Raw genomic sequence first — 57,671 nt, 5'->3', positions numbered from 1 at the left:
AAAAGATTTTATAGCGTATCGGAATGTGAATACTCAGCTCAATTATATTGCTACAATGGGATTAGAGGGAACGGAATATTCACTCATCAGTCTGGATCAGAATTGGAGAATCTCCAATGGAAGCCTGTCTTATTTGACGAAAGCAGAAAGGGAGAAGCTGGTTAATACCTATATCGACCATCAGAATCAGGGACTATTCTGGGTTAAAACAGATAAAGGGATTCGTTTTGTTAATACCTTGCCTGTATTCTCTAAGAAGAAGCAAGCCATTGCTCTGTCGGATATTTCGCTGCAAACATTAAATCATACGATTCAAACCGAGGATCATATGGCTGTTTTTATCTTGAATAATCAAGGCGATTTAATGTATGAAACCCAGCCTGCCGAACAATTATTGTCCACCCAGCAGCTCCAGCATATTTCAGAAGCCACAGTGAAGCCGAGCAACACAGGTATGCTAACTTTGGAGAAAACGGATCAGCAGCCTGCACGACAAGTCATTTACGCCAAATCTGCCTATAACAATTGGACTTACTTAACAGTATTAGATAAAAAAGAAATTGCGGATGCCTTTCAAACGACCAAATTTGGGATCATCATGATGGGACTTGTATTAACGCTCTTAATGGTGGTAGTGGCGTACTTCATTGCCATTTACTTTACAAAGCCATTTCAGCAAATAAAACGAAGCTTGCCTAAAAATCCTAATTTCGCTTTCAAAAATGAACCTTCTAAAAATGAAATTGAATGGATTATTAATTCCATCGATAACATTGTAACCGAGAAGGAAAGCTTGGAAAGTCTCATTCAGTCCGAAATGCCACAGTTGGAAACCCAATTGATTCTCAACCTGTTCCGCAAACGTATTTCTGCAGAGGAATTGGCACGAAAAATGCCACGCTTGGGTTATCCGCAGATCGAGAATCAAATGTATATTACCTTGTTAGTCCAACTGGATAATCTGGGAGATCGAGATCCCTCGGATAAAGATGTTTTGCTGCTGGCTATTAACAAAATCGTAGAAGAAACGATTCCAGAGCAGCAGCGAATGCTTCCCATCATTTTGAACGATAACACTCAGGCCACCATATTAATTTTGACAGGGTTGAGCGAACAGGAAATGAGAAAGCAAGTCTTGGATGATGCGACCCTTTTGGTTCGAAACGTAAAAGAGTATTTAAATGTTTCCATCAGCATCGGCATTAGTACGGCGTATGATAACTTATTAGAAAGTAAAGAAGCCTGTGAGATGAGCAAGCAAGCTTTGCATCACCGTTTAAATTTAGGCAAAGAGTCGATTATTTTTTATGAAGATATTTCCATGGTCATTTCAGGTCCGGTGCTGCTCCATTATCCTACGGAATTGGAATCAAAACTATTTGATGCCATCCGAATAGGGGACGAAGAGCAGGTATATCATACCGTGCACTCATTATTAGAGGAAATGATGATAAAAAACAATCATTCCATGAACTTTGAGGTGCTGTTGGTACGGTTTGTGAATAACCTCATCCAATTGGAGCAGCTATTAGGGATTGAAGTGCTGCTGACGCAAGACAATCATGCCTTGTATCATCGTTTGCTGGACATCCGTAATCCGGAAGAGATAGAACGTATGCTGATAGAGCAAGTTATTTTCCCCATGGTAAAAAGCATGAAGGAGAAGACCAACCAGCAATTCCGCTGTCTCTCGGAGAAAATTGCTGCTATTATCCGTGCTGAATATGACCAGGAATTATCATTAGAACTCATTGGAGACCGACTTCATTACAATCCGAATTATTTAAGCAGTATTTTCAAAAAAGAATACGGAACGACGTTTAGTGAATATCTGATGGGCTACCGGCTGCAAATGGGTAAGAAGTGGCTCGTTGAGACAGATATGACGATTAAAGAAATCGCCGAGCGACTGCAATATCATAATTCGCAAAACTTTATCCGCTCTTTTCGGAAAAAGGAACAAGTTACACCGGGAGCTTACCGAAAGATGAAGCAAGCCAATTAACCTTTAACCGCTCCTAACAAAGCTCCTTTGACAAAGTGCTTTTGCACAAATGGATACACGATTAACATCGGAACGGTCGCAATGACAATGACCGCCATCTTAATCGTCTGCGCAGGCGGAATGACATCTACAGCAGTTCCTTCTGCCTGCATACCACTGGAAACGATTACAATTTGACGTAGCAAGACTTGAATCGGCCATTTGGCAGAATCATTGATATAGAGAATGGCGTGCATATACGTATTCCAGTAGGCAACAGCGTAGAATAGAGAGATGGTGGCAATAGAAGGCAGGGCTAATGGCAACATAATTTTAAAGAAGATACCAAAATCGTTGCACCCGTCCATCTTGGCTGATTCCTCCAGATCATCTGGCAGCGCCTGAAAGAAGTTACGCATGATAATCAGGTTAAACGCATTAATGGCCACAGGAAGAATCAAGGACCAATACGAATTGATAAGCCCCATGCTTTTTACAACCAGGAATGTTGGAATCATCCCCCCACTAAACAACATAGAAAACACGACAATGAAGTTAATCGTATTGCGGCCGAGTAGATATCTTCGGGATAATCCATAAGCCATAAAAGCAGTAAATATCATACTTACAACTGTACCGACGATCGTTACGCCGACCGAAACCCCGAGACCTCTAAAAATGGTGGGAGTCGACAGAATATAGCGGTAGGCATCCAAGGAAAAAGTAACTGGGAATAAAATGAACTTCTTGGCTATCACTTCTTCCGTTGAGGCAAAAGAGCTGGCGATGATATTCAAAAAAGGCAAGAGACAAGTGAGGGCAATGAGAATCAATAGTGTACTGTTTACAATGTTGAAGATACGGCTGCCCAGCGATTCTTTTTTTCGTAATTTTTGTTTTCGTAATGGCTGTGTCATGTGGTTGACCTCCTTGTAATCGTTTACATGGCAACCTTATCAAGAGGAAAGAATTCCGTATATAATCAAATCTTGAGGTGTTCTCTAAGCCTGGAAAAAAGCGAATGATCATTAGGTTGTGTAGTAATCATTAGCTAAGGTGAAAGGTTGAAAAGTAGGCTGCACACCCAATTTTGTAAACGCTATCATTTGGTGATTATATGCGGAATGCTGAAAATCGCATACTCTTGAAAACGTATACAGGAACGTTTGAAGGAGGTCGAACTAATGAAAGTTTCAAGTGTCCCCGCACCAAACATGAAAATGAAAAAGAACAAAAGAACGACGGAAAGCCTTTTACGAATGCAGAAACACAAGCTGCTCTATCTAATGGTTTTACCCGGACTGGTATACTTCATTATTTTTAAGTACTTTCCTATGGGAGGATTGGTGATTGCATTTCAGGATTATCAAGCTTTTCAGGGAATCACAGGCAGTCCATGGGTAGGCATGAAGCATTTTATTCGTTTGTTTACCGAGCCTACGTTTTTTATGCTGCTTCGCAATACGCTGGTTTTGTTTGCATTGAACATTGTAATCTTTTTTCCATTGCCCATCATTTTGGCGCTTATGCTGAACGAAGTCAGGAAGATGTTCTTTAAGAACATTATCCAAACCATTATCTACATCCCGCACTTTATGTCATGGGTTATCATTGTTTCGATTTCTTATGTATTCCTAACCGTAGACGGTGGGGTGCTGAATGAAATGATTGCCGCGCTAGGTGGTGAGAAGATCAGTTTCTTAACTTCTCCGCAATGGCTGCGAACAGTCTACATCGGGCAAGTGATTTGGAAGGAACTCGGCTGGTCTACCATCATTTATCTATCTGCGATTACAGTGGTAGATACGCAATTGTATGAGGCAGCAGAGATGGACGGAGCTGGACGCCTGAGAAAGACATGGCACGTTACCTTGCCTGCGATCCGCCCAGTCATTATTACATTGTTAATTTTGAAGATCGGTAGCACGTTGGATTTGGGCTTTGAGCATATGTATCTGCTATTGAACTCCTTAAACCGCGAAGTTGCCGAAATCTTTGACACTTACATTTATACTGCGGGCTTAAAGAATGGACAATTAAGTTTTAGTACAACGGTAGGGCTTTTTAAAGGTGTGGTAGGTTTAATCCTGATTATGGGCTCCAATCGACTGGCCAAGAAATTTGGTGAAGACGGCGTTTACTAATGACGACGGGAAGGATGCAAAATGGTGCGGTTTGTAGAAAACATGAACAAATGGTGCATGCGCCTGCTACGCCTGGTCTACCTTAATTTGCTTTGGACGGTTGCGACGATTCTGGGCTTGGGTTTTATAGGCGTTGGACCTGCAACCGTTGCTATGCTTAGTATTTTAAGACAGTGGATTCGGGGCAATGAGGAAGTCGCTATTTTCGCGACGTTTGTACGTTACTTTAGAGAAAGCTTTAAAGAAGCAGCAATCATTGGCGGGCTTTACAGCCTTGTGGGTTACGTGCTCTACGTGGATATCGTCAACGTCTCGTCCTGGTATGTTCGTGTGGTGACGCTTATTGGAGCCTTTTTGTATCTTATCTCTTTGGCCTATATTTTCCCGCTGCTGGCTCACTATGATTGGAGAGGCATCAGACTGAAGGTCAAGATGTCGATCGTGATTGGATTTTCGTATTTACAATACACGCTTGTTCTTTTTGTAGCCATTGTCGTGCTATTTGTATTGATTCTAGGCTTGTACCCAGGAATTCTAACTTTTGCCGGAGCAAGTATTATGGGCTATCTCGTGATGTGGATGACGCATCAGGTATTCAGCAAAATAGAGCGAGAGGTTCTGGTGAAAGAGGAAGATATGGCATGAATATACAAACAGAAAAGGAGCAAACACGATGAAAAAGGGAATCACGACGAAAAGGGGAGTATCAGGCCTTCTTGCTGTACTAATGGTCATGAGTATTTTTTTAGCAGCTTGTGGTGATAAGGGGGGAGAGGATCAAAGCGGCCAAACCTATGATCCGAAATCCAAACTGGAATTTACCTGGTTAAACGTATTGCATACAGCTTCTCCGCCTACAGAAACGATCAAAAGCAAAATTGAAGAATACACCAATTCTAAAATCACGTTCAACTGGGTGCCGGATGCTTCCAAAGAAGAGAGAATTACCACCGCACTGGCTTCTGGTGAACTGGCTGATATGGTGACGCTGACGATGATGACTAACTCTTCAGTGCGTAGTTCATTGAAATCAGGACTATTCTGGGATGTAGGGAAGTATTTGGATGATTATGAAAATTTGAAGAAGATCCCGCCTGAAGTGCGAGAAGCCGCATCCATTGAAGGGGTACTGTATGGCGTTCCGTTCCAGAAGAATCTGGCGCGGGCGGGTCTGGTCATTCGTCAGGATTGGCTGGATCGCTTAGGATTGAAGGTGCCGACGACATTGGATGAGTTGTATGAAGTTGCGAGAGCGTTTACAGAAGATGATCCGGATGGGAATGGAAAAAAGGATACGACTGGATTTGTAGACAGATCGGATCTACGCTACAGCAGCTTCAAAACTTTAAGTTCCTACTTTGGCACACCTAATGGCTGGAAAGTAGATGAAAGCGGAAAGTTTACGCCGGAATTTGATACTCCCCAATATTTGGAGACCTTAAAGTATTCGAATAAGTTATACAAAAACGGATATCTCTCTAAAGACTTTGCTGTAACCGCTAAAACGGACCAGCAGCAACAATTTGCACAAGGTAAAGCAGGTATTTATACAGGCATGATCGATATCTCTAACCTCAGAACCTTGTCCCAAGGCCTGCAAAAGGGGCTGAAGCTGGTACCAGTTAACAAGATTTCAAATGGAGATGGCAAATACCACGTATGGTCTGAGGGAAGCGGGGTAGGAGGTTTGCTGGCATTTCCGAAATCAGAAGTTAAGACTGAAGCTGAGTTGAAGAGACTGCTGCAATTTGTAGATGATTTAATTGACAAAGATGTATATATGTATATGACCGGTGGTATTGAAGGCACTCATTATAAAATCGAAAAAGATGGAGCCTTCAAAATTACGAATACAGATTTGTGGCAAGCAGATGTTCAGCCATTTTCAAGCTCCAGACCAAGTGAAGTGACTTATAACTTAAAAGATGCCAATCCAGAAAAGGAACTGGCTAATGAATTAGTCCGAGAAAATAATGAATTTGCTGTTCTGGACCCGACCGTGCCACTGGATTCAGTCACCGCTAATGAGCAAGGAACAGAGCTGGAGAAAATCATTACCGACGCCTCCTTCAAATTTATTATGGGTGAGCTTGACGAAGCCGGATTTAAAGCAGCCGTAGAAAACTGGAAAAACTCCGGTGGATCACGGATTACTGCTGAGTATGAGGAAGCGTATAAGAAAACGAAAAAATAAAGATATAGGTTGAGCATGAGTGTACATGAATTGCCACTACGCAGGCGGAAGGTGCTTACCATCGCTGACACTTGTCCAGCACCATTCCGCCTATTCCGTTTTCCAGTGTATTTTCAAGCCCAGTCTATAAATCATTTTCGTATTCACAAAAAAAAGACAGGAGAGAACGAAATGCAATTGTATAACATTGTAGAATATGGAGCAGTTCAGGATGGCACGACGTTGGCTACGGGAGCGATTGCGGCTGCCATTGAAGCGGCCAGCAATGCTGGAGGAGGAACCGTTGTTGTTCCGTCTGGGACGTATCTGACAGGTGCTATCTTTCTGAAAAATAACATTGAACTACATGTAAGTCCTGGCGCAATTCTGTCCTTCAGTACGGATCTGGCTGATTACCCTGTAGTGGAATCCAGATGGGAAGGCGTTCAGCGGGAAGTGCATGCGTCATGCATTTATGGACAGAATCTTGAGAATATTTCAGTTACAGGTAGCGGAACGCTGGATGGAAATGGTCAGCCGTGGTGGGAAAAGCACCGAAATCATCCAGAGGAGTTACAGTATCCGAGACCCAAATTAATCAGCTTTGACCGTTGTCAGCGGGTTACCATTAAAGATGTTATGTTAAAAAATTCCCCCAGTTGGACTGTGAACCCCATCGCTTGCTATAACGTTACGATTGATAATTTGTCCATTCTTAACCCGGCGGACTCCCCCAATACGGATGGCATTAATCCTGAATCCTGTTCCAATGTTCGTATTAGCAACTGCAATATAGATGTGGGCGATGATTGTATTGCGATCAAAGCAGGGACCGAAGATACACAAGAGCGAATTCCATGTGAAAATATTACGATTACCAACTGTACGATGGTGCATGGACATGGCGCAGTTGTACTGGGGAGCGAAATGAGTGGTGATATTCGTAATGTTACGATCAGCAATTGTGTGTTCAAGCAAACAGATCGGGGTATACGTCTGAAATCCAGACGGGGACGTGGCGGAATCATCGAGGATATCCGCGTCAGCAACATTGTGATGGAGGAGGTCATTTGTCCATTTATTCTGAACCTGTATTATTTCTGCGGCCCTCGGGGCAAAGACAAATATGTGTGGGACAAAAATCCCTATCCGATTACCGATGAAACCCCGTGCTTTAGACGAATTCATTTTTCCGATATTACGGCACGACAGGTTCATGCGGCTGCTGGATTCTTATACGGACTAGCAGAACAATATATTGCTGAAATTACATTCTCCAATATTGATATTTCTATGGCTAAAAATGCAATTCCCGGTCGTCCGGCCATGATGACAGGGATCGAAGATATGAATAACCGTGGTTTTTATCTAGGTAACGTGAGGGATATTCGTTTTCAACAGGTGGCGATTGAAAATCATCAAGGTCCTGCCTTTTATATTGAGAATGGGGAAGACGTTGAAATCAATCGTTGCCATTCGAAGAATACAGCTGAGCCCGAAAAGCTGATAGAACAAGTAACGATACAACCTTCTGAACAAAATAGGATGAATTAGGAGGACATGAAAGGAGGTACAACGTGGATAAATTACAAGCATTGTTGGGAGACCTTCCGGCAGATCGCCCTATAACGGCAACTCTGTTGAATGAAGAAGAGCGTGAGGGGTACCGACTGGAGTGTCTCCTGCTGGACTTGAACGGGATCGAATCTGTACCCGCTTATGTAGCTACACCCTTGCAAGGGAACGGTCCGTTTCCAATGGTCGTTTTTAACCATTCGCATGGGGGCAACTATACGAATGGACGTAAGGAACTGCTCCATAGCAGCTCTTACTTGCAGCAGCCCTCGTTTGCTACAACCCTGACAGACATGGGGTACTGCGTATGCTGCATTGACATGTGGGGCTTCAATGAACGTGGGGGCAAAACCGAAAGCGAGCTGGTAAAGGAAATGCTCTGGCAGGGCCAAGTGCTGTGGGGCATGATGCTGTATGATAACCGTCGCTTGGTGGATTATATGTGCCAGCGTGAAGACATTGATGCTTCCCGTATCGCAACAATCGGTATGTCGATGGGCGGACTCATGGCATGGTGGATGGCTGCGTTAGATGAACGGATACAGGTTACGGTTGATATTTGTGGACAGGTAGATGCCCATACGCTAATCGCTAAACGGGGATTGGACCATCATGGCTTTTATTCCTATGTCCCCGGCTTGCTGAAGCATTTTACCACCCTTGATATTCAAAAGCGGATCGTACCTCGTCCACGGATGAGTATAACAGGTCAAAATGACCGGATGTGTCCTATTGAAGGAGTCGAGCATTTGGCAAAAGGGTTGCTGGAAGCTTACCAGCAGGCAGGTCACCCAGAGCATTGGCAGCCTGTGATTGCAGGCGGTGGACATATGGAGACGCTGCAAATGCGCACGGCGTGGCAGACATTTTTAGCCAAGCACCTGTAAATCAAATGAAAGGATCGGGGTAATCATGCTAGTTGGAAAAGAATCCTTTTGTGATTTCCATACGATTCAGGAGGCAATTGCTGTATTGGAGCAGTCGGCTTCCAATGAAATGGAAACGTTAACTATTTTATCAGGTATTTATGAGGAAGAGGTGCGAATTTACCGTTCGTATCTTCATATTATAGGCATCGGGCAGGTAGAGATTCGAATGAATCGGTATGCCAAGGAGCGGAATGAAGCGGGTGAGGAAATAGGGACCTTTGCGACACCCACTTTATTTTTAGGCGGTAGCCATCTGATCTTGGAAAATCTCACGATTTCCAACACGGCAGGACAGGGAGAAGCCATTGGGCAGGCCGTTGCGGTATACGCTCATTGCGATGAAACGGTCTTTAGAAACTGTACCTTTAAAGGGCACCAGGATACTTTATTTACAGGCCCTCTACCTCCTGCACCGAAAGAACGACTCCAGTTTGGTGGAATCCATTTGAAGGAGCACCATAGACACTATCGGCAGCTCTATCAGCATTGTTATATAGAGGGTACGGTGGACTTTATTTTTGGTGGGGCTACCGCTTATTTTGAAGATTGCGAAATTCGCAGTTTACGCCATCATGAGAACCAAACGAGCTACGTCACAGCCGCCTCTACGCCGCAAGGACAAGCGTATGGCTATGTATTCAACCAATGCTACCTAACTGCAGAGCCTGATATTACCCCGGTTTTTTTGGGCCGTCCGTGGCGGGAATATGCCAAAACCGTATTTGTCGATTGTAAAATGGGCGATCATATTGACCCACGTGGCTGGGACAATTGGAACAATGTTGCGAACGAGAAAACCGTCTGTTATCAGGAATATAACGGACCCGATGAAGTTGCTACGTTACGTAAGCAGCGTGTTCCGTGGGCGGATTGTTTTGAGGCGGGAACAGAAGCATGGAGCAAGGAACAGGTTTTTGCTGAAGTCACATTTTGGAAGTAAGGAGAAGTGAGGTCTCATGATGATCCAAAATCCCATATTAAAAGGCTTTAATCCCGATCCGTGTATTACACGAGCCCTGGATACTTACTATATTGTGGTGTCATCGTTTGAGTGGCTGCCTGGAGTACGGGTGTACCAGTCCAAAGATTTGGCCCATTGGGAGCACTGCACAGATATTTTGACCGATCAGGTTGACTTAAGAGGTAATCCTAAAAATTGCAGTATTTGGGCACCACAGCTTAGTTATGCGGATAACCTTTTTTATCTGCTCTATACGGATGTGAAAAGCACCAAACGTCCGTTCAAGGATGTTCATAATTTTGTGATGACGGCGCCTACGATCCAAGGACCGTGGTCGGAACCCGTTTATCTGAATAGTAGCGGATTTGATCCGTCTTTATTTCATGATGATGACGGACGCAAATGGCTGTTGAACGCATTGTGGGATTATCGCATGTTGGAAAGCAATAAATCTTCCGGTATCGTCATGCAGGAGTATGATAGCAAGCAACAACAGCTCATTGGGGAGCCTGTTAAAATCTTTGATTGTACTCCTTTGAAGAAAACAGAAGCGCCTCATATCTACAAGCAAAACGGATATTATTATCTTGTTACAGCGGAAGGCGGAACGGGTACGGGGCATGCCGTTACCGTAGCACGCTCGAAGCAAATAACCGGACCATATGAAGTAGACCCGCACAACCCGATGCTTACATCACGTGATCGACTGGATTCCCCGTTACAATGTGCAGGACATGGCAGTCTTGTACAAACACCGGACGGCGAATGGTACATGGCTCATTTATGCACACGCCCGGTAGAGGGGAAATATGCCATTTTGGGACGGGAAACAGCCTTGCAGCAAGTGTACTGGAATGATGAAGGCTGGCTGCGATTAACCGCGGGGGGCCATACGCCTCAATTGGAGGTGCCTGCACCTCAAGGGACAATTTCGGTTAAGCAAGAGCAAAAGAGTAATATTTTCGAGGATTTTTTCGAGGGAGCCCTATTAGATAAAACGTGGAACACATTGCGTATCCTAGCGAACGAGAGCTGGTGTTCATTAAGTCAGCGCCCGGGCTATCTTCGAATCCATGCTGGGGAATCCATACAAAGTCTGTTCCAGCATCACGTGCTTGCCATTCGGCAAACGGATCATCATTTCCGGGTAGAAACAGCACTGGAGTACCAGCCAACAAGCTATTTGCAGATGGCGGGGCTACTACTGTACCTTAATGAAGAAGATTATTTGTACGCCTATATTAGCTATGAGGAAGGACAAGGGAAGGTACTGCGCTTGATGCGATGTGAAGCCAATACATTTACTTTAGTTCCCCAAGCGATTACGCTTCAGGACGATCTTCCTATACATTTAGCAGTGGAAGTCCATGCATCCCACGGGCAATTTTATTATGGAGTCGGAGATAAACCTGCTTGGAAGCGACTTTTTGAAATGCAGGATATCAGCTTTTTATCTGGTGGTTTTACAGGGAATTTTGTAGGTATTGCTGCTCATGATATGCAACAATTCCAAGGAAGCTACGCTGATTTTTCTCATTTCCTATATCATGGTATGGATCATCTTTCCTCATAAAAAATATTATAATGATTAATGTTGAAAGCACCTTTATGGGTGCTTTTTTGTTTATGCACGTTATCTTTTCACATTATAACTTCGCAAAATCTCCAAAAAAGCGGTGCATGCTTTCGTCTCAAATACCGCAGAAGGGGTCAGAAAAGAAAATTTCCGAATGAACGGGAGATTGAGAATATCCAATACTTCTAATGTTCCCAAAGCAAGTTCCTTCTGAATGACCCATTGGGACAGCAAAGAAATCCCCAAGCCTGCTTCTACAGACTCTTTGATGATCTGTGTACTGCCAAAATTCATCATATGAGAAGGATAAAATCGAAGCTGTGCAAACATCTTTTCAGCCGCCTCCCGGGTTCCAGAGCCTTCTTCCCGCAGAATCCAGATGTCCTCATGCAGCTCATTTATATCCACTTGAGATTTACCAGCCAAACGATGATTTTGCGGAACGACGATATACATTCGATCATCAGCAAATGATTCAATGTGTAGATGGTCATGCTGAAATTCTCCTTCGATAATCCCCACATCCAGTTGATTATGGATCACGAGCTTTTCAATTTCCAATGTATTGCCGATGGTAATGGAGGGCTGAATGAGTGGATACTGGATTCTCATTTGCGCAATCACATGCGGCAGCACATATTCGCCATACGTGTAGCTTGCACCAATAGACAGGTTACCCTTTGCCGTATGCATTAGCTCATCCACCAAGTACTGCATACGTGTATGGAGTCGGATAATCTCCTGGGCATGATGATACACAATTTCACCTGCTTTGGTTAAGCGCACATATTTATTACTACGCTCCAGGAGACGGGTTCCTACGCTACGTTCCAGCATTTGAATATACTGACTTACCGCAGGTTGGGTCATGTGTAATACCTCGGCAGCTCGTGTGAAGTTTTGTTTCTCTGCGACCCTAACAAATACGATTAAAGATTGGTCCAAAGCCCATTCCTCCAAATTTATTATATCTATTTACTTATTATCATAATTATAATGATTTATTTTTCTTATGACAAAAAACATATTAAGCTGGATGTATGTAGAATTGGAGGGGTTCACCATGAATAGTCATACACAACATACCAAATTATTTTCGAACAGAGGGCGATTATTCCAGCGTATATTTGGCATTATCCTAACGATGTTATTTGCTTTGGCAGGCTACGGTCTGAACGAATTGCCAGGCTTTCATTATGTAGGTCCATTGGCTTGTGCCATGTTTCTCGCTATTCTGTACCGACAGTTGTGGGGATACCCTGAAGCTGTGCGCTCAGGGGTTGAGTTTTCAGCAAAGAAAATACTACGCGGAGCGATTGTGTTATTTGGGCTGAAGCTGAATATGGATGTTGTCATTCATCATGGACTGGGTTTACTTTTGCGTGATGTGGGCACCGTTGTATTTTCCATCTTTTTTACGGTTTGGCTGGCAAAACGTTTCAAGGCAGATGCTTCGCTTTCGCTTCTTCTTGGTATTGGAACAGGAGTTTGCGGTGCAGCAGCGATTGCAGCGGTTTCTCCCTTGTTAAAATCCAAAGATGAGGATACAGCCATAGGAGTAGGACTCATTGCCTTGGTTGGTACGATATTTGCCATTTTGTTTACCGTGCTTCGACCCTGGCTTCCTTTGACGGATATGCAATATGGGATCTGGTCGGGCGTCAGTTTACATGAAATTGCACATGTGGCCTTAGCTGCAGCGCCTGCCGGACAGGATGCTCTTGCAATGGGCTTATTAGCCAAACTGGGGCGTGTTTTCTTGCTCATACCGCTCAGCTTTGTTTTAATGGTTTGGATGAAACGAACCGGAAAAATTCGTACAGATGCTAAAGTGGAGTTTCCCTGGTTCCTCATCGGCTTTATGGCTACAAGTGTTGTGGGCAGCTATGTTTTTGGAAAATATATTGTAGTTCCATCTAGTCTGACAAACGGAATTTCTCAAGTTACCACCTTTATGTTAACGATGGCTATGGTAGGTATGGGGCTGAATGTGAGCTTTAAGGCTTTGCGAGAGAAAGCAATGCTTCCCTTACTGGTACTGTCTGTTACCTCGATTATTCTTATAGGTTTAACATTTTTAACAGTATGAACATGAAGTATTCGTTTGTGATAAGATTGCTAGTAAACCAGATTAATAAAACTGGAAAAAGCTCTGCTTGCTATATAGCTGGTAGAGTTTTTTAGTACTTTTGTATGATAAAACTGAAATATGTACTGAATCAATCGTAACTTTTTACATATGATTCGCGTCTATCAAAATGGAGGTCCTGAGAATCATAGAGTGCAAGAATTTCATAAGCGAAAATATAGAGAATGGTAGGGTACATAATGAAGAAAATTTGTTTATTTGCTTTTTTGTTTCTGTTTCTACTAGCATTTCCAAGAGAGAGTCACGCTGCCTCTTCGAGTTCACATCTTCAGTTAGACGGTAAAGATATAAGTGTTGGCAAAGGTGTTCAGATTCAAGAAGTAAAGGGGAATATACTGGTTCCACTCCGTCTCATTGTAGAGGAATTGGGTTATAGCGTGAATTGGGAGTCCAAGACAGGGACCATAACTATACATAAGCAAAATCTTAACCTCAGTCTTCAGGTCAACAATCCCATGGCCTCTGTTAATGATCATCAAATGGGATTGGCTGTAGCGCCTTTGCTTAGAGAGGGGACGACTTATGTTCCGCTTCGCTTTGTATCCGAACAGACAGGGGTTGATGTGGTCTGGAACAACGAGCTTAAAACCGTGTTCCTGACGACTCCACCTGCTTCAAGCGGGAATAGCGAGTCCACTCATGATCATTCTGCTACTCCAGCTGTAAGTAATCCTAAAGAGAGTGCGCGCACGGCTATAAACCAAATTAGCTTCGCTAATCACCAATTGACTATAGCTGTTAATGGAAAAGTAACCCCCAAAGTAACTACGTTGACTCATGCAGACCGTATTGTTGTAGACATACCGGATACAAAGTTTGCTGAGGAATTTCTAGCATCGCAATCATTTGACAATAGTGGACAAGGAAGTTTTCCAGTCACAGAAGATCCAGATGTTTCCCAAGTAAGATATTCCATGTTTAGTACAACTCCCGCATCGGTACGTATTGTGGTTGATCTTAATAACAGCACACCTTTTCATATACTCAATGCAGATGATGGTAAGGTTGTTATAGCATTGGATCAGGAAACGGAGGAGCCATCAACTACCGAGAACGTTTTACCTACCATACCTGTTGCACCTGTGATTTCTTCCGATGGACACGCGCAAGGGATTGACGTCTCACACTATAATGGCAATATTGATTGGCAGCAAGTGGCAGCGGCAGGTAAAACATTTGCTTTTATTAAAGCTACAGAGGGCACAAAATATCAAGATAATCAATTTTTGATAAATGTACAGGGTGCCAGAGAGGCTAACATCTTGGTTGGCGCTTACCACTTTTTGAACGCAACTACCGCGGATGGAGCTCGTCAGGAAGCTGCTAACTTTGCTAGGGCTCTAGATTCAGCAGGAGGCAGGCTGGATCTGCCCCCTGTGATGGACTATGAAAATAACCCCAAAGGTCTTACTCCTGCACAAATTAATGAAGTGGCTCATGCCTTTTTGGATGAAATGGAGAGGCTTACCGGACGTCAGCCGATCGTATACACGGGTAATGTCTTTGCTTCCAAGTTTGATCCTACATTTTCTATGTATAAACTGTGGGTAGCCCGATACAGCACTACGCAAAAGCCGACCGCGGTTCCAGCTTGGAATAACTGGTGGGCTTGGCAGTACAGTAGCACAGGCAGTGTTCCGGGTATTCGAGGCCAAGTGGATTTGGATGAATACAACGGAACGATAGATGAACTCCGGGCTTCACTTGGAGGAGAGCTCGATTAGCATAATCATATCATGATCAATCCTCGCGAATCCGGAATAGGATCTGCGAGGATTTTTAATGTCTGTTTTGTTTAGTTGGGCATGATCCATACGATTTCGCTGATTCGAACAAAGAATTTTTTCCCATATACATCTAAAATGACATGGTCGGGCTTACAATCAACTACGCATCCATCAATTCTGCCACGAGTGGTCTCAAGTACAACGTACTTGCCGATCACCGATTTTAATGTTTCTACGACGTATGGATCTACAGGGTGCACCACGACGTGGTGAGAGGTAGGATGGTGAGGAAAAGGTTGATTAACGTTGTAATTGAGCATTTGATTTGAATTCAATTGCTTCACTCCTTCAAGATTAGTTGTGTTATCCTATGCTCCTGCCTAGGAAAGGTGTAGGCTAATGCCCATCAGCGAAAACATTCATAACATTGCCAAAAAGCCCGGTCCATAGGAAAGCTCAATACATAAGCTATGTTGTACCTTGAATTGAAGGAGGCAATGACCATGAGTGAATGTGAAAGAGGTTGTGGCGGCGGTTCAGTAGGAGGCTACCCAGGAGTTTGGACATCGACAGGAGCTATTCTGGTACTGTTCATTCTGCTCGTTATCATTACGAAGTCTTTATGGGTTTAATTTAAAATGAGTAGCTTAACCCCCCATCGGTATATAACTGATGGGGGGTTAAGTGTTTTAGAGGATGGAATTAATGATAAAACACCTCACATAACAGCGTACAAGCCCTACACAAATGGTGCCGGGCTGGACAGCTGTCATTTGAGGTACATTGGCATCTATAGACAGGAACGGACAATGGGTCAGGGATTAAATTAACGCAATCGCCAGCAGGGTGAACAGGCTCAATGTTAAGATTTGATTCCCATACCCGTAGCCAGGGTAAAAGGCAGACGTTTGTACACGTCCGTTCCGTTCTGTTTTTAAGTACACATTATTACGATCCACATCCATAATGGTTCCTTCGTACTGTTTTCCGTCCATGGTGAGAATACGCACCTTTTTATTCATGCAGTTCAAACAGTTGTAGTAAGCATCCATTCCATCACCCCCTCTTATACATTGGCATTTTATGAGAGGGACGGTCTTATGGTAACGGCGAACATACAGGGAAAAGGTATTCCCTCGAACTTAGGACCTGACTAGAGTTAGCCTATTCTTGATAGGGATTAAAAGAGAAGCCAGGATATCCGTTAGTATAGGCGTAATCTCTTTGGGGGACGGCTTGATAGTGTGGTGAAGTATCAGCAAGCCTCACATGTATCCCAGGTTTTCGGGGGGGCTGCTGCTTGCAGTCATTGGGAGGACCGATGATGACAGGCTTTTTAATAGGGACGAGCGCTTCCTGAACCTTATTCTCATCCAGGCAGTAAGTATGAGCCATAATGTTATTTGGCGTTAGGCGCAAAATGTCAGATCCCAGTATAAATTCAGGGGTCGGGGCATCAAAAATCGTCAACAAATGAGTGTTATCCATCGTGGCGACCAGATAATGCCACCATCCTTGAGGGACGTTAGCCACTTGGCCAGGTGTGATCGGAAAATGTCGTAACTCGCGGGTAAAGGGGTTAATCAGTGACACGGTTACGGCTCCAGAGATGCAGTAGACCAGTTCTGTGGCATTTTGATGATAGTGAGGCTCCACAACATTAGCAGTGCTGAGGCGAATATCCAGCAGCGATACATTTGCCAATGTATTCAGCTGCTGGATCGACAGCTCGTTGATCGAATTTTGAGCATCCTTCTGAAACAAAACATTATCTCTTAAATCATAGGTGAATTGTACAGTAGGAGAGGTGTAATCCATATATGAATTCACGCGTCGTTTCCAGCCTTTCTGTTATTCGAAATTTGAGGATCGTACGCTACTCTATGCATACGCCCATATATGTGTGCGCGGAAATGTGATTTGAATTCATAGAAATCAGGCTTCGATCCCGGGTAAGTTAAAGCGAAAAATAGCGAAAAAAGTCACGTATTCAAGTGTGTCCAGAACATGCTCCATTGCTTTTTAATACACGTCATTCCTTTAGGGATGGCGTTTTATTTGCTTGGGTAGTCTTAGGACCAGAGCCGGATGATACGTAAATGCGGCTTGTGGTATACTGCAACGGACGTGTGAAAGCATGATTGTCCCATACCGTATGTAGCCACGCGTCATTTCTGCAGCTAGGCATAAGTTATGTCATAAGAAACATCATCGGATAAACGTCCCTGAGTTGTACAGGCCGGAATGGTTGCACCGGACAGAACATGAAAGAGGAGGTTGTCTGGAATATGAAAAAATTATCTATTTTAATCCTGTCCTGCGCATGTATGTTAGGTACTGTATTGTCAGTCGCACCAGGACAAGCACAAGCACAATCGTCAGCTTTGAAGAAAGGGGTTCAAAGCGAACGGGTGCTGGAGCTTCAACAGCAGCTTCATTCGCTCGGTTATTTCAAAGCCGGGTTTACTGGGTACTATGGTTCTCTGACCAGTAAAGCGGTGACTCGTTTTCAACGGGATAACGGTCTGACACCTGATGGAGTAGCCGGAGCTGCTACACAAGCCAAGCTGAAATCCTTCGGTAAGGTGCGCGTAACCGCGCTGGATCAACTGGCTCGTATCATTTATTCTGAGGCGCGCGGAGAATCGTTTAAAGGTCAAGTAGCTGTCGGCGCTGTCGTATTAAACCGTGTTCAGTCCGGCGAGTTTCCAAGCTCGATCCCGGACGTTATTTTGCAGCCTGGCCAATTCACCGCTGTACAGGATGGACAATACCGCCTGAAACCCAACAAGACTGCGTACCGTGCAGCCAGACAGGCACTTAATGGTGCTGATCCGACCAATGGGTCCTTGTTTTATTACAACCCGGCCATTGCCACAGCCAAATGGAGTAAAAGTCGCCCGGCTGTCATCTCACTCGGTCGCCATACGTTTACGAATTAATTTCACATGAGAATACGCAAATTTCTAGCCGTCAGTTGCTTCTTTAGGAGCAGTGACGGTTTTTTATATTCGCAAATTTGTAATATATTAGTGGTGATTCATCTGATTTAATATTAAAAATTCTACCTATTATTCCGATACTCTTAATAGACAAAAAAATGAAATTAAAGGAGTCTTTCTAAAATGAGTCAACATCCTTACACTATCGAAGTAGATCAAGCCATGAAAACGGTATATATGGCGGTGAATGGAGTGTTTAGCCAGGAGGAGTATGATAGCTTTGTAAAAGATTATGTAGCCAAAACCTCATCCATTCAGGCGTCCAGCTTTACACTCAAGGTAGATTGTACCCAGATGGCACTTTTGGGTCCGGGAGAAGTGGAAAAATTGAAGGGCTCATTTGTACGTTATAAAGAAACTGGATTTGCCAAAGTAATCTTTGGTATCAGCCTTCAACAAACCATTATTAAAATGCAGCTTGGTCGAGTAGCACGCGAAGCAGGATTAAACAACGTAGATATTGTTGTACAATAATGCGCTGACGTATGTGTAAGGGGGAAGCCTGATGAGCCATATCAAAATAAAAGCACTGGGTGTGTACCATCCGTCCCATTCGTTGGATAACGAATACTATGTTCGCCATTTTGACGAGCGGGGCAAGGATATTCGACGCTTCATGGAGCATATGGGCAGAAGACAGCGTTATATCATTGATGACCCGAACGAAAACGGTTTAACCATGGGAATTGCGGCTGCGCAAAAAGCTTTGGAACAGGCTGGTATGACAGGCTGTGACGTGGATATGATCGTGTTCTCCACTCAAGTTCCTGAGTCACTGTTTCCGATGAATGCCTTGTTTGTTCACCATGCGATTGGAGCCAGACATGATGTGGCCGTGATGGATTCCAACGCGAATTGTGCAGGGATGACAGTCGCTGTCGATCAAGCCAGTCGGTCGATGTTATCTAATCCTGACGTGCGGACAGCGCTTATTATCGGTTCGGATTATAATTCACTCATTTCCGGTCCGGAGGATGAGATTACTTATGCGAACTATGGAGATGCTGCATGTGCGGTTATTTTGGAGCGTACAGAAGAAGACACCGGATTTATAGATTCTATGTATTTTACGGACCCAGTCAATATAGATAAAATTTTGTACCCGGCTCAGGGATTAGCGGCAACACTCCAAAGGAATGCCCCCGGAAAATATATTCAGTGGCTTCCGTTCGATGCTAATATGGCCTTGCCTCCTACATTTGATCTGCTTGAACGCATTTTAAAAAAGAATGGGCTATCGCCTCAGGATGTACGGGCTTATTGTCTGTCTCAGTTCTCGTTAGCAAATGTATTAAAGATTCAGGATCACTTGGAGCTAGAGGATGCCCAAATGATTTATGTGGGTGATCGATATGGTTACACAGGAACCAGTAGCCCGTTCATTGCTCTTTATGAAGGTATTGAATCGGGTCGTATCCGGCGCGGTGATTATGTGCTGTTCTGGACGATTGGAGCTGGGTATCAGCTGGTTGCTATGTTGTTTAAATATTAGTTATGCGAAGACCTTGCAGCTGCAAGGTCTTTTTGTGTATCACACAATGACAATTGTAATGATTTGGTTGTGTTATGTTTGATTATTTTGTAAAATTTAAACATTGAATTCATAAGGGAGAGCTTATATTGCGGACATCGGATAGCATGATAATTATGACAGAAAACATAGCACACATTTCATAATAGGAGCTGAAGGGTCATTAAGATCGAAAATTTATTTTATGGAGAACGAATAAAGCTGGCCGCAGTCAGGGAAGAAGATGCCGAAGTGATGTTCAAATGGGGTGAGGATGCGAAGTATCTGCGAAATGTAGATACGGATTTAGCGCTTCCTTACACGTTAAAACAGATGGAGTCAGAAGGATCTCCCAGATCTAACGAGGTCTATTTTCGATTAAGAACATTGGCAGATGATGTCCTGATCGGATTTGTTGCTATCCACGGGATTGAGTGGAATAATCGCAGCGGACAACTGGCAATAGGTATAGGTAATACGGAGTACCGTGGCAAGGGCTTTGGGGCAGAAGCTGTAGGTCTCATTCTTCGGTATGCGTTTTATGAGCTCAATTTAAATCGGGTCGGCTTGGATGTGATTGAGTACAATACACAAGCGATCCGAACTTATGAGAAGGCGGGGTTCCAGCTTGAGGGTAGAGTTCGTTCCGCTGTTCTTCGTGATGGCAACAGTTATGATCGTATCATGATGGGTATCCTGTATTCTGAATGGAGCTCGACTGTTCAAGTATAATAGATACACAATTTGTTCATAAAATATTCCATAATAAGCCTTTTAATAATGTGAAAAGAGGTTTATAGTTAAGGGGTCACATGCCCAAATGGTTATTAATTTGAGTATGAGTCAAAGCTGAGGAGGAATTTACATGGCAAACGTTGTAAGATCCATCACTTCACCCAAGAAATTTATTTCTGGACAAAATCTGCTCTCGTCGTTAAATGACTATATTAAGGATTATGGCGATAAAGCCTTTGTTATCTGCGATGAGTTCATACTTGAAAGGGCCCAAAAGGAGGCAGGCGCTTCAATTGAAGCAGCTGGTAACCAAGTGGTCTTCGAGAAATTCCAATATGAATGTACAAAAGAAGAGATTGATCGTAACCGCGAATTGGTGCGTAAACATGGTTCGAACATTATCATAGGCATTGGCGGGGGAAAAACATTGGATACCGCTAAGGCAACGGCTTATTATGAAAAGCTGCCTGTTGTTATTTTCCCAACGATTGCTTCTACAGATGCTCCTTGTACCGCGCTTGCGGTTATATACAAAAAAGATGGCTCTTTCGATGAATATCTGTTCCTGCCTACTAATCCAGACGTTGTACTGGCGGATACAGGCATTCTGGCAGCAGCGCCTGCACGTTTCTTTGCAGCTGGAATCGGTGATGCACTGGCTACTTATTTTGAAGCTCGTGCTTGCTATCAGGCCAACGGGGATAACCTGGTTCTGAACAAGCCTTCCACTACAGGGCTGGGACTTGCTCGTCTTTGTTATGATACGTTGCTGGAAAATGCTGTGAAGGCCAAACGTGCGGTGGATCGTAAAGTATATACTCGTGCGGTGGAGGATACGATTGAAGCTACCATTTATCTGAGCGGTGTTGGTGCAGAATCAGGTGGATTGGCAGCAGCACACGCCATTCATAATGGTATGACGGCTGTTCCTTCGCTTCATAAAGCACAGCATGGTGAGAAAGTCACATTCGGTTTGTTAACCCAGCTAGTGCTGGAAAATGCACCGAAAGAAGAACTGGAAACCGTGATTAAACTGGTTAAGGATGTAGGCCTTCCATTGACACTTCGTGACTTGGGTGTAGAGGAATTTGTTGAGGCTGAATGGCGCCAAGTGGCTGAAGCTGCTTGTGCATCGAATGATACAATGGTCAACATGCCGTTCCCGGTTAGTCCTGCTGACGTGTACAATGCAATCATTGCAGCGAATGCAATAGCAGAATCCTATCAAGAATAGTTTCTTCCTAAATCACGAAAATGGGTTTGCAAAAACGGGTCTGTCACATCACTGGCAGACCCGTTTCGTGTACGTGCACTACATGTGAAACGAAAGAAGGATACCAGGGACTTATATCCTATCTTGTTCTGACCGATATACATGTAACAGGGAAATTAGGTTGGTTACACAGCAGGAGGAGATTTGATGTTGGTGCATGGTAAAACACGTAGGGGCAACTTGTACATCCATATGTCCAGCGGTTTTCACAAAATTGGAGATTATCGGGAAGAATACTCTGTAGCACCGGGTGATCGGCTGATGTCTAGACTGTCCAAGCGGATCTACACCATTGTATCCGTACATCTTGGAGAAGAGGCATATGCCGATATTGATCTAGAAGAGGTTATCAGGAATAGTTAGAGAACTTTATTTGGATTTTGGTATAAAAAAGCTTTCACTTTGCTTCTAGAGCGAAGTGAAAGCTTTTTTCTTTCAGTCCAGAGATTCATGAAGAAGGTCTCGTGTAATGATATTATTTTGGTTCATAAAATGTCTGATTGCTGCTTGTGAATTGGTTGCCGACAGTTCCTTACCCCATGTCATGGCATAGGCCCAGGCTGGCTGGTTCTGCAGCACCTTCGCACTCGGCAGAATATTACTTTCTCCGATTCCCATAGGCTTGCCCTGCGCAAGCTTTAGTAATTCGGTGTAGTAAGAGGATTTGTAATCATTGTTATAGATATCAGCTGCAAGAATATCTACCCGGTTAATACCTGGGAAGGAAAGATCATAAGGAGTGCTATATGCGTTTGGGGCATTGGGACTCCACACCCACAACAGGTTATCCAGATGATGGACATGAGTAAATCGATCATACATTAAATTCCACAACTTGGCGTAATTTTGCTTGTCTCCCCACCAAAACCAGTTGCCGTTCATTTCATGATAGGGCCTCCATAAAACAGGTACATCCGCGTCTCGTAAGGTCTTAAGGGACAGAGCCACCTCATCCAGATCGGCGATCAGTTGTTTATATTGCGGGGTACCTGGCGTGATGTAACGATTAAATTCAGCTTGAGTAATTTTTGCTTGTACGTTTTTCCACGTTTTGGGTTTGCCCGGTAGCGCCTGATGGAAGGTAACAGCTACGATTCCGCCGCCCCGACTCCATTGGATAGCACTATTCACAACATGCTGACGTTGCTCTCGTAGGGCCGTAAGAGACTGATTGGCTAATCCTCCAAACTCATAGCCGTGAAGCCCTGCGTATTGTCCGCTGATTTGTTGTAGCTTGTTATTTTGTTCATCCGGTGCCTCTAAGTAATCATGCTGCCCGGAAATTAGCATACCATCCGGTACATTAGATAGGTAGGCAAGTAATTGCTTGGCTTTGGCAGAGGCCTGAACATTAATTGGCGGGGCGGCATCGGCAACAATGAACGATTGCTGAGAGCCGCTGAAGAGTAAAACAAGCATTAGCAGTAGCACCCTCTGTAACCAAAAGCGTGTTGAGTGAGATTTCATGGCGCTCCTCCTTTGATGCATGGTAATGGGATTAGTATTTTTCTTTTTGCTTTCTAAGCTGTATATAGGCACTAATAATAATCACCAGCAGACTAATCATGGCCCATCCATTGAATTCCTGTGAGTGTATCCAGTTGTCCCATACAAGGAAGCCTAAAATTACAACGAGCAAACTCATTGTGAGATACATTTTGGTTTGTGCTGGACGTTGAGTGCGTTTCGAAATCCAATGTATGATGCCGAAAACGATGGCTGCCTGAAATAAAAATATACCCATTATCATTAAACTTGCTAAAAAGATTGGGGACATCGGTATCCTCCTCCTGGGTTTACAAACAGAATATGCAGGTTGTAAACGGAATGTGGATTCTTGGATGTGAATTTAATTGCAAGTTGAGTAAACAATTGAGCACTGGTTACGATCTTGAACAAGTTGACTAAATTATACCATAACTACCGTCCTGCAATGAAAGACGTCTAAATACCCACTCTACCTTGATTCGACATCAGACTTTATATTCAGCGAAATATTGACATAAGGGGGTACACTTCACATATATGAAGATGCAATCAGAAATATGTGGTAAGTATATACATAAAAGCAACGCGAAATCGACGGAAAAGTTTGGTATGATTAAAGTGGATTGAAAAGGAGGTACTCTTATGAATGAAGAAAACAGACCCTTCTCTAGATCAGCAGATGCTGAAGGAGCAAAAGCGAACTTTGATGCCAATCAGCGGAAGCTTCACTCCGAGGGAGTGCCTAGCTTATGGCGTCAGGTCAGCAACCTGCTGATTCTGGTTGGTGTGATTGCATTGATTATCATTTTAGGTCGAGTGCTCTAATGAGATATCCCAAAAAAATCAAAAAAAATTTAAAGAATTAGGGATGTGAAATGGTGCTAAAGGCAGCTTTACTTTTTATATTGGCTGGCATCGCTGAAATTGGAGGAGGATATTTGATTTGGCAGTGGCTGCGGGAAGGGAAGACATGGTATGTCGGACTTTGCGGCGGATTAATTTTAGCTGTGTATGGAATTATTGCTACCTTTCAGGTATTTTCCTCCTTTGGGCGTGTATATGCAGCATATGGTGGTGTCTTTATTGTTCTTTCCATTGCATGGGGCTGGTGGATTGATAAAAAGACACCCGACTTGTACGATTTCATTGGTGGATTGATTTGTTTGGTCGGTATAGCTGTAATCCTGTTTCCGCGATCAGGATGATAGGACGAAAAACCCTTTTTTTATTTTTAAAAACATGACTATAGGTCTACAAAAACAAGCTTCATATTCCGAAATAGAACTTAAGGAGGGGGTTCTATGAACTGGAATCAAATGAAGCTTAGATTGAAATTTGGCAGTACCATGCCAAAGAATGAAGGTAATTTCTCTTTTGGTATCATGTGTGGACTCTTAATCAGCATCGTGCTGTGGATCTCGATCATTGGCTGGATCATGCTGATCTTTAAGTGATTTTACGAAATCGCTGTACATATCAAAACAAATGCATTAAGGGCTACTTTAAACCTATGTCCTATTACCCATGCTTTATTTTGTGAAATCGTTACGTAACTTGTCTATCCCGCGACCTATGGCTTCATCGATCATATCAGTAGCAGCAGGTGTATCTGCATCAGTGTCAGGAATGCGATTAAATCCTGGCTCGCGCTTGTCCAGGGATTGTTTATGTTCAATTTGATCGTCAGTACGATTCTTTTCAGAGTTATTATCTCTCATAGCACATCACAGCTCCTTTTATTAGGTACATTCAGCTTCTATACTTTACATAAACGTTTGTACTCCAGACTAAACGTTGATAAAAATAAAACCGGGGGGAGTAAATCCCGCCCGGCACTTCCCAAACAACTAGCGATGCTCAATCAGATCAATCGCTCCCAGAACAACATGAGCCAGTCCGAAACCGAGAATGCCTGTAGCTGCAAGTTTGTACTTACTGCTCAGCAACACAGCGCCTGAAGCCGATACTACCGTTCCAAGAACAGCTGGAATCATACCTTCACGCATTCGTAACACCCCTTCTGGTAGTTTGGAAAGACGTTTATTAGTGTAATTCAAATGTGCATAAGTTATACAAAAAGAAAATTTTATTATTTTTTTTAAAAAACACTTTACAATCCGATGAAATTATCGTATTATATGTTGGTGCCCGGTTGAACGACATTTACATAGCGAGAACACTTCTGTGTTTCTCAGATACTTGTAAGACAAGTAAGTGTAAAGAGTAGCGTTCCTAAGATTATGCCGGGGTGGCGGAATTGGCAGACGCACAGGACTTAAAATCCTGCGGTAGGTGACTACCGTACCGGTTCGATCCCGGTCCTCGGCACTATCGTTTTTCTTTTGGATCCCTTGATTATCAAGGGGTTTTTTATTTTTTAGTGATTGAAATCCTCGTTTCCATATCACAGGATCACAGGGAGTGAGCGCCTTTTTCGCTCCTGGGGACGGATTGGGGACGAACTTTTGGATCGAAGACATCTAGGTGTGCTGTTGTTTTACGACTAAGCTTCTTGGTGATGTGAGCATAGGTATCTGAAGACACCTGAGATGTGGAATGTCGTATCGATGTTGAATCTCCTTGATAGATGCTCCCTAGCCAAGCAAATACGTTGCATTTGTATGGCGGAGATCATGAAGTGATACATTACGGAAGCTGTGCCGCTCACACCAGTTTTCCACTGCTGGGACGGCGTTGTATGGTAATAGGGTTTCCCTGTACCTGAATGAAAAACAAAGTTACGATCCCCGCCTTTCCATGTCCCATTTGCCTTTGTCTCAAACCTTAATTTCCGCATGCTTTTAACATGGACGGCCAGTTCCTCCATGTACCATTGTGGCATATCTACATAATCGTTAGATGCTTCATTCTTGGTAACTGTAATGTCCGCCTGGCCATTTTTGGTGCTGTCAACCGAATACTGGATTTTGTCACCAACGACTATGGACGGGGGACGAAACGAAACAAGAAAAGTGAAAATGGACTCAGGATGCCAGAAGTAAATTAGACCGTAAGGGCTTAAGCCTTTGCGGTCTTTATTGTAGGTGTCTAAAGTTCTAGACTGAAAAATAAAGTAATAGTCTGAATGAGAAATTATCTAAGATTAATACATTGGTCTCCTCATCAAGATACCAACCAGGTGTTTATCGTGCTCGAAGAAGAGATGTTCATTGATTTCCGCGATAGCCAAGTAAAGATTTCCCAAGATGTTGTTTATTGTACCAAGGGTGTCGAACACAAAACTTTCGCTAACCAGGAGTATCATATCATGTTAGTAGAGCCCAGGGGCGTAGTAAACACTGGCGAGACTGAGTCAGAATTAACAGCAGTCAATGATATTTGGATCTAATGCATTTAGCTTCAGTTCGATTACATCGTTAAAGTAACGGGACACGATAGTTCAACTTCACTTGCTGCTATGACGAGAACCGGATTCCCCTGTAAGGGTCCGGTTTTTTCTGCAACGCATTGCTTAGCGTACGATTTTTTCCGTTTCGTGAGGTGCCCCCTATATCGTGAGTACCATCGGGAAATTCTCCAGCTACACGATATTCTTCATTCGCGCCATTTCTATTGCTTCTTCGCGGTTGTTGACGCCGAGTTTTGAGTAGAGAATCGAGCAGTAATTGCGGATCGTTCCCTCCGATAAAAATAGCTTGGCGGCGATCGATTTGTAGCGCAGTCCGCTCAACAGATGCTCCAGAATCTCCATCTCGCGTTTCGTAAGCCCGTACGGGTAGTTTCCCTGACTTGAACCGATTTTCTCCAACTGCTCACGTTGACGCTTCATCTCTTCGAAAACTCGCGTAGCGACCGATTGGTCGATCCAGATTCCTCCATTATAAATAAGTTTCAAGGCTTCCTTCATCTCAATTTCCGAATGATTCAGACTATCATGCAATATAACTTCCCGATCCGTCAAGCGACAGAGGGTGGGGTAACTGCGGTTAGAACGTAGTTTAGCAAGCACGTCATATAAGACAGTTGACAGTTTGTCATGCGGTATATGTGACAGGTCCAAGTCAATGTCATCAAAAGCTTGGCGGTTTTATCACTGTTCGATTTAACAGTATCGGAGGTAAGATGAGGGGGTAAAGCAGAACAAGATTCTAAAATAATAGGAGCGATTGCGTTATGAAATCATTCACCATTCGAAAAGGAGTTGCACTTACTATAATAGCTATATTGGAGACGGATTCCTAACGCTGCTCTTTAACGATTCGCTACTTCAGGGATTTGAACTCACGTTCTTATTCAGCTGTACATTTCTTACAGGTGGTACGCAGAACTGAATGAATTGTTTAGCTTCGGCCGTAAGAGGGCGACGAATCCTTAGGTTGCAGGGTTTGTTGAAGAAGATGTCTATGAGGGGACTTTCCGTCATTTTCCCGGCACGCGCTGCACACTGCTTTAATTGAAGGTTTCCGATCAGCATCGTACCGATGTGATTCGGGTCATCCGGACTTTTCAGAAGGAGAAGCCATCTTATCAGTATTACCTGATTGGATTGTTAGGAGTGCAAATGAATCTCAACTAGCATGTAACGAAATTATTTTTGGTCGCACTTATATATCAGATTAAACTTGAGCGATCAGCGATGTGCATCAAATTGAGTGAAGGCCCCCCTCAAGACGGGCCACCATCCAGTACCTCAGCCCGGATGCTTTTTTGGTTAAATCCTCTATCATAAAAGTAACAAAAATAAGGAATTCACATAGGAATATTATTTCAGTTGGACAATTTCAATAAAATTTGTCGATTAAAATAAGAATGAGGGATGATTGGATCAATGTTGCTTCGTTTACGCAAATCTTCAATGCAGGCGGCCTGGATGGTGTGGGAAAGAGGGTTCGATTGGATTTCACGCTTTCGCGGCTCGCATACATCGCACTTTGGAATTTGCAAAGTCATGATTAAGAAACACCGAGGGGAGAGTATCGTCTGTGCGGACTCCACGATCATCAATAAAGGCGATCTGGTCGGGGAACTCCATCTCAATAATGAAACGATTCTGACGCTGATCAAATCCGAAGACTCAGACCGCGCGGCGCTCATGACGGCCCGGCTTACACGGAAATCCATGCAGCAGATCAGCGAGGCATTCGCAAGTCAGCCGGAGTTCAGAGAGGTGAAGGCGTTAGTCGGCGTTACGCTGCTTCATCGTGGTTTGATACATGGTCTTGGTTTCGAACAACAACCGATGAAGTCCGATCTGTTCCAACGCATTACAACGGCTTATCTCCGATTATTGTTATCCGTCATGCACCCTGAAGGCAAGAAGCGGATTGGCCGCAAGACCGAAAAATTGATACCGATGATGCTGATTCACTCCCGCAGCTCGCTGAGGAACCGATTTATGACGGTGAAGTGACGGTCCGTTTCAAAGGAGTTATGTCTACCCAAATCAAGCTCCAATTAATTAAAAAAAAGAAACTAAGAGCGTGGTGAGTAAGTTCCTGGAGGGCGGTATGGAGTTGGAAACACAGCGATTGGAAACCCATACCGCCCGGAGGCAACCTATTTTTCATCATGCTCTGTAACAAAGGCGGGATAGGCATTCATGGATAAAATTATGGAATTTTTACAGAACTTTGGAGCGACGGGACTTTTCATTCACGCTATGCTCGATGCGATTATTTTCCCCATCCCGGCGTTCTTCCTGCAGCTTTCTTTAAGCGCGGTGCAACCGGAGTCGGCTTTATGGCTCGCTACGGTTGGCTTTGCAGGAAGTCTGCTTGGGACACCGATCGGTTATGGGATCGGCAAGGTGTCGGGAAAGCATGTTATGGGTGGTGTAATGAAGAAAAAATGGCTGGATTCGGCAAGCGACTTATTTGCCCGCCGCGGCGAGGCTGCAATCCTGATCGGATCGTTCACTCCGATCCCATTTAAAATATTTACGATTTTATCTGGATGCATGAATTATCCATTGTGGAAGCTGCTCAGCTATGCGGCCATTGGCCGGGCGGTGAAGTTTTATGTAGTCGGTTTTCTCTTCTATATATATGGCCGTGCGGCAGAGAATATGGTGAACCAAGTTCTCACGATTACGCTGGTGGGCATTGGTGTTGCGATTGCGGCAATATGGTTCTTGATACGGAAGCTGTGCGAGCGGAGGAAGATAAGGGATGAACATCAACCGATCGAAAAAACAGGGAATGGAGGCGGAAAACAGGATGCAGTGGATAAGGCGAATTGATCAAACGATGTTCTTCTGGTGCAACCAGCGGCTGAGCAGTCGGGCAATGGACCGATTGTTCGGATGGATTACCCATTTGGGCGGAGCTTTGTTTACCATCATTTGCGCAGTGTCCTTGGCATGGTTCGCCGAGGGGGAGTTCAGCAGAATCGGGCTGCAAAGCTTGATCTCACTGGCCGTTAGCCATATCATTGCTGTCCTGATCAAGAGAAAGGTGCGCAGAGACCGGCCTTTCCGCAAGCTGGAGCAGGTGAAGGTAGGCAAATTCCCGTTGAAGGATTATTCCTTCCCATCCGGCCATACTACCGCTATTTTCGCCCTGGTTACACCTTTTATGTTGGCCTCATCGCCGGCAATTATGCTTGTCTTGATTGGTCTGGCCTTGTTGGTGGCCATATCCCGGGTTTATTGGGGTTATCACTATCCGATCGATTGTGTGGCTGGTGGGATGGTCGGATTCCTAACGGCGGTGCTGGTTGTTTTGTTCATGCATAGTTAAATTTCACGAGGGAGGCGATTGTTGATGAATAGCATGAAACGGGAAAAGCTGCTGATTCTGTCCGGCGCGCTCGGGGATGGACATATGCAGGCGGCCAAGGCGATTTTAGAGGCATCGGTGCTGTACAAACAGGGAGTAGAGGTGATCGACTTCATGCAATGGATCCATCCCCGCATGCATGTGGTTGAACGGTATTGCTTCCTGCAATGGGTGAAGCATTTTCCTTCCTCATACGGATATATGTATCAGAAGACCCGGACGGACAGTACACTTACTTTCTTCCTGAAGCATTTTCTCACGACCAGCCTGCAGCGGCTGCTCAAGCTTCTGAATGAGGAACAGCCGACGTTGATTGTCAGCACGTTCCCGCTGGCATCAGCCGCCATTTCCTTGCTTAAGGAAAAAGGGATGACGGATCTGCCTGCGGCAACGGTCATTACCGACCATTCCGATCACAGCTATTGGATACATCCGTCTACGGATCTGTATCTGGTTGGCTCCGAAGGCGTGCGTGCAGCTCTGCAGAGAAAAGGCGTTGCTGACCACAAAATCGCTGTAACGGGCATCCCTGTTCGCCCATCCTACAGTCAGCATGACAATAAAGACCGGCTGCGCGAGAAGCTGGCCTTGGCTCTTGACGCCTTTGTCGTGCTGGTGATGGGTGGCGGCTGCGGGATTATCGATAAATCCTTCATCGAGCAAATGCAATCTGACTCTTTTCCCCCTAACGTGCAATTTGTCATCGTATGCGGACGCAATGTGAAGTTGCTGTACCGCCTGCGTGAAGCGTTGGGAGACAGGGATAACGTCATACTGACAGGCTTCATGGAGGGAATCCATGAATGGATGGCGTCCGCAGACGTATTGATTACCAAGCCGGGCGGACTGACGACCTCCGAAGCGCTGGCGCTTCAGCTTCCCATGCTGCTGCTGGAGCCACGGCTGGGGCAGGAAAAGGATAATGCGGGTTATTTGATTCAAGCGGGAGTAGCGTATCTATGTCAGATTGACAATTTGCAGGATCAGCTTCAGCGGCTGGTTCAACAGCCTTCCCTATTGGAAGAAATGAGGGAGAAGGCAGGGCTGTGCAGACAGCAGGATTCCGCCAGACATGCGGTCATGCAAATTCTGAGCATGCAGAGCGATACACAGGAAGAAAAATGGGTTTGCTCCTTGCAGCAGTATGCTTAAGCTTAATTTTCACTAAGGAGGATAAAGACGTTGCTTGTTAAATATTTGTTGATTGGGCTCATAGGCTTCATCAGTCTGTATATGATAATTCCTAGTTTTCTGCCAAGAATGATCAAATTTGGAGCCTTTCGTAAGGGAACGACCAAGAACCAGGTAGCGTTCACGTTCGACGATGGGCCGCATCCGAGGTATACACCGGAATTATTGGATTTATTGCAGGATTATCAAGTGAAGGCCACATTCTTCGTGCTTGGCTCGCAGGCGGAGCTGCACCCGGATCTGATCAGAAGAATGGATCGTGAAGGTCATCAGATTGGAATCCACAATTACAATCACATCTCCAATTGGCTGATGCTTCCCTGGACGGTGCGGCGTGATCATATGAAACGGACCGCAGATATTATTGAATCCATAATTGGAAAAAGGCCGGATCACTATCGTCCGCCGTGGGGGCTCATGAACGCTTTCGATTTCTTTCATCCCAAATCGTACCGCATTGTACTCTGGTCCTTGAAGGCGGGGGACTGGCGCAGCAGAAGCTGCCGCAAGAAACTGAAGGCAACGCTGCTGAACGGAATTACGGACGGATCTGTTATTTTGCTGCATGACAGCGGAGATTCGCCGGGAGCGGACCGTCACGCGCCATATTTTATGCTTCGGGCTCTGGAGGAAGTACTGCATCAATTACAGGGACGCAACTTGCAATTCGTTCGTCTGGATGAAATGGCTTGACAAAGGAAATGAGGTGACAATAGTGGGACAGGAACCGCAAATTTTAATTTTAACGGCCGATTACGGAGAAGGTCATCATCAGGTGTCCAAGGTGTTGCAGCAAAGCTTGATCCGCAATGGTTATTGCCAGGTGGCGGTTGTCGACTTGTTCCGGGAAGCCTATCCTGTGCTGAACAAAATAATCCGCTATCTGTACCGGCAAAGCCTGTATGCAGCCAGCCTGGGCATTCCCTATTACGGATGGACCTACCATCTGACCAACCAGCTTCCCATGAAGGGAAAGATCGCAGCCTGGATGAACAGTCTTGGCGGCGACAGGCTCAAGAAAATCATCCTCCAGTACCAGCCGGAAGTCATCATTTATACATTCCCGTTCGGCAGCTTGCCAAGCAGCGTGGCATTATCTGCGATCCGTCCCCGGACTGCTGTTGTCATAACGGACTTTGACGTTCACCGAAGATGGCTGTTCGCCAAGCCGGATCATTATTTTGTCCCTGCCAGCGACGTGAAAGAGGCCATGGTCAGGCAGGGCGTCCCCGAGAGTCGTATTACCGTGACCGGAATTCCGGTCAGAGAGTCATTTCATGATGCGGCAATGAGTGGTCCCGGCTCCGTTAAAGAAGCAGATGAGCATGTGATTCTGCTTATGGCTAACGTCTGCGGCACATTGCATTCGCTATCGAGGCTCATCGGGAAGCTGCTGCTCTTGTCAGGCGTTCGCATTCAAGTGATTTGCGGCCGGCAGGAAGGATGGAGACGGAGGCTTGCGGAGAGCTGGGCGGATGATGCAAGAGTGGATGTATTCGGCTTCACCGATCAATTGCATGTTCTGATGAGCAGCGCCTGCTGCGTAGTCACGAAAGCGGGAGGCGTTACACTATCCGAGACGATTCAGGCCGGGGTTCCAATTTTCATCCTAAATCCGTTTCTGGGGCAGGAGAAGGTAAATGCCCTGTATTTGCAGCGCAAAGGAGCGGCAGTCGTGGCCTTTACGATTCATGATCTGGTGTTGCAGATACAAGCGATGATCTCCTCTGAGCAGATCAAGCAGTCGATGATGAACGGGCTGCTCGCAGCAAGGCAGAAAGCGGCTGCGGACCTTATTGTCCGGCATTTGTTTCCTGAGGCAAGTCCCTTAAGAAGGAGTGGAATATGATGAGCGGGAGGAGCGCGTTCAAGCTTTCTACTCTGACGCTGTTCACGGTGCTTTTTTGCACAGAGTTTGTCCGAAGCGCTTTCTTGTTCTCGTTCCTGCCGAACTTTGCCGTCAACGAGTCGGGGCAAACCGTTGCTTTGGTCGGTCTTGCCGTCTCGCTTCATTATACAGCCGATACGCTGATTAAATGTGTGGCTGGATATTTGCTGGACAGGTTTTCGCTGCGCTGGCTGCTGCCCGCCACTTTCGTCCTGATGCTGTCCGGACTAGCCGCCGTGTTCTTTAGTCCGTATGCCTGGGGGCTTGTTGCCGGTTCCGTGATGCTTGGGATGGGGGCGTCGCCTATATGGCTCATTTGTCTGGAGAAAGTCCGACTTACGGAGCGGGCGGCCCAGATGGGAGCGATATACACCGTGTGGTTGGCCTGCATCGGTCTGGGGCCGGTCACAATCAATCTCACCTTCGATTATGGCTTCGAACCTGCCTTCCGGCTGATGGTTGCGCTGCTCGCCGTCGGCTGCATCGCATCGTTCGGGATTAACAGAACAACCCCCTTGCATCTCCAGAATGTCAGCTTTGCCGAACAAGCGGCAGGACTGCGAAGAAGGCTCGTTCAGCTGAAATGGCTGCTGCCAGGCATGGTCCTGCAGATGACCGCCGCGGGACTGCTGCTGCCGATACTGCCCGGTTTTGCCGCTGACCAACTCGGTCTGAGCCAGCCGCAATATTCGCTAATGCTCATATTAGGCGGGGCCGGCGCGATGCTGTTTCTTGTCCCGATGGGAAAGCTGGCCGATCGATGGGGGCACAAGCAAATGCTGTTCGCCGGTTTCGTATCGCTTACGGTCGTATTGGCTCTGTTAGTCGTATCCATGCCGCCGCCTGCATTAACGATGCTGTTTGCCTTTATGCTGGGATTGTCTTACTCAGCCGTGCTTCCGGCCTGGAATGCGGTGCTGTCGTACCTTGTTCCGGAGGATCAGAAGGGGGCCGGGTGGGGAGTACTCTCCGGGATTGAAGGGCTCGGTATTATGATTGGCCCGGTCATCGGGGGAGGGATAGCCAGCCAGTATACGAATGCCGCTGCCATTAGCATCAGCGCTGCTTTACTGGCGGTTCTTGCACTTTTTTATTTGATTTTGCCGCAAAACAAGCTTGTCTCGGCTGGCGGGACTTTGCAGCACAAGAGGGAGAACGCTCATGGACCTGATCGGGTTAGTTGAACCGAGTATGGATACCTGGTCTTGCTCATCGGCTTGCCGCTGGACTTCATCGCGCTCCCCATTCCGCCGAGTACACCTGAAATCCAAGCCATCGAAAATCATCACGATACAAGCCTCAGTTCATCTACCTCAGTACAAGAAGCTGGTGAAGGTGCCGATTTTAATTACGATTCTTTAAAGGATTACATTGCCTATGGTCTAACTTATGATAAGAAAGAGGACAGATTTCTCTTCAATGACAAGCAAGTCAGATTGTTTGTTGATAAGGATATAAAAAATGAAGGTAGATCAAATAACTTTTACTATGATGCTAAAGGAAATCCGATTTCAAAGTGATTAGAGATGATAACAATAAGATAATCAAAATAACGGAAGTTCATGGGAGTGAGTTACAAGCCTTAAATAAAACATTTGGATTTATAATAACTGATGGAAATTTACAGTTTGAATAAGTAGAGTCATTATATAAGCTACTGAAAAAGCCTTAAACCGTAAAAGGTGAACGAATACCAGTGAAATGATGGTTTTCTTTCACCTTTTTTAATAGACGGATTGTCAAGACAAGTACAACAGTTTCTCCTGTAACGATTCGTGAGAGGACTTCCATCTTAAGTTTTTCGGGGCCGGTTGTTAATCAGGGCGAGAGCCTGCTCCAGATCAGCATCTGTCACCAGAGCGAAGTTATGCCCCTTTGAGATAAATTCACGCTCAAGACTTGGCATTCTCGTTGGAGTCTCGTTGCCAGGATGAGTACGGGTCGGCGAAATAGACACCCACGCCGTACAGTCGTTCCAACTCTCTGTGACAGGCGAATTCTTTCCCCACGGTCGCGCTCCGAATCGCAGACATCGGATACTGAGCCGCCAATAAGCCAAACGCGATCTTTATCGATAATGCCGTGCGATCGTCATATAATCACTTGGTAAAAACGTGTTTTTGCCACCACGATGTGTCGACGCAAGCTTACTCTTTCCTCGGCTGGAAATGACCGTATCCGGCTCCCAGTGACTGAAGGTTTTCCGGCTACGGATCGTATTGGGACGCTGCAAATCAGGCCGGGTATTATGAATCGATATCAGGAAAATTGGTTTAGAACAAGTCGTGGTTCAGTACAGCCAGCATTTTCATTTTACAAATGAAGATTTACACGAGGAAGTTGCTGCTACCCAACCCTTGATAAACTTTCAAATACATAAATAATCAGTCAATTTAAAATGCCGTTGCAACGGAGAAAGTAATCACTATTTATCAAGTTTGTCCCCTATATTGATAATGAAGTGGGTTTAGTTTTTATATGAGCGTAAGTTGAAATAAGAGGTTTCAGAATGAAAAAGACTCCTTGGTATGATGTAAATGGGTCCAAGATGCTGGCCAGCGACGGGATCCAAAAACAAACCAAGGAGACTACAAGATGAATTCTACTCAAAATGAACGTATTAATCAAATCACTTCTTCTACCTTAATTATCGGTGTAGACATCGCTAAATTCAAACATGTCGCCCGGGCACAAGACTACCGCGGAGTCGAGTTCGAGAAGGCTATTACGTTTGAGAACGACCGTGAAGGCTTTGAATTGTTCGTTAGCTGGTTCAGAAAGATTGCGACGGAGCAAGGGTTCCAGGACGTCATCGTTGGCATGGAACCAACCGACCACTACTGGTTGAACCTGGCCCATTTTTTGAAAGAACAGCACGCGACCCCTATATCGTGAGTACCATCGGGAAATTCTCCAGCTACACGATATTCTTCATTCGCGCCATTTCTAATGCTTCTTCACGGTTGTTGACGCCGAGTTTCGAGTAGAGAATCGAGCAGTAATTGCGGATCGTTCCTTCCGATAAAAATAGCTTGGCGGCAATCGATTTGTAGCGCAGACCGCTCGACAGTTGCTCCAGAATCTCCATCTCGCGTTTCGTAAGCCCGTACGGGTAGTTTCCCTGACTTGAACCGATTTTCTCCAACTGCTCACGTTGACGCTTCATCTCTTCGAAAACTCGCGTAGCGACCGATTGGTCGATCCAGGTTCCTTCATTATAAATAAGTTTCAAGGCTTCCTTCATCTCCCGCGGATGAATCGACTTCAGCATGTAGCCTTCTGCCCCGCGCTCCAATGCAGTTGCTGCCTGCGAGGAATCCTTAAACGTTGTCATGAATACAACCTTCATATCAGGCCATCGTTGTTTCATCTCAACTAAAGCTTCAAATCCCGCCCATTCCTTGCATACGAATATCCATTAGCGAGGGTCAGACGGCAACTTATCAAGCTATCAATAAAGCTGCCAATACCGACAATATTTTATCGTAGGAATTCGCAAAAGAACCCAAGAAAGAACTCAACGAGAAAGAAAAGAAAGCATCGGGAAGAAGTCAAACACGTCATGGATCAAGTAGTTACCAACAAAAGAGTTCCAAGTGTCGTGGCAGGCGGGCTACAGGATGGGGAACGCTGGTCCTACGCAACGGGTACAGCCAGTTTCGAAGTACCACGCCCGGTGGAGCCGGCTCACAATAAAATAATCAATAAGGAGTTTGGCCGTTAAGTTTAAAGCCGACATCGCGTCCTTTATTTGAGGGCGGATGTCGGTTTCTGCTGTGATTAACCGTCGTTTCATGCAATCGAGGCACAAATGTCCGCATTCAGAATAAAACGATAGATAAGATTCACGAGGGGCATAACGACGGCGTATTTTATATTCGGTCGGTCAAGCTCTACTATCGACTTCTTTACCACTCCCGCCAACAGATGGTTTACCGCCAAAATCGTAAAATAGGTTAGACGCAAATTCGATATAGAGAATAAGAAGAGATATATGGATTTTTAGAAATACATAGTAGGTATAGACAACGTAATATTACTAACCTACACATTGCACCAGACTACAATTTCTATTTAAAAAAGACTTCAAGGAAAATCAAACATTAAGACTATTGTACAAAAATATCAGAATTTCGTATATGTTATTCCGCTAACGGGATACGTTAGTTCAATGGAACAGCGACAGTCTAGGACATTATTTTCTCGTACTGGTTGTCACTGTTCCAATTTCAAAGTCCGTCTAAAACTTATTTTATGGAGACTAGCGGTATGACAATTCGAAAGATGCATAGAATAATGTCGATACAATCGTATGGAACAATATAGGAGATGAATTTGAGGGAAAGAAACTTAATCATTATTCAAAACTTGATCTAACCAGGTGAATATGCGGTGGTTAGCCAATTTTAATGCTCCAAAATTTTCATTTTATCCCTCTGATTTTGTATTTTCGTCTAGTCTATCAGACCTAGGAATATTTTTCTAGGACAAAAGTTTTGGATGCGGTATACAAAAAGCCTTGTCTAGAACGTATGTTCGGAATATAATTTCTACATAATACATCAGGAGGCTACATACATGTCGAAAAAATTAGAAGGTAACGGCTTATGGGAAAGCAGCAGGATTATCATACCAGAACACAAGGAAGCATACTTAAAACTCATGAAAGACCGTCAGCGGAGAGGCAAGCCGGAACTTGACGATCAGGAAGTCCAGTTGATCGAGCAAGCGCTTATAGAGTCCTACAACACACGTCAACCTATAACACTAGTGGTTTTTAGCCCGTTCGGTGACGAAGAACTCACAGGTGTAATCACGTCTATAAATACTGCTCGCAGGGAAGTGAAACTGTTTCGTGGCGAGGATGATTTTAGTTGGATCAAGTTGGAGGATATATTTTCAGCAAGTATCTAGCAAAAATCTAAGGGGAGTAAATATTCTACTGACGTTATCCAACAAACAAGAACTGTTTTCAACCGCCTTACTTACGATAATTCAGTCGGAGTCTTTCTAGGAGCATTTGACGCTGGTGTTTTAGCTGATTAATTAAAAAACAGAATTCTCATATCGCAATCGAAGACTTCCTGATGACGATGCGCTACACCCGCATCAAGTTAAAGAAAGAGGCATACAGATTGGTACAAGACTACTATGGGGAAGCCTACTTTTACAGAAAATCCTGATGAGCTCCAACAACATCGCGCTGGACCAAGGTAACTTTTTCTTCACTAACGGTCCATTTGTTGTGCAAAAAATGGACCGCTAGCGAAGAAAGAAATCAATTCAGGTTAATGAAACAATTCTATGAGCTCTTGCTTGTGTACTTGGAAAATTAACAAAAGAGGCAGCGGGATTCCTGCCTCTTTTGTTATTATTCTACGTCTGAGAAAAGCGGAGTGGACAAATAACGCTCACCTGTATCAGGTAATATGACCACGATCGTCTTGCCTTTGTTTTCTGGAAGCTTCGCAATTTGTGTTGCTGCATAAACCGCAGCCCCAGAAGAAATACCAACAAGCAGCCCTTCTGTTTTGGCAAGCAGGCGTGCAGTTTCAAATGCATCTTCGTTTTTAACTTTGAAAACCTCATCCACATATTTTTCATTAAAGTTATTTGGAATGAAACCAGCACCGAGTCCTTGTAGCTGATGTGAACCTGGAGTACCCCCAGACAGCACTGGTGAATCGAACGGTTCGACGGCTATCACTTTTACAGAAGGTTTTCGTTCCTTCAATCCCTGGCCAACGCCCGAAATAGTTCCACCTGTACCTACGCCCGCAATAAAAATATCTACACCGCCATCCGTATCATGCCAGATTTCTACAGCTGTAGTTATGCGGTGGATTTCTGGATTGGCAGGATTGCTAAACTGCTGTGGTATGAAAGAGTTTGGTGTTTCGGCAGCCAATAGTTCAGCACGCTTGATAGCGCCTTTCATCCCCTCGGATCCCGGTGTTAACACAAGCTCAGCACCGAACGCAGTCAAAAGCTTGCGACGTTCGATACTAAACGTTTCAGGAAGTGTAATTATAAGTTTATATCCAAGAGCCGCAGCTGCAAATGCAAGTCCGATTCCAGTATTTCCACTCGTTGGTTCGATAATAACGGAGTCTTTATTGATTAAGCCTTTCTCCTCAGCGTCTTTAATCATAGCATATCCAATGCGGTCCTTAACGCTACCAGCCGGATTGAAATATTCCAACTTAGCTACCACGTTTGCCTCAATATTTTGGATTTGGCTGTAGTTCAACAGTGCTAGCAAAGGAGTATTTCCAATTAATTCAGTCAACTTTTGGTGAATTTTAGTCAAAATTATCCCTCCAAACAATTAATTCATATCTACTTACTGTGACATAGATATTATCACGAATTTTTCTTCATAACCATGTTCTGTTAATTCATAGTGAGGAGCGGGAACGGATGGAACAGTTTAAACCTAAGGTACTACTCATAAAAAAGTAGTCCAAGCTTATTCAGAACCTGAGAGTCATTAAGAATGTATACAGTGTATCCTTTTACCTGCTAACCTAGTGGTCGGCGGATAATGAATTTGTATTTAGTAGAAGGCAAAAAGAGCGGTAAGGAATTAATCCTTCTGCCTCACCGTTAACATACGGGGAGGCGTTTTTGTTTTGGCAAGCTTACGGTGTATCAATTCGCGCCATCAAGTCGCTTTTGTGAGAGCTTACGACTAAATGCCTACAATACGAAGTAATTTATGTTCTTAATAAGGATATCGATACATCATCTAAAAGAATTGTGGCAAAGGTATCCTCTGCTGTAACACGGAACACTAAATCTCTGGAAACAGTTCCCGAATTTCCTGAGATTGAGAAAGTGAGGGAGGATATGACAGGGGCTGCGCCTTTTCCACTTTTCTTTGGTTTCATTTGAATTAACCCTCTTTCTGTAGACATATTTGCTACACTAGTAGTTTATGAAATATGAATAAGAGTGTTCATAGAGAAGAGAATACAAAAAAGACCGTCTATTGACGGCCTTTTCTATGTTTCGACTCGAAATATATCGTGGAGGCTATCTATGCTATAAAAAGGATAAAATTAAGTAGATCTATGCAAAAAAATAGAAATTATAGGAATACAAGAAAAACGAAATAGCTAAAAACGAAAGAATCAGCGTCGCGGTGTATACCTTTCTTAACAATGTAGCCTCCGAAACGTTACATTTTCTTACAGCAAGATAGGCAGCCGGTACAAAGGCAAGCCCAAGTACCCAGAAAAGGATAATATTGAAATTGAAATTGGACATAGGCTGATAGGGGTCGCCTATCAATTGGATGCTTGAAGCAATGAGATTGACGATCACAAGCAGACCCAGCAAGGGTATTACGGTTACACTGTCAGGCAAGGGAAGCCGTGAAGCACTCTTCTGCTTTCTTGCGTCCTTGAGCTTCCGCAGCCATCCAATAATACCGAAAATAGACCCAAGCGCAAACCAAATACCGCATCCCCCGACCAGAATATAACTGAAGATGGATGTTTGCAGGAAGGATATCGGCAATTGGTCATCGATCACTCCATATGACAACTGCGTCACTTTACCATCGGCATTGGTTAAGAAAAAAAGACGGCTGATGTTTAGGCCCGCGTGATCATAAGGAGTGCTCCCGGGAGTCACGCGTTCAAAAAAATAGGGTTTGGTTTCTACATAATCAACATGAATATTCATGGATGGAATACTCAGAGTGATTCCGCCATTGCCGTTGGCTGTGACCACTTCTTCCGCATTGGATAATACGGGTATAAGCTTCAATATACCAGATGATACTGCGCGAGCAGAACGGTATTTTCCCTCCACATCCGCGCTATGCTTCAACGTGCTGTCCGCTTGCGGAGTAGCGTGGGAACCCCCGACAAACAGGTCAATGAGTTCGCTTCTTGCCCCGGACATTTCATTTTCCACATTAGTCAGAATACTGATCCCAAAGTTTTGATCCGGCACGATAGAGACCAGAGAGGAGAATGAATCTGTATTTCCACCGTGATCGATAACACGATAATCTCCCGCGAACCGTTCCCAAAAGCCATGGGCATTCCCCGGAAGCTCGGGATAGTGGGTATACGAAGCCTCATGCATTTCTCGCAAGGTTTCATTCTTGTTGAACAGCGAATATTTTAAGGAATGGTCCATGTTCAGATGAGCAAGCATAAAATGAGCCATGTCCTCCGAAGTAATGTTTAACGCACCAGCCGGCACATCATTAAAGAAAACATTCGGCTTTGCCACCCAGTTTCCATCCTTCTTGAAGTAGCCTGTTGCTTTATGTTCGATAACCTCTGGAATAAGATCATACCGTTGTGTAAAGTAAGAATGTTTCATGTCTAGAGGCTCAAATATATGTTTCTGAATATAGGTTTCAAAAGGCATTCCGGATACACGTTCTATAATATAACCGGCTAGGTTGGTCCCATAGTTGGAATAAGCAATCACTGTTCCAGGCTCATAAATCTGTTGAGGCTGATTTTCTGGTGCGACATGCTCCTTGAGAGGCCTAAGATCAGCAGGATCATGAACCAAAAGTTTTTCCAGGCGCTCCTCAAAACCTGCCGTGTGGCTCATCAGTGATTTCAGGGTAATAGGCTTATCAAAAGAAGGCTTGAGAAAGCCGTCAGGCAAGTATGTGCGGATGTCCGTATTCAAATCCAGCTTTCCTTGCTCAACCAGTTGCATTACTGCCGTCCAGGTGAACAATTTCGATACGGAACCGGCCTCCATATAGGTTGTTTCCGTACTCATGGGTGTTTGTTTCTCGATGTTTGCGTATCCGTAACCTTTTGAAAAAACAATTTTTCCGTCCTTTACTATGGAAACCGCAGCACCAGGAATCGCTGTTCCTATATATTTTTTCATAATTTGATCTGTTCTGTTTTCGATTTCGGAAATCGGGATTCCAGAGGGAGTGGTTGGAACGGCCCCAGAAGCATATGCCTGGACCGGGATAAATGCCATCAATGCCAACAGGAACAAAGAGGCAAATCGTTTTTTCAATTTCATATCAAGTCTCCTTTTTGCTGCGCTTGAATCTTTAAGAGCAGTCTGTTTTTTGGAACATTTTTAGTGTAGCAGTCAAGTCTTTCTTATTTCTCTCCTGTTCCTTACTTTTTTCTTTCTCAAATGAAGCTTCAACTCTCAAATGATTTACCGAAAAAAAGCTATATTTACGTTGGTACAGCTTTATATGTATGTTGACAACCTATAAAATAAAGACAAGAAGAATCCTCATAGTTGAAAAAAATAGGAGATGACAATAAATGAAAGCCTGTGAACCTCTGACTATTTCATCTGAAAGCGGATACAATCTTCAAACTGATGAAAGTGTGCCCATTGCCCACGCTTGGAACATGATTGCGCGAGATCATAAGCAAGTGTTTGGCAACGAGCCATTGCAAACAGAAGTAGAGCCCTCGATCATTATCCGTTATGCGCAGGAAGGAGATAGCTGTCCGCATTGGCCAGAGGGCTATTGTCTGCGTTTTGTTGCTGGTAGCAAGGGAACGGTACTCCATATTATTGGCCGTGATGAATTAGGAATTATTTATGGACTGCTTCATTACAGCCGTTTCGCTCTGGGTGTGGAGCCGTTCTGGTTCTGGGCGGAGCTCCTCCCGCCTAAGCGGGATACCATAGTAATACCGAGCCAGAATGTTGACAGTATACCGTCCAAGGTCCGATATCGGGGATGGTTTGTCAATGATGAGGTATGCTTGATTGGCTGGAAAGATGATTATCCACCGACGGAGCAGGTGTGGCAGCCCGTTTTTGAAGCGTTACTGCGCTGTGGTGGAAATATGGTGATTCCCGGAACCGATTTACCACGCACAGGTATCCATCATAAGCTTGCAGCAGACATGGGTTTATGGATCACACATCATCATGCTGAACCGTTGGGGGCGGAGATGTTTTTGCGCGCCTTTCCGGGTAAACAAGCTAGCTACAGAGAGCATCCCGAGTTGTTTGAACAGCTGTGGCAGGAAGCGATTGAACGGCAAAAGGAAGAAAAGATTGTATGGGTATTATCTTTTCGCGGGCAGGGTGACAAGCCTTTTTGGGAAGATGATCCTTCCTTTAATACGCCGGACAAACGCGGACAATTAATCTCGTATGTGGTTCGCAAGCAGTACAATATGATCTGTGAATTTGTGGAGCATCCTGTGTGCTGTATGGCGATGTATGGTGAGATTGCCGAGTTATACAAGCAGGGGCATATGGAAGTACCCGAAGGGGTGATTAAAGTATGGGCGGACAATGGTTACGGTAAAATGGTATCTCGGCGCCATGGGAATCTTAATTATCGTGTACCAGCATTGCCTGAGACGCAGGATGGGGACAAGAATGGAGTATATTACCATGTGACCTTCCACGATTTGCAAGCGTCGAACCATCTTACCCAACTTCCCTCCTCAGCCAGCTTAATTATAGAGGAATTAACAACAGCGTTTACTTCAGGGGCGGACGAGTACCTGCTGGTCAATTCAGGTAATATTTTGCCGCATGTATATACGCTGGATTTAGTAGCAAATTTATGGATGAAGGGTGAAGTGGATGCTGAAGAGCAGCTTACTGATTTTATCGGACGGCTGTACAGTAGTCAGCTTCAAGAGATTTCCCAATTATACCGGGATTATTCCCGTTGCACTATCGTTTATGGCCCGCATAAGGATGATCGAGCAGGGGAGGAATTCTATCACCATCCAGCTCGGCAAATTATGGGGTATTGGCTACAAGGCAAAGAAGGCAGTGATGAACGGCTGTACTGGGCTACTGGAGAAAGGCCTTTTCCTGAACAGGTTCGCTGGTTCAAGGAAAAAGCCGAGTCGGTAATCCCGGACTGGGTTGAACTGCGAGAGCGGTGTCTACGAATCATGAAGCAGTTGTCAGAAGATGAATGTCGAAGGCTGTATAGTCAACTGCTTGTGCAGATTGAACTGCATCTGAGTGGCTCACGTGGACTGGCAAGCTTATGTAGCGCTTATGGGCTGTTCCTTGAAAAAGATTATCCACGAGCATTTATACAAGCTTCTCATGCCGTTTGGAGCTACCGAATGGGTAAAGAAGCTTTATCGCTCGCAGGAACTGGAAGATGGGAGCATTTCTACCGGGCAGATTGGTTAACCAATCTGGATAACACTATTTCTCATGCGGACACTGTGCGGAGATTTCTTCGTCTTCAGGGAGACAGTCCGGATATGTTCCTATGGTCCAAACAATATTTAATGCCAGAAACAGAGAAATATATCTACCTAGAGAATACGCATCGCAAGCCCCTTCCCGATGATGAGTTGGCACGCAGTTTGGAGAAGGTATTATATTAAGGAAGACATGTAGCATAAGAAGCAACAGCGTCTGCCTGCAACCTTTCCAGCTTATACTACGTCAATGAAGTTGTTAATGGCCAAGCGGCCTAATTCAATTACAAGGTGGAATTTAACATGAGTATGAGAAAAGGTGCATTTGCAGCCATTACAACTGTAGCCATTTTGTCCTTTTCCGTTGGAGGTCAAATGTCTGCGGCAGACCGCCAATTTAAGGATTTGAATAACGTAAGCGGTAAAGAAAAAATTATATCCCTTAAAGATCAGGGTCTACTCAAAGGTATCTCTGATACGAAGTTTCTCCCGTCATCTAAAGTGACCGTTGCCCAAGGCATTCAGTTGATCTCCGGCGGACTCCAGCTCAGTTTGGCCGCCATTGATTTGAACAAGGAGCCACAGGTCAGTAGACTGTTTACCCATGTGAAGGATAATGCATGGTACGCCGAAGCTTTTATCAACGCGCACTATAATGGTGTGGTTATTCCAAAGGATATTGATCCTGCCAAAGCTCTGACTAAGGAACAGTTCACCCATATGCTGATTCAGGGCATGGAAAAAGCAGGCGCTCTTCCGATGATTAAAATCGCACCTGCGAATATTGCGGATGACAGCGAACTGGAGCCTTCTTACCAAGGTAGCATTCAACGCTCGCTAGTCTACAAGGTCAATACCTTGGATGCAAATGAAAAGTTTTATCCAAAAAGCGAGATTACACGTGCCGAAGCTGCTGTTATGTTATATAATGCATTGGAATACCTGAATACTCATACAAAATCGTAATAAATACAGCAATAAAGAGCTTTTCTTCTGAGGGAATTAAGCTTTCAGTTACTTGACATCATTATCGTTAATGTTATAATAAGGAAATCGAATTTAGACCTGCGGTAGCTGATTACCGTAAGGATATTTTCCTGGTCCTTCGGCATATAACACAGGTAACGAATAAATAAGCTGGCTCCGGATGAGGAGTTCAGCTTATTTTTTTGGATCAAAAAGCTTACCGTTTTCACTGATTTACATATTGAGAGGAGACAGGAGTATGTTTGGGAATGACTGGGATGATGTACTACGAGAAGAGGTCGAAAAGCCATACTTTAATGATTTAAGGTATACGTTAGCCCGAGAGTACAAGTTACATAAGGTATATCCTCCAAAAGAAGACTTGTTTTCCGCACTCAAATTAACGCCATTTCATCTGACCAAAGCGGTTATATTGGGACAGGATCCATATCATGGAGAGGGACAAGCTCACGGTTTAAGCTTTTCTGTTAGACCTGGTGTGCGAACGCCACCGTCTCTATTAAATATATACAAGGAGCTTCGCGATGATATCGGTACTCCCATTCCGAATCAGGGATACCTCGTTCCTTGGGCTGAGCAAGGTGTGCTGCTGCTGAACAACGTGTTAACCGTTCGTGAAGGACAACCGCAATCTCACCAGGGAATAGGTTGGGAACGTTTCACGGATGCTGTCATTGAAGCGATTAATGAGCGCGAGCAGCCAGCAGTGTTTATTTTGTGGGGGAGCCATGCTCAGAAAAAAGCAAGCTTCGTGAATACCAGCAAGCATTTGGTGCTGAAATCCGTTCATCCGAGTCCATTGGCGGCTCACAGAGGTTTTTTTGGCAGCAAACCTTTTTCGCGTACCAATGCATTTTTGCAGGAGCATGGAATGGAACCGATTCGGTGGGAGATTCATAGCCGCTAGCACTGGAGGTGAGGACATGCGTCAATGGAAGGGACGTCAGGTCATTTTATATCACGGCAACAATGGTCATACCCAGAAGGTGCGCGGCACGCTTGAAAAATGGGATGAGATACGAAAGTGTGTTATTTTAGGCCCGAAAATGCTGGCTATTCCTTTTGAAAATATTACGCATATTACCATGTTTCCTCCGGGGCGTGAGCGTAGAAGCCGCCATCCGGCGAAGCTGAACGCTACTGGTTATGTAATGAGCGTTCCGTTACAGTTTGATAATGCTATTCATTTTCAGTCGGCGGTGACGATTTGGAGAGAGGATCAGCTGATTGCTTATAATGTAAAGCTGGTTAGTCACTCGGCACACGATGTAATTCTTGAAAATGGACAAACCTTATCTAAGGAAGAGCATTTGTTTGTGGTAAGGTCACTGCGTGGAGAACTTTAACTGTAATAATTCACCTTTTTTTGATGAAGGGTTCAATTTAGTTAACTGCTTACCGATAAAAGATAATGGGATTGTTAATAATACCCTGTTTTATAGAATGAGACAAAGGGAGCGAAACGAATGGAACGTATGAAACGTATGAGCAAACGGAGTACCTTCTTACTTGCGTTGCTGATGTTTGTATTTGCAGCATGGCCAGCAGGTTTGATCCGGGCTGAGGAGAGCAAGACCTCCACGGTAGAGTGGGATAGTCAAAATCCGACTACATTGAATCTGGGTGGAAGCCCCGCTCAATTAAAAGTGTGGTCATTGACAGAAAAGGGCAAGGAAGATGTTACACAAAAGGCAGAATGGATCTCTGGGGATTCAAGTATTTTAAAGGTAGATAAGGGACTCATTACTCCTGTGTCAAAAGGGCAGATTAAGATTGTTGCTACATATGAGCAGCAAACGGTAAGTACAACGATTACAGTAAAATCGCCTTACAGCAAGCTGCAATTAAATCCGTCTAGTCCCATTAATTTGACGATTGGTGGGGAATCGAAGCAATTGACTGCTCAAGGTGTACTTACTGGAGGTGGGACGGAAAATGTATCCGGTGTCGAATGGACTTCTTCGAATGCGGCTGTTGCTACCGTTGAAGCTGGTCTCGTTCGTCCACTTGCCAAAGGCGTGACTTACATTAAAGCAAGCAAAGATGAACTCAAAGCACAAACGATTGTGTATGTGCGCTCTTCTTCCCAGGCATTGGTATTGAGTGCAACTGGGTCCAAATCGGTCTTTTTAGGTAGCTCCCCCATTCAGGTTAGTGCAACTGATGTCAACCTGACTGGCAGCAAAACAGATGTGACCAACACGGCAGAATGGACTTCCTCCAATCCGCTGGTTGCCACAGTCGAGCAAGGTAAAATCACACCGATGGATGCAGGCAATTCGACGATTACAGCGTCCTATCATGGTTTGAGCAAGACTCTGAAGATTAATGTACTTCCGACGGTTGAAAAACTGGTTTCAAGCAAAGCCAGTCTGACTCTCGAAACAGGAGGCAAAACTTCTCTTCCGAGTATATCTGCTTATTTGGTCAATGGAGCAAAAAAAGCAGTTCAATCCGATGTAAAATGGAGCTTAAGCAGTGAAAGTGCAGTTAAAATAGCAAATGGTAAGCTGGTTGCAGTGAACCCAGGCAGTGCAACATTGACAGCAACGGTAGGTGCGCTCAAACTGGATATTCCAGTGACTGTGCAATATAAAGTGCTCAAGCTGACGGCTTCTGAGAAAAAATATGTACTGGTTGCAGGCCAAGAAGCAAGTATTCCGACAGTAAAAGCCCACATGGCTGGTGGTGGAATACTGGATATTACCAATCAGGTAAGCTGGGTAGGTACAACAGCCGCAGTTACAGTAGCAAATGGTAAAGTAAAAGCGGTGAATGGCGGTAACTCTGGAATCAAGGCTATGTATATGAATAAATATGTGAAAGTACCTGTCATTGTGGAAGGAGCCATTTCTACATTGACACCAAGCTTTTCGAATGCCGAAATGAATTTGAAAGGAAGTAAGTCCATCAAAGTCATCGGCATATATACGGATGGTAAAAAAGTTACCCTGAGCAGTAAAGTGAAATGGACAACATCGAATGCTTCCGTAGCGATCGTAAAAGGCTCTTCCATTAAAGCCGTTGGAATTGGAAACGCAACGATTACGGGCACATATCAGGATAAGTCGTTTAACATCGAGATCAAGGTCACACCTAAGCTGCTCAAACTGGTATTGAGCAATAAAAACCTGAAGCTGCCTAAAGGCTCCTCTCAAGTGCTTAGTGTGAATGCAGTTTATGATTCAGGCGCGACTACCAATGTGACAAGCTCAGCGGTATGGACATCCTCCAAACCGTCGATCGTACAGGTTACAGCTGGTCAGGTGAAGGCCTTGGAAAGCGGAAGCTCCAGTATTAAAGTAGTCTATGGCGGTAAGAAGGTAACGACATCTGCCAAAGTGTTAAAATAGCTACGTACATTGCCATATCCACTTATACAAAATAACCCCCGGTCCAAAGACCGGGGGTTATTTTCAGCTTATTCTACGCCGTCCTGATAATGATTTTTCCAATGTTTATCGCCTTTGTGTGCGAAGTCTTCAACTGTCTTTTCCAAAGTAGCTACCAGTTGGGCTTTAATCTCAGAAATTGTGTCTCGGAACAGTCTTTCTTCCGTACCATTGATCTTTTCACCATATAGAGCCTGAGCGGCTATAAATTGACGATGTTGCTCCACAAAACTGTCAATCGAATGCAATGCATGCTCCACGTATTGGGAAATGCTATGATGCTCGTTAGGCAGTTGCAATTTTAATTCATGAACTCTGTTTAATAATGCCATGATGATCACCTCGTGCGTTTTGTTATGTCAATAATTATACATCATTTTCGGAAAACTTTCATTAAATTTTGATTAAAATGTGACTTTTATTATGTCATGATTGCATTTTCAATGGTGATCAGGCATAATTTTCGGAAATTTCATTATTTTCCTTTGTATTGTGATTTTAAAATTTAAAATATATGATACGAAGATGATGCAAGAGCAAGCTGCGACAGCTGTCTTTCTGACATGTTATAATGGGGAAAAGCCCAGTCGGAAAGGTTGTCAGTATGGTATGAAGCTTTTTAAAGGTTTATTTTGGGGGATTCTGATTAGTCTTCTTCTGTGGTGTGCCTTGTTTGGGCTTGTCCGCTGGATGTCTCATTAAGTCGCTTCCTGTATCTTATACAATAACTCTTGCGACTGTATCCACGTCATTAACAGAAATCGTATATACGTGTTCGTCATCATAGAGCTTGAATTGCTGAGTTTCTTGGTCAGATAGGAGCTTAGGCCAGCCAATTACGGTACTTCCATTCAGTAACCGGACTACAACGGCTTGCATTTGGCTCACGGCCAGTTTGATCTCATCGTTCATTCGTGCAACCTCCTCTCTATACTATTTGTCGTCCAATATTCAACCTTTTTTTATAGTTAGTAAGGGGTTACAAAAAATAAAATCCGGGGATTACCTTAGTTGAAGGCATCTATTGGAATAGCTTGAAGGGAAGAGAGAAATTGAAGAAAAAGTTGCTAAGTTTTATAGTTTTAGTGCTGCTAGCTGCGGGCGCGTACTGGTTTGAAGGAGGCAATCTTCTTACGAAAATAACAGGAGAGAACCCGCCTTCCTCGGCGGCTCAGGTAACGCTGCAATTCCCGTCAGGTCGTTACCCTGAAACGGCGCAGCATATTAAGGAAGCCATTCAGGCGGGAAAATCACCAGTATGCACAATTGACCGTGAAGGAGCCGAGCTAAATCGCAAGCATTCGCTTACAGGTGTTCCCACTCGTAAGGGATACGATCGTGATGAATGGCCGATGGCTATGTGTTCAGAAGGAGGCAAAGGTGCAAATGTCAAATACATAGCCCCTAAGGATAATCGTGGGGCAGGATCATGGGTTAGTCATCAATTGGATGAGTATGAGGATGGAACTCGTGTAAAATTCGTTATTAAATAGTTTTTGATTTCGTGTTTTTACCTTTTAGCTCCTTAGATGTTTCCTGTTTGGCCTTAACCAACGCCAGAAAATCAAAAAAATCACCTAGTGTATTGAAGCCGGCACCTAAAATGGCCAAGTCTTCAGCGGATAGTTGGTTAAACCATTCCATTTGCTTAGCATCAAACATATTATCACCGCCAACCATTGATAATGTAGTGTATGTACTGACGGCAACAAAGGTCAGGGCTCAGGCATACCAATTAAGTATGCCTGTTTCTTGTGCAGAGGATGTGTAGAACTCATGTTTAAATTTAATTTTTATACTAAAATCGTCTCCATCGTTATCGTATTGCTTATACCTCTGCTGATCCTGTATGTCTATTCTAATCAGACAACGACAGGTGTACTACGTGAGGAGCTAAATCAATCTAATTATAATCAGCTGACTTTTTTTCAAAACCAGGTGAATACGAATATTGAAATGATTTCCTCCTGGCCGCATCTGCTGATTCATGATCCTGATGTAGCCAGTTTTCAAGCGATTTTTTTGAAGGACAAAGTTCTCAATCTGGATGGAATTAACCTTGTCAAACGGATTCAAACCAAGCTTGGGCTTCAGGAAAGCTCTTCTAATTGGAGAACCGGACTGAGTATCTATTCTCCTTCGCTTGGACGGGTTGTATCGGAAAATGGAGCAGGTTTATATGACCAGAAAAAACTAAATCAGCTGATAAAAGACGGCTGGCAGGTATCCAAAAAAAGATCATACGGGAAAGACCAATTTATATTTTCATTGTATACATTATCCCCGTTTTCTTCACTTGGTAATCCAGAAACTGCTAACACGATTATTAAGGTTGAATTTGACAGCAGTAATATTCAGGATATGCTTGACCGCTTCAAAGGTGATGGACGCAAGGAGCCTTTTTATTATAAAAAAGGCGTAGGAGCGATCTATAATCGTACTGCCAATGAAGAGCTGTCTGGACAGCTGATTTCAAAATTAGAAAAAATGGGACTCCATGAAGTTGACAATCTGACTGTGAAAATTGGAGAAGAAAGCTACCTGGTTCATGCCGTTCTTTCGCAAACGACGGGTTGGTATTTGATTGATTACATGCCTTTGTCCGATATGATGTCTCCGATTTACTCATCGAATCGACTGTTTTATATAACGGTTGTTGGCTCGCTGCTGGTAGGCCTGATTGGCGCTTACTTGCTTCATTCACAGGTACAAGTGCCGATTCTTCAGCTTGTGCGGGCATTTAGGAGACTAAAGGACGGAGACTATGCTGTTCGATTAAGTCTAAGGGGGAGTCACGAGTTTGCTTTCCTGTCTAGTCAATTCAATCAGATGGTCGAACAGATTCAGGAGCTGTTTGAGAAGGTGTATGTTGAGCAGCTACATGTCAAGGAAGCGCGACTAAAGCAGCTCCAGTCACAAATCAATCCACATTTTTTTTATAATTGTTTTTCGTTTATCACAAGTATGGCGAAGCTGCGCAATCATGAGGCGGTCGTGGCTATGGCTCATAATTTATCCAGGTATTATCGGTATACGACAAGACAGGAGCGGGATTTGGTTCCATTGTCAGAAGAAGTCGAGTTTGTTCAATATTATCTGAGGATACAGCAGATGCGTATGCCAAGGCTAACGTTCTTAGTTCATGTTTCTTCGCAGGCCAGCAGTCTGCCGATTCCGCCGCTTATAGTGCAGCCACTGGTGGAAAATGCGGTGCTGCACGGAATAGAGCCTCAAGCGGAGGAGGGTCTAATTCATATTTTGACTGAGCGTGTTGGCTCGTATATGTACCTGATTGTGGATGATAACGGACTCGGTTTGAGTAGAGAGGCTATAGCTGCCCTGACATCAACGCTTGACAAGCCTGTGGAAGAGGATCATGGATACGGTTTGTGGAATGTGCATCACCGCATGCGATTACATTTTGGGGAAGATGCCGGACTGGAGTTCTCTTTGTCTCCATTGGGAGGATTGCGTGCAGTATTAAAATGGTCGATCTCAACAGAAGGAGAGCATGCGAATGGTTTAATTGAGCCTTCGCCAGATTCGAATATAGTTAAAACGGAGGGACCAGATGGTTCAGATATTACTAGTAGATGATGAGAGTTATGTAACAGAAAGTCTGGCAGCTACCATTCCGTGGGAGACGCTAGGCATCGAGAGGGTTCATCAAGCGGTTTCCGCATTAGCAGCAGTGGATGTGCTGGAAGCGTACGATATTGATATTCTGGTAACAGATATTCGTATGCCTGGTATGACGGGACTGGAGTTGATTGTTGAAGTAAACGAGCGATGGCCGCATATCCGAAGTTTGTTACTGACAGGCTATGCCGATTTTGAATATGCGAAAAAAGCGCTTAAGCTTAAGGCTTTTGATTACATTTTAAAACCGGTGGATGATGAAGAGTTTATCAAATGTGTGTCAGCCGCCATGGATTCGCTAAAGGAAGAATGGGAAGCATTTGATAAGGTTCACCAATTACAATATAGCCGCAGAAACGATTTTGGTGTACTGCGGACCCATTTGATGCATGATTTGCTACTCGGGCGTGATTTACCAGTACCAAAAATAGAGAGCAAAATGTCCGAGTACGAAATCAAGCTACGTACGGGACATCCTGCCAGTATGCTGCTTATTCAGCTAGGAAAGCATTTTTCTGATATGGACTATCATTCAGTCTCCTTAATTGAGTATGCGATTGGAAATATTGCCGAAGAAGTGTTCGCACCTGATTTTCACGTTTGGCATTGCAAAGCGCCGCATGACTGCTTAATTGTATTAATAGAAGGAAATTGGAATGCATTTCCTGAACGGAGTGTGGATGAGCAGAATCTTTGTTTGCGTGCGGCGATTGAGACCTTTCGAAAAAATGTGAGCAATTACTTGAAAGGGGAAATTTACGTTGCATTAACCGGATGGTTTAAGTTTCCAGAGGAGCTACCTAAGCTATATCAGACAGCGATTAGATCTTTATACTGGAATCATCAGGAGGAAACGGATGCACAGCTATTCATAGAAGAACAGACAGAACAGCCACACAGTTCAGTTAAGTCACTAGAGGGGCTTTATATGCACCCTACGCTTACTCATCTGCTCGAATCCAGGCAATGGGACGAGGCTGAAGCGAAAGTGAGCCGTGTATTTGGAAAAATGGAAGAGGTGGGATATACACGCGAGCATTTATATGAGCTGTTTATTTCGGTGACGAGCGCCTTTATGTATACAGCGCACAAACAAGGACGTTTCATTACACAGATGGATCAAGTAGGCTTCGATCCGTTACATGCGCAGAAAATGGTTCATTCGTTCCCCCACCTCAAAGAGTGGATATTTTCCATGATGAACAAACTTAAATCTGAATGGTCCGCAAGCGAGCAAAGCGCTAAAAGCTATGTGGTCAAGCAGGTTCAGGAGCTCATCTCCCAGGATAAAGGCCAGGAGCTGTCTGTTAAGACGATTGCTGATCAGGTTTATCTTCATCCAGTCTATCTGTCTAAAATTTATAAAGCTGAAACCGGAGAAGGTCTGGGTGACTATATTATCCGAATGAGAATGGAGCGGGCTCTTTATTTGCTCAAATATTCCAACAAAAAAATATACGAAATTACGACGGAACTAGGCTACCAGAATCCCCAATATTTCAGTAAAATGTTCAAAAAGCATTACGGAATGACTCCGCACGAATTTCGAGATCAGTAGAGATGGGACCAGTAAAGACGAAATCAGTAAAGATCAGTTGGGAAAGGTGCAGAAATATTTATTTTGTGACATAGGCTGTGAAGAAAAGCCCTTCTATAATAAAAGAGTAGAAAATGATTTCTAGAGGGGGAACAATATGCGAGTTCATTCGAAGAAAAAGCTGTTGTCGTTGCTCGCCGCAACTATGGTATTAGGAGTTGGCCTTGTGGGCTGCTCAGGTGCGGAAAATGATGGGAATGCGGACGGCACAGCTAAAACTGAAAACGTATACAAAGAAAAATACAATCCAGAAGTCACAATTTCCACGGTATGGGGTGTAGATCCCGCCTTAAAATTTAAAAATGGTGAATCTATCGAAAATAACATTGCGACCAAATGGGCTAAAGAGAAATTCGGTATTAATATCAAATCACTCTGGTCCGTCACGGATACGAATGGTGCATTTGCTACGAAGCTGCGTTTGGCTATGTCCTCCGGTCAGGAGATGCCGGACGTCGTTGTACTGGGGACGGAAAATGAGCAACTGGCACAGGACATGATCGATTCCGGTATGTTTGCAGAGGCTGGTCCGTTGTTTGACAAGTACGCTTCGGATTCCTGGAAGCAGGCGATGAATCAGGATACGAATGTATGGAATCAGTATAGCCGAGATGGTAAGAAAATGGGTATTCCTGTGCTTGATTTCGCCTATAACCATGATTATGTATTGTGGGTACGACAAGATTGGTTGGATAAGCTGGGTATGAAGGCTCCTGAGACGATGGATGATCTGGAAAAAGTGATGGATGCCTTTAAAAATAAAAATCCGGACGGACTGGCTCCGAACAAAGTGGTTCCGCTCAGTATCGGTTTTAAAACATCCATGAACACTTGGATGGGTGACCCGTCCTGGATTTTCGGGGCATATGGCACACTACCTCAGCAGTGGAACAAAGGCGCGAATGGCAGTTTGGAATATGGCTCCGTGCAGCCTGGCATGAAGCCGGGTTTGCAAAAGCTGAGCGAGTGGCTCAAAAAGGGATATATCCCTCAGGAAGCAGCATTGTGGGATGAAAATAAAACGGCAGAACCTACAGTCGCAGGAACAGCCGGCATGATTCCTGGGCCATATTGGATGAGCGGCTGGCCGCTTCAGGATACAGTCAAAAATGCGCCGGGTGCCATATGGAAGCCGATTAAGATTCCAGCAGGTCCTGACAACAAAGCCATGCGTCACGGTACGCAATACACCAATGGTGTTGTACTAATCAACAAACAAATGCAGCATCCTGAAGCTTTTTTCACTTATCAAAACTATTTGTTTGACCATTATGCTAATGCCAAACCGGATAGCGATTTGTCGAATGGGCTGTTTAAGGGCTACGATTATGATTTGGATGCGGACGGAAAGCTAATGTCTATCGATAAAATACCAGGCGGTTATGTAAACTCTATTCGTTATTTGCTGGTTCGTGATGGTGCGCGTATACCTGATGCCCAAATGAAGGCTTTGCTAAGTTTGGCTAACGGCGCAGAACCGAAGACCCGTCTAGAGAAAGATGTAATGGTGAACTACGGGAAAGGTACTCCTGCAGCTGCCAAAGTGCTTATGGAACAGAAGGATATCTCCATGAAAGATCAGTTCACAGGTCCAACTACGCCAACCATGAAGGCTAAAAAGGACTATCTGGATAAAATTGAAAGTCAGACCTTCAATGAAATTATTTATGGCAAGCAGCCGATCTCTGCTTTTGATACCTTTGTGCAGACGTGGAAAACAGCGGGTGGCGAACAAATTACAAATGAAGTAAACGAATGGTATAAAAGCGTCGAAAAGTAAAAACCAATGATGTTGTAACAGAGTAGGAAGGCTGTCCCGAGGTGGGCAGCCTTTTTACTACAGTTTCACCCGTATCGAGTGGAAATGAATGCGCTATCATGGTGTATTTGAAAAAAAGTTTTATTCGTTTGGCGAGCTTAAAAAAATGATTGCTTTTGTGCCATGTATGTTGGTTTTTTGAACTGTCGGGACTGCGAAAACGCTTTTATAATTGAAGTATACCATGAATGAAAGTTACAGGAGGAACTGCAATGAGAAGTCTGCAACGTACGTGGCCATTTCATATCATGCTGCTGCCAGCCATCATTTTCTTAATTGTATTCAGCTACATTCCGATGGGCGGCATCGTGATGGCCTTTCAAAATTACAAGCCTTGGCTAGGCATAACGGGTTCCGAGTGGGTTGGACTGGATAACTTCCGCTTTTTGTTTCAACGGGAGGACAGTCTTCAAGTTGTCTGGAATACACTAATTATTGCTGTGTTAAAGATGTTTTTCAATCTGGTGGTTCCGTTTGTTTTTGCTATACTGCTGAATGAAATTCGCAAGGTCGGACTTCAGCGATCCATTCAGACACTGGTTTATCTACCACACTTTCTGTCGTGGGTCATCTTGGGCGGAATTCTGATTGACCTGTTGGCTACAGATGGATTTATGAACCGTATTCTCGGTAGTTTCGGGATCCAGCCTATCTTTTTTCTGGGAGATAATAACTGGTTTCGATTTACTGTCATTGTTTCAGATATATGGAAGGAGTTCGGCTACAACACCATCGTATTTCTCGCTGCACTGGCGGGTATTAATCCTTCGTTGTATGAGGCTTCTGAAATGGATGGAGCGAGCCGCTGGAGACAGACGCTACACATCACTGTACCTTCGTTAATTCCGATGGTAGTCGTTGTTGGAACGCTTGCACTTGGCAATGTACTGAATGCCGGTTTTGACCAGATTTTCAACCTTTATAATCCACTGGTTTACCAAAAAGGCGATATTATTGATACATTCGTCTACCGGACAGCGTTAATCAATGGGGAAATGGGCTTTGCCACCGCTATCGGCTTGTTCAAATCCGTTATCAGTATGATTCTCATTCTGATATCTTATCGACTTGCTTACAAATGGGCAGGTTACCGCATATTCTGATTCCACGAGACTGAAAGAGGGAGAGTCATGTATCATAAAACAACGCCATACCGCATCTTCAATGTGTTTAATATTTGCTTACTAGTGATGTTGTCTATCATGTGTATCGTTCCACTGATTCATGTGTTGGCGGTATCATTTAGTGCTAAATCAGCAGCAGATGCCAATCTGGTTGGACTGTGGCCAGTGCAGTTTTCATTAGAAGCCTATAAGAAGACAATGAATAACCCGATTTTTCTGCACTCCATCTGGATTTCTGTCTGTCGGACTGTATTGGGAACCGGCTTGACACTGCTGATTACCTTTTTAGCTGCTTATCCACTTTCAAAGGAAACATCTGTGTTCCGTAGCCGAAACGTATATTCATGGTTGTTCGTGTTCAGCATGATTTTTAACGGTGGTCTGGTTCCATTCTATATGGTTATTCAAAAGATTCATTTAATGGATAGCTTCTGGGTACTTGTTTTGCCAGGAGCGGTCAACACATTTCTGGTCATCCTTATGTTGAACTTTTTTAGAGGAATTCCCAAAGAGATGGAAGAGGCCGCATTGATCGACGGAGCAGGACATTTTCGGACATTGTTTAGTATCTTTTTACCGATATCCATGCCTTCCATTGCGACGATTGCGCTGTTTAGTATGGTATTTCATTGGAACTCCTGGTTTGACGGTCTACTCTATTTGAGCAATGCAAAGGACTATCCGCTCGCGACGTTCCTGCAAACTGTAATTATTCAGAAGGACATGAGTTCCATGAGCATGAGTCCAAAGGAGATGGAATTACTTTCTCAAACGACGGTTAATGCAGCGCAAATTTTCATTGGTGCAGCGCCTATTCTCATTGTATATCCATTTTTACAAAAGTATTTTGTTAAAGGTATGACGCTAGGTTCCGTCAAAGAGTAATAGAAATAATAAGGAGATGATTTACAGTGACGTATCAAA

At 44.2% G+C, this 57,671-nt stretch carries 56 protein-coding genes, 1 tRNA gene and 5 pseudogenes (2 of these 62 only partly in view); 44 read left to right on the top strand and 18 right to left on the bottom strand.

What is annotated here, in order from left to right:
• On the top strand, positions 1 to 2,005 hold the 3' portion of the coding sequence (locus MKY75_RS15890) for a helix-turn-helix domain-containing protein (protein WP_340885893.1). It extends 257 nt beyond the left edge of the window; 2,005 of the gene's 2,262 nt are visible here — the last part of the coding sequence; the start codon falls outside the window, past its left edge; its stop codon occupies positions 2,003 to 2,005.
• Here the strand turns inward: MKY75_RS15890 and MKY75_RS15885 are convergent.
• Positions 2,002 to 2,901, bottom strand: a complete 900-nt coding sequence (locus MKY75_RS15885) for a carbohydrate ABC transporter permease (protein ID WP_013311057.1) — start codon at positions 2,899 to 2,901, stop codon at positions 2,002 to 2,004. The two genes, MKY75_RS15890 and MKY75_RS15885, sit on opposite strands and share 4 nt — an antisense overlap.
• Before the next feature lie 267 nt (positions 2,902 to 3,168).
• On the opposite strand from MKY75_RS15885, the gene MKY75_RS15880 reads away from it, so the two are divergent.
• From MKY75_RS15880 to MKY75_RS15850, 7 genes are all read left to right on the top strand, one after another.
• Positions 3,169 to 4,128: an ABC transporter permease gene (locus tag MKY75_RS15880; protein ID WP_023989418.1), complete on the top strand. Its 960-nt coding sequence runs from the start codon at positions 3,169 to 3,171 to the stop codon at positions 4,126 to 4,128.
• Positions 4,129 to 4,149: 21 nt separating this feature from the next.
• Positions 4,150 to 4,773, top strand: coding sequence for a YesL family protein (locus MKY75_RS15875; RefSeq protein ID WP_340885891.1), 624 nt, complete (start codon positions 4,150 to 4,152; stop codon positions 4,771 to 4,773).
• A 28-nt stretch (positions 4,774 to 4,801) separates the two neighbouring features.
• Positions 4,802 to 6,322, top strand: coding sequence for an extracellular solute-binding protein (locus tag MKY75_RS15870; protein ID WP_340885889.1), 1,521 nt, complete (start codon positions 4,802 to 4,804; stop codon positions 6,320 to 6,322).
• 171 nt (positions 6,323 to 6,493) lie between these two features.
• A complete protein-coding gene (locus MKY75_RS15865; protein WP_165149133.1) occupies positions 6,494 to 7,855 on the top strand; it encodes a glycoside hydrolase family 28 protein in 1,362 nt (453 codons plus the stop codon).
• Positions 7,856 to 7,878: 23 nt separating this feature from the next.
• A complete protein-coding gene (locus MKY75_RS15860) occupies positions 7,879 to 8,763 on the top strand; it encodes a dienelactone hydrolase family protein (protein ID WP_029517724.1) in 885 nt (294 codons plus the stop codon).
• Positions 8,764 to 8,788: 25 nt separating this feature from the next.
• Complete coding sequence (locus MKY75_RS15855; protein ID WP_029517723.1) at positions 8,789 to 9,745, top strand: pectinesterase family protein; 957 nt, start codon at positions 8,789 to 8,791, stop codon at positions 9,743 to 9,745.
• 16 nt (positions 9,746 to 9,761) lie between these two features.
• Positions 9,762 to 11,339 (top strand): glycoside hydrolase family 43 protein, encoded by a 1,578-nt coding sequence (locus MKY75_RS15850; RefSeq protein ID WP_165149135.1) that lies wholly within the window; start codon positions 9,762 to 9,764, stop codon positions 11,337 to 11,339.
• 60 nt (positions 11,340 to 11,399) lie between these two features.
• Here MKY75_RS15850 and MKY75_RS15845 read toward each other — a convergent pair whose 3' ends face one another.
• Positions 11,400 to 12,287: a LysR family transcriptional regulator gene (locus MKY75_RS15845; RefSeq protein WP_039272221.1), complete on the bottom strand. Its 888-nt coding sequence runs from the start codon at positions 12,285 to 12,287 to the stop codon at positions 11,400 to 11,402.
• 118 nt (positions 12,288 to 12,405) lie between these two features.
• Here MKY75_RS15845 and MKY75_RS15840 point away from each other — a divergent pair, with 118 nt between their 5' ends.
• Positions 12,406 to 13,431: a YeiH family protein gene (locus MKY75_RS15840; protein ID WP_069010298.1), complete on the top strand. Its 1,026-nt coding sequence runs from the start codon at positions 12,406 to 12,408 to the stop codon at positions 13,429 to 13,431.
• Positions 13,432 to 13,670: 239 nt separating this feature from the next.
• The gene (locus MKY75_RS15835) at positions 13,671 to 15,215 is read left to right on the top strand and encodes a GH25 family lysozyme (protein WP_029517719.1); all 1,545 of its coding nucleotides are present in this window, start codon (positions 13,671 to 13,673) and stop codon (positions 15,213 to 15,215) included.
• Between the two features lie 71 nt (positions 15,216 to 15,286).
• On the opposite strand, the gene MKY75_RS15830 is transcribed toward MKY75_RS15835, so the two are convergent.
• Positions 15,287 to 15,553 carry a DUF2642 domain-containing protein gene (locus MKY75_RS15830; RefSeq protein WP_025719729.1) on the bottom strand — a complete coding sequence of 89 codons (267 nt, stop codon included), beginning with the start codon at positions 15,551 to 15,553 and terminating at the stop codon, positions 15,287 to 15,289.
• Positions 15,554 to 15,721: 168 nt separating this feature from the next.
• Between MKY75_RS15830 and MKY75_RS15825 the strand changes: the two genes are divergently transcribed.
• A complete protein-coding gene (locus MKY75_RS15825; RefSeq protein WP_013371969.1) occupies positions 15,722 to 15,850 on the top strand; it encodes a hypothetical protein in 129 nt (42 codons plus the stop codon).
• A gap of 189 nt (positions 15,851 to 16,039) precedes the next feature.
• On the opposite strand, the gene MKY75_RS15820 is transcribed toward MKY75_RS15825, so the two are convergent.
• Complete coding sequence (locus MKY75_RS15820; RefSeq protein ID WP_029517718.1) at positions 16,040 to 16,270, bottom strand: hypothetical protein; 231 nt, start codon at positions 16,268 to 16,270, stop codon at positions 16,040 to 16,042.
• A gap of 112 nt (positions 16,271 to 16,382) precedes the next feature.
• Positions 16,383 to 17,048, bottom strand: coding sequence for a cupin domain-containing protein (locus MKY75_RS15815; protein WP_165149139.1), 666 nt, complete (start codon positions 17,046 to 17,048; stop codon positions 16,383 to 16,385).
• A 458-nt stretch (positions 17,049 to 17,506) separates the two neighbouring features.
• Between MKY75_RS15815 and MKY75_RS15810 the strand changes: the two genes are divergently transcribed.
• The 6 genes from MKY75_RS15810 to MKY75_RS15785 all read left to right on the top strand — a co-directional run bounded on the left by MKY75_RS15810 (position 17,507) and on the right by MKY75_RS15785 (position 22,101).
• Positions 17,507 to 18,160, top strand: a complete 654-nt coding sequence (locus tag MKY75_RS15810) for a cell wall hydrolase (protein WP_340885887.1) — start codon at positions 17,507 to 17,509, stop codon at positions 18,158 to 18,160.
• A gap of 183 nt (positions 18,161 to 18,343) precedes the next feature.
• On the top strand, positions 18,344 to 18,694 hold the full coding sequence (locus tag MKY75_RS15805; protein WP_318627878.1) for a hypothetical protein: 351 nt from the start codon (positions 18,344 to 18,346) through the stop codon (positions 18,692 to 18,694).
• A gap of 31 nt (positions 18,695 to 18,725) precedes the next feature.
• On the top strand, positions 18,726 to 19,712 hold the full coding sequence (locus MKY75_RS15800; RefSeq protein ID WP_165149141.1) for a ketoacyl-ACP synthase III: 987 nt from the start codon (positions 18,726 to 18,728) through the stop codon (positions 19,710 to 19,712).
• Positions 19,713 to 19,913: 201 nt separating this feature from the next.
• Complete coding sequence (locus MKY75_RS15795; RefSeq protein ID WP_029517712.1) at positions 19,914 to 20,462, top strand: GNAT family N-acetyltransferase; 549 nt, start codon at positions 19,914 to 19,916, stop codon at positions 20,460 to 20,462.
• A gap of 133 nt (positions 20,463 to 20,595) precedes the next feature.
• Positions 20,596 to 21,699 carry a glycerol dehydrogenase gene (locus MKY75_RS15790; RefSeq protein ID WP_029517711.1) on the top strand — a complete coding sequence of 368 codons (1,104 nt, stop codon included), beginning with the start codon at positions 20,596 to 20,598 and terminating at the stop codon, positions 21,697 to 21,699.
• A gap of 186 nt (positions 21,700 to 21,885) precedes the next feature.
• Positions 21,886 to 22,101, top strand: a complete 216-nt coding sequence (locus MKY75_RS15785) for a hypothetical protein (protein WP_013311038.1) — start codon at positions 21,886 to 21,888, stop codon at positions 22,099 to 22,101.
• 72 nt (positions 22,102 to 22,173) lie between these two features.
• Here MKY75_RS15785 and MKY75_RS15780 read toward each other — a convergent pair whose 3' ends face one another.
• Positions 22,174 to 23,205, bottom strand: a complete 1,032-nt coding sequence (locus tag MKY75_RS15780; protein WP_029517710.1) for a glycosyl hydrolase — start codon at positions 23,203 to 23,205, stop codon at positions 22,174 to 22,176.
• A 31-nt stretch (positions 23,206 to 23,236) separates the two neighbouring features.
• Positions 23,237 to 23,515 carry a hypothetical protein gene (locus MKY75_RS15775; RefSeq protein WP_029517709.1) on the bottom strand — a complete coding sequence of 93 codons (279 nt, stop codon included), beginning with the start codon at positions 23,513 to 23,515 and terminating at the stop codon, positions 23,237 to 23,239.
• Positions 23,516 to 23,868: 353 nt separating this feature from the next.
• On the opposite strand from MKY75_RS15775, the gene MKY75_RS15770 reads away from it, so the two are divergent.
• From MKY75_RS15770 to MKY75_RS15760, 3 genes are all read left to right on the top strand, one after another.
• Complete coding sequence (locus MKY75_RS15770) at positions 23,869 to 24,051, top strand: hypothetical protein (RefSeq protein WP_029517708.1); 183 nt, start codon at positions 23,869 to 23,871, stop codon at positions 24,049 to 24,051.
• A gap of 53 nt (positions 24,052 to 24,104) precedes the next feature.
• Positions 24,105 to 24,431: a YnfA family protein gene (locus tag MKY75_RS15765; RefSeq protein WP_029517707.1), complete on the top strand. Its 327-nt coding sequence runs from the start codon at positions 24,105 to 24,107 to the stop codon at positions 24,429 to 24,431.
• 96 nt (positions 24,432 to 24,527) lie between these two features.
• A complete protein-coding gene (locus tag MKY75_RS15760) occupies positions 24,528 to 24,680 on the top strand; it encodes a hypothetical protein (RefSeq protein WP_165149143.1) in 153 nt (50 codons plus the stop codon).
• A 75-nt stretch (positions 24,681 to 24,755) separates the two neighbouring features.
• Here the strand turns inward: MKY75_RS15760 and MKY75_RS15755 are convergent, their stop codons facing one another.
• Together MKY75_RS15755 and MKY75_RS15750 are read right to left on the bottom strand one after the other, a co-directional pair.
• Positions 24,756 to 24,944 (bottom strand): hypothetical protein, encoded by a 189-nt coding sequence (locus MKY75_RS15755; RefSeq protein WP_023989396.1) that lies wholly within the window; start codon positions 24,942 to 24,944, stop codon positions 24,756 to 24,758.
• 129 nt (positions 24,945 to 25,073) lie between these two features.
• Positions 25,074 to 25,232 carry a hypothetical protein gene (locus MKY75_RS15750; protein WP_013311032.1) on the bottom strand — a complete coding sequence of 53 codons (159 nt, stop codon included), beginning with the start codon at positions 25,230 to 25,232 and terminating at the stop codon, positions 25,074 to 25,076.
• Between the two features lie 236 nt (positions 25,233 to 25,468).
• Here MKY75_RS15750 and MKY75_RS15745 point away from each other — a divergent pair.
• Positions 25,469 to 25,554, top strand: a tRNA-Leu gene (locus MKY75_RS15745).
• 1,213 nt (positions 25,555 to 26,767) lie between these two features.
• On the opposite strand, the pseudogene MKY75_RS15740 reads toward MKY75_RS15745, so the two are convergent.
• Positions 26,768 to 27,097: pseudogene (locus MKY75_RS15740) on the bottom strand (response regulator transcription factor); the annotation flags it as partial.
• A gap of 918 nt (positions 27,098 to 28,015) precedes the next feature.
• On the opposite strand from MKY75_RS15740, the gene MKY75_RS15735 reads away from it, so the two are divergent.
• From MKY75_RS15735 to MKY75_RS15700, 8 genes are all read left to right on the top strand, one after another.
• A complete protein-coding gene (locus MKY75_RS15735) occupies positions 28,016 to 28,597 on the top strand; it encodes a YkoP family protein (protein WP_049816996.1) in 582 nt (193 codons plus the stop codon).
• 189 nt (positions 28,598 to 28,786) lie between these two features.
• The gene (locus tag MKY75_RS15730; RefSeq protein ID WP_029517705.1) at positions 28,787 to 29,425 is read left to right on the top strand and encodes a YqaA family protein; all 639 of its coding nucleotides are present in this window, start codon (positions 28,787 to 28,789) and stop codon (positions 29,423 to 29,425) included.
• On the top strand, positions 29,403 to 29,924 hold the full coding sequence (locus MKY75_RS15725; protein ID WP_029517704.1) for a phosphatase PAP2 family protein: 522 nt from the start codon (positions 29,403 to 29,405) through the stop codon (positions 29,922 to 29,924). The genes MKY75_RS15730 and MKY75_RS15725 overlap by 23 nt, the downstream gene beginning before the upstream one ends.
• A 24-nt stretch (positions 29,925 to 29,948) precedes the next feature.
• Positions 29,949 to 31,115, top strand: a complete 1,167-nt coding sequence (locus tag MKY75_RS15720; protein WP_340885885.1) for an MGDG synthase family glycosyltransferase — start codon at positions 29,949 to 29,951, stop codon at positions 31,113 to 31,115.
• 30 nt (positions 31,116 to 31,145) lie between these two features.
• A complete protein-coding gene (locus MKY75_RS15715; RefSeq protein ID WP_029517702.1) occupies positions 31,146 to 31,847 on the top strand; it encodes a polysaccharide deacetylase family protein in 702 nt (233 codons plus the stop codon).
• Positions 31,848 to 31,869: 22 nt separating this feature from the next.
• A complete protein-coding gene (locus MKY75_RS15710; RefSeq protein WP_340885882.1) occupies positions 31,870 to 33,003 on the top strand; it encodes an MGDG synthase family glycosyltransferase in 1,134 nt (377 codons plus the stop codon).
• Positions 33,000 to 34,226 (top strand): MFS transporter, encoded by a 1,227-nt coding sequence (locus tag MKY75_RS15705; RefSeq protein WP_340885879.1) that lies wholly within the window; start codon positions 33,000 to 33,002, stop codon positions 34,224 to 34,226. Before MKY75_RS15710 ends, MKY75_RS15705 begins: the two co-directional genes overlap by 4 nt.
• Before the next feature lie 21 nt (positions 34,227 to 34,247).
• Positions 34,248 to 34,562, top strand: coding sequence for a hypothetical protein (locus tag MKY75_RS15700; RefSeq protein WP_029517699.1), 315 nt, complete (start codon positions 34,248 to 34,250; stop codon positions 34,560 to 34,562).
• Between the two features lie 219 nt (positions 34,563 to 34,781).
• Here MKY75_RS15700 and MKY75_RS25610 read toward each other — a convergent pair.
• A pseudogene (locus tag MKY75_RS25610) lies at positions 34,782 to 35,272 on the bottom strand (IS30 family transposase); the annotation flags it as partial.
• Between the two features lie 365 nt (positions 35,273 to 35,637).
• On the opposite strand from MKY75_RS25610, the pseudogene MKY75_RS15695 reads away from it, so the two are divergent.
• Positions 35,638 to 35,916, top strand: a pseudogene (locus MKY75_RS15695) (IS110 family transposase); the annotation flags it as partial.
• Between the two features lie 43 nt (positions 35,917 to 35,959).
• Here MKY75_RS15695 and MKY75_RS15690 read toward each other — a convergent pair.
• Positions 35,960 to 36,464, bottom strand: a pseudogene (locus tag MKY75_RS15690) (LuxR C-terminal-related transcriptional regulator); the annotation flags it as partial.
• A 104-nt stretch (positions 36,465 to 36,568) separates the two neighbouring features.
• On the opposite strand from MKY75_RS15690, the pseudogene MKY75_RS15685 reads away from it, so the two are divergent.
• Both MKY75_RS15685 and MKY75_RS15680 read left to right on the top strand, forming a co-directional pair.
• Positions 36,569 to 36,727 (top strand): annotated as a pseudogene (locus MKY75_RS15685) (serine hydrolase domain-containing protein); the annotation flags it as partial.
• Positions 36,728 to 37,620: 893 nt separating this feature from the next.
• The gene (locus MKY75_RS15680; protein ID WP_318627884.1) at positions 37,621 to 37,956 is read left to right on the top strand and encodes a YolD-like family protein; all 336 of its coding nucleotides are present in this window, start codon (positions 37,621 to 37,623) and stop codon (positions 37,954 to 37,956) included.
• Positions 37,957 to 38,413: 457 nt separating this feature from the next.
• On the opposite strand, the gene cysK is transcribed toward MKY75_RS15680, so the two are convergent.
• From cysK to MKY75_RS15665, 3 genes are all read right to left on the bottom strand, one after another.
• The gene (gene cysK / locus MKY75_RS15675; RefSeq protein ID WP_340885877.1) at positions 38,414 to 39,352 is read right to left on the bottom strand and encodes a cysteine synthase A; all 939 of its coding nucleotides are present in this window, start codon (positions 39,350 to 39,352) and stop codon (positions 38,414 to 38,416) included.
• Between the two features lie 406 nt (positions 39,353 to 39,758).
• A complete protein-coding gene (locus MKY75_RS15670) occupies positions 39,759 to 39,932 on the bottom strand; it encodes a hypothetical protein (protein WP_340885876.1) in 174 nt (57 codons plus the stop codon).
• A gap of 181 nt (positions 39,933 to 40,113) precedes the next feature.
• The gene (locus tag MKY75_RS15665) at positions 40,114 to 42,057 is read right to left on the bottom strand and encodes a serine hydrolase domain-containing protein (protein WP_340885874.1); all 1,944 of its coding nucleotides are present in this window, start codon (positions 42,055 to 42,057) and stop codon (positions 40,114 to 40,116) included.
• A gap of 257 nt (positions 42,058 to 42,314) precedes the next feature.
• On the opposite strand from MKY75_RS15665, the gene MKY75_RS15660 reads away from it, so the two are divergent.
• The 5 genes from MKY75_RS15660 (at position 42,315) to MKY75_RS15640 (ending at position 48,529) form a co-directional block, all read left to right on the top strand.
• A complete protein-coding gene (locus tag MKY75_RS15660) occupies positions 42,315 to 44,375 on the top strand; it encodes a glycosyl hydrolase 115 family protein (protein ID WP_340885871.1) in 2,061 nt (686 codons plus the stop codon).
• 117 nt (positions 44,376 to 44,492) lie between these two features.
• The gene (locus MKY75_RS15655; RefSeq protein WP_209949546.1) at positions 44,493 to 45,155 is read left to right on the top strand and encodes an S-layer homology domain-containing protein; all 663 of its coding nucleotides are present in this window, start codon (positions 44,493 to 44,495) and stop codon (positions 45,153 to 45,155) included.
• Between the two features lie 259 nt (positions 45,156 to 45,414).
• Positions 45,415 to 46,083, top strand: coding sequence for a uracil-DNA glycosylase (locus tag MKY75_RS15650; protein ID WP_029517689.1), 669 nt, complete (start codon positions 45,415 to 45,417; stop codon positions 46,081 to 46,083).
• A gap of 16 nt (positions 46,084 to 46,099) precedes the next feature.
• Positions 46,100 to 46,522: a hypothetical protein gene (locus MKY75_RS15645; RefSeq protein ID WP_340885868.1), complete on the top strand. Its 423-nt coding sequence runs from the start codon at positions 46,100 to 46,102 to the stop codon at positions 46,520 to 46,522.
• A gap of 120 nt (positions 46,523 to 46,642) precedes the next feature.
• Positions 46,643 to 48,529: an Ig-like domain-containing protein gene (locus MKY75_RS15640; RefSeq protein ID WP_340885865.1), complete on the top strand. Its 1,887-nt coding sequence runs from the start codon at positions 46,643 to 46,645 to the stop codon at positions 48,527 to 48,529.
• 68 nt (positions 48,530 to 48,597) lie between these two features.
• On the opposite strand, the gene MKY75_RS15635 is transcribed toward MKY75_RS15640, so the two are convergent.
• Together MKY75_RS15635 and MKY75_RS15630 are read right to left on the bottom strand one after the other, a co-directional pair.
• Positions 48,598 to 48,900, bottom strand: coding sequence for a hypothetical protein (locus tag MKY75_RS15635; protein ID WP_013310964.1), 303 nt, complete (start codon positions 48,898 to 48,900; stop codon positions 48,598 to 48,600).
• 385 nt (positions 48,901 to 49,285) lie between these two features.
• The gene (locus MKY75_RS15630; protein ID WP_029517686.1) at positions 49,286 to 49,480 is read right to left on the bottom strand and encodes a hypothetical protein; all 195 of its coding nucleotides are present in this window, start codon (positions 49,478 to 49,480) and stop codon (positions 49,286 to 49,288) included.
• A gap of 140 nt (positions 49,481 to 49,620) precedes the next feature.
• Here MKY75_RS15630 and MKY75_RS15625 point away from each other — a divergent pair, with 140 nt between their 5' ends.
• A complete protein-coding gene (locus MKY75_RS15625; RefSeq protein ID WP_340885863.1) occupies positions 49,621 to 50,061 on the top strand; it encodes a NucA/NucB deoxyribonuclease domain-containing protein in 441 nt (146 codons plus the stop codon).
• On the opposite strand, the gene MKY75_RS15620 is transcribed toward MKY75_RS15625, so the two are convergent.
• Positions 50,054 to 50,230: a hypothetical protein gene (locus MKY75_RS15620; protein ID WP_176715684.1), complete on the bottom strand. Its 177-nt coding sequence runs from the start codon at positions 50,228 to 50,230 to the stop codon at positions 50,054 to 50,056. The genes MKY75_RS15625 and MKY75_RS15620 overlap by 8 nt on opposite strands.
• Before the next feature lie 114 nt (positions 50,231 to 50,344).
• On the opposite strand from MKY75_RS15620, the gene MKY75_RS15615 reads away from it, so the two are divergent.
• The 6 genes from MKY75_RS15615 to MKY75_RS15590 form a co-directional block, all read left to right on the top strand.
• A complete protein-coding gene (locus MKY75_RS15615; RefSeq protein ID WP_029517684.1) occupies positions 50,345 to 52,165 on the top strand; it encodes a sensor histidine kinase in 1,821 nt (606 codons plus the stop codon).
• Entirely contained in the window at positions 52,140 to 53,765 is a 1,626-nt protein-coding gene (locus tag MKY75_RS15610) for a response regulator transcription factor (RefSeq protein ID WP_340885862.1), read from the top strand. Before MKY75_RS15615 ends, MKY75_RS15610 begins: the two co-directional genes overlap by 26 nt.
• Positions 53,766 to 53,901: 136 nt before the next feature.
• Positions 53,902 to 55,584 (top strand): extracellular solute-binding protein, encoded by a 1,683-nt coding sequence (locus MKY75_RS15605; RefSeq protein WP_029517682.1) that lies wholly within the window; start codon positions 53,902 to 53,904, stop codon positions 55,582 to 55,584.
• Positions 55,585 to 55,835: 251 nt separating this feature from the next.
• A complete protein-coding gene (locus MKY75_RS15600) occupies positions 55,836 to 56,726 on the top strand; it encodes an ABC transporter permease (RefSeq protein ID WP_029517681.1) in 891 nt (296 codons plus the stop codon).
• A gap of 27 nt (positions 56,727 to 56,753) precedes the next feature.
• Complete coding sequence (locus tag MKY75_RS15595; protein ID WP_029517680.1) at positions 56,754 to 57,632, top strand: carbohydrate ABC transporter permease; 879 nt, start codon at positions 56,754 to 56,756, stop codon at positions 57,630 to 57,632.
• Between the two features lie 26 nt (positions 57,633 to 57,658).
• Positions 57,659 to 57,671 carry the start of a beta-galactosidase gene (locus MKY75_RS15590; RefSeq protein ID WP_318627886.1) on the top strand. The gene runs 2,075 nt beyond the window's last position, so the window shows 13 of its 2,088 coding nt (coding positions 1-13); the start codon lies at positions 57,659 to 57,661; its stop codon lies beyond the right edge, outside the window.

It is taken from the genome of Paenibacillus sp. FSL L8-0663 (assembly GCF_038008125.1).
Taxonomy (GTDB): Bacteria; Bacillota; Bacilli; order Paenibacillales; family Paenibacillaceae; genus Paenibacillus; species Paenibacillus polymyxa_D.
The sequence above is the reverse complement of the archived record's forward strand: the minus strand, read 5'-3'. Positions and strand labels throughout refer to the sequence as shown.

Excerpts from the sequence above, each read along its gene's own strand:
- MKY75_RS15885 (WP_013311057.1), bottom strand. The coding sequence starts at position 2,901 with ATGACACAGCCATTACGAAAACAAAAATTACGAAAAAAAGAATCGCTG.
- MKY75_RS15880 (WP_023989418.1), top strand. The coding sequence starts at position 3,169 with ATGAAAGTTTCAAGTGTCCCCGCACCAAACATGAAAATGAAAAAGAAC.
- MKY75_RS15875 (WP_340885891.1), top strand. The coding sequence starts at position 4,150 with ATGGTGCGGTTTGTAGAAAACATGAACAAATGGTGCATGCGCCTGCTA.
- MKY75_RS15870 (WP_340885889.1), top strand. The coding sequence starts at position 4,802 with ATGAAAAAGGGAATCACGACGAAAAGGGGAGTATCAGGCCTTCTTGCT.
- MKY75_RS15865 (WP_165149133.1), top strand. The coding sequence starts at position 6,494 with ATGCAATTGTATAACATTGTAGAATATGGAGCAGTTCAGGATGGCACG.
- MKY75_RS15855 (WP_029517723.1), top strand. The coding sequence starts at position 8,789 with ATGCTAGTTGGAAAAGAATCCTTTTGTGATTTCCATACGATTCAGGAG.
- MKY75_RS15850 (WP_165149135.1), top strand. The coding sequence starts at position 9,762 with ATGATGATCCAAAATCCCATATTAAAAGGCTTTAATCCCGATCCGTGT.
- MKY75_RS15840 (WP_069010298.1), top strand. The coding sequence starts at position 12,406 with ATGAATAGTCATACACAACATACCAAATTATTTTCGAACAGAGGGCGA.
- MKY75_RS15835 (WP_029517719.1), top strand. The coding sequence starts at position 13,671 with ATGAAGAAAATTTGTTTATTTGCTTTTTTGTTTCTGTTTCTACTAGCA.
- MKY75_RS15825 (WP_013371969.1), top strand. The coding sequence starts at position 15,722 with ATGAGTGAATGTGAAAGAGGTTGTGGCGGCGGTTCAGTAGGAGGCTAC.
- MKY75_RS15820 (WP_029517718.1), bottom strand. The coding sequence starts at position 16,270 with ATGGATGCTTACTACAACTGTTTGAACTGCATGAATAAAAAGGTGCGT.
- MKY75_RS15810 (WP_340885887.1), top strand. The coding sequence starts at position 17,507 with ATGAAAAAATTATCTATTTTAATCCTGTCCTGCGCATGTATGTTAGGT.
- MKY75_RS15805 (WP_318627878.1), top strand. The coding sequence starts at position 18,344 with ATGAGTCAACATCCTTACACTATCGAAGTAGATCAAGCCATGAAAACG.
- MKY75_RS15800 (WP_165149141.1), top strand. The coding sequence starts at position 18,726 with ATGAGCCATATCAAAATAAAAGCACTGGGTGTGTACCATCCGTCCCAT.
- MKY75_RS15790 (WP_029517711.1), top strand. The coding sequence starts at position 20,596 with ATGGCAAACGTTGTAAGATCCATCACTTCACCCAAGAAATTTATTTCT.
- MKY75_RS15785 (WP_013311038.1), top strand. The coding sequence starts at position 21,886 with ATGTTGGTGCATGGTAAAACACGTAGGGGCAACTTGTACATCCATATG.
- MKY75_RS15780 (WP_029517710.1), bottom strand. The coding sequence starts at position 23,205 with ATGAAATCTCACTCAACACGCTTTTGGTTACAGAGGGTGCTACTGCTA.
- MKY75_RS15775 (WP_029517709.1), bottom strand. The coding sequence starts at position 23,515 with ATGTCCCCAATCTTTTTAGCAAGTTTAATGATAATGGGTATATTTTTA.
- MKY75_RS15770 (WP_029517708.1), top strand. The coding sequence starts at position 23,869 with ATGAATGAAGAAAACAGACCCTTCTCTAGATCAGCAGATGCTGAAGGA.
- MKY75_RS15760 (WP_165149143.1), top strand. The coding sequence starts at position 24,528 with ATGAACTGGAATCAAATGAAGCTTAGATTGAAATTTGGCAGTACCATG.
- MKY75_RS15755 (WP_023989396.1), bottom strand. The coding sequence starts at position 24,944 with ATGAGAGATAATAACTCTGAAAAGAATCGTACTGACGATCAAATTGAA.
- MKY75_RS15750 (WP_013311032.1), bottom strand. The coding sequence starts at position 25,232 with ATGCGTGAAGGTATGATTCCAGCTGTTCTTGGAACGGTAGTATCGGCT.
- MKY75_RS15735 (WP_049816996.1), top strand. The coding sequence starts at position 28,016 with ATGTTGCTTCGTTTACGCAAATCTTCAATGCAGGCGGCCTGGATGGTG.
- MKY75_RS15730 (WP_029517705.1), top strand. The coding sequence starts at position 28,787 with ATGGATAAAATTATGGAATTTTTACAGAACTTTGGAGCGACGGGACTT.
- MKY75_RS15725 (WP_029517704.1), top strand. The coding sequence starts at position 29,403 with ATGCAGTGGATAAGGCGAATTGATCAAACGATGTTCTTCTGGTGCAAC.
- MKY75_RS15720 (WP_340885885.1), top strand. The coding sequence starts at position 29,949 with ATGAATAGCATGAAACGGGAAAAGCTGCTGATTCTGTCCGGCGCGCTC.
- MKY75_RS15705 (WP_340885879.1), top strand. The coding sequence starts at position 33,000 with ATGATGAGCGGGAGGAGCGCGTTCAAGCTTTCTACTCTGACGCTGTTC.
- MKY75_RS15680 (WP_318627884.1), top strand. The coding sequence starts at position 37,621 with ATGTCGAAAAAATTAGAAGGTAACGGCTTATGGGAAAGCAGCAGGATT.
- MKY75_RS15670 (WP_340885876.1), bottom strand. The coding sequence starts at position 39,932 with ATGAAACCAAAGAAAAGTGGAAAAGGCGCAGCCCCTGTCATATCCTCC.
- MKY75_RS15665 (WP_340885874.1), bottom strand. The coding sequence starts at position 42,057 with ATGAAATTGAAAAAACGATTTGCCTCTTTGTTCCTGTTGGCATTGATG.
- MKY75_RS15660 (WP_340885871.1), top strand. The coding sequence starts at position 42,315 with ATGAAAGCCTGTGAACCTCTGACTATTTCATCTGAAAGCGGATACAAT.
- MKY75_RS15655 (WP_209949546.1), top strand. The coding sequence starts at position 44,493 with ATGAGTATGAGAAAAGGTGCATTTGCAGCCATTACAACTGTAGCCATT.
- MKY75_RS15650 (WP_029517689.1), top strand. The coding sequence starts at position 45,415 with ATGTTTGGGAATGACTGGGATGATGTACTACGAGAAGAGGTCGAAAAG.
- MKY75_RS15645 (WP_340885868.1), top strand. The coding sequence starts at position 46,100 with ATGCGTCAATGGAAGGGACGTCAGGTCATTTTATATCACGGCAACAAT.
- MKY75_RS15640 (WP_340885865.1), top strand. The coding sequence starts at position 46,643 with ATGGAACGTATGAAACGTATGAGCAAACGGAGTACCTTCTTACTTGCG.
- MKY75_RS15635 (WP_013310964.1), bottom strand. The coding sequence starts at position 48,900 with ATGGCATTATTAAACAGAGTTCATGAATTAAAATTGCAACTGCCTAAC.
- MKY75_RS15630 (WP_029517686.1), bottom strand. The coding sequence starts at position 49,480 with ATGAACGATGAGATCAAACTGGCCGTGAGCCAAATGCAAGCCGTTGTA.
- MKY75_RS15620 (WP_176715684.1), bottom strand. The coding sequence starts at position 50,230 with ATGTTTGATGCTAAGCAAATGGAATGGTTTAACCAACTATCCGCTGAA.
- MKY75_RS15615 (WP_029517684.1), top strand. The coding sequence starts at position 50,345 with ATGTTTAAATTTAATTTTTATACTAAAATCGTCTCCATCGTTATCGTA.
- MKY75_RS15610 (WP_340885862.1), top strand. The coding sequence starts at position 52,140 with ATGGTTCAGATATTACTAGTAGATGATGAGAGTTATGTAACAGAAAGT.
- MKY75_RS15605 (WP_029517682.1), top strand. The coding sequence starts at position 53,902 with ATGCGAGTTCATTCGAAGAAAAAGCTGTTGTCGTTGCTCGCCGCAACT.
- MKY75_RS15600 (WP_029517681.1), top strand. The coding sequence starts at position 55,836 with ATGAGAAGTCTGCAACGTACGTGGCCATTTCATATCATGCTGCTGCCA.
- MKY75_RS15595 (WP_029517680.1), top strand. The coding sequence starts at position 56,754 with ATGTATCATAAAACAACGCCATACCGCATCTTCAATGTGTTTAATATT.